At 68.3% G+C, this 55,356-nt stretch carries 60 protein-coding genes and 1 pseudogene (1 of these 61 only partly in view); 24 read left to right on the forward strand and 37 right to left on the reverse strand.

What is annotated here, in order from left to right; translation table 11 throughout:
- From GQS65_RS03875 to GQS65_RS03885, 3 genes and pseudogenes are all read left to right on the forward strand, one after another.
- A pseudogene (locus GQS65_RS03875) lies at positions 1-761 on the forward strand (hypothetical protein); the annotation flags it as partial.
- Between the two features lie 116 nt (positions 762-877).
- Positions 878-1,324: a hypothetical protein gene (locus GQS65_RS03880; protein WP_158203367.1), complete on the forward strand. Its 447-nt coding sequence runs from the start codon at positions 878-880 to the stop codon at positions 1,322-1,324.
- A 679-nt stretch (positions 1,325-2,003) separates the two neighbouring features.
- Positions 2,004-3,449 carry an MATE family efflux transporter gene (locus GQS65_RS03885; RefSeq protein WP_368279804.1) on the forward strand — a complete coding sequence of 482 codons (1,446 nt, stop codon included), beginning with the start codon at positions 2,004-2,006 and terminating at the stop codon, positions 3,447-3,449.
- A gap of 59 nt (positions 3,450-3,508) precedes the next feature.
- Here GQS65_RS03885 and GQS65_RS03890 read toward each other — a convergent pair whose 3' ends face one another.
- The gene (locus GQS65_RS03890) at positions 3,509-4,513 is read right to left on the reverse strand and encodes an AAA family ATPase (RefSeq protein WP_368279805.1); all 1,005 of its coding nucleotides are present in this window, start codon (positions 4,511-4,513) and stop codon (positions 3,509-3,511) included.
- A 235-nt stretch (positions 4,514-4,748) separates the two neighbouring features.
- Entirely contained in the window at positions 4,749-4,892 is a 144-nt protein-coding gene (locus tag GQS65_RS03895; RefSeq protein WP_158203369.1) for a hypothetical protein, read from the reverse strand.
- Positions 4,893-5,006: 114 nt separating this feature from the next.
- Between GQS65_RS03895 and GQS65_RS03900 the strand changes: the two genes are divergently transcribed.
- Positions 5,007-5,327: a HalOD1 output domain-containing protein gene (locus GQS65_RS03900; RefSeq protein WP_158203370.1), complete on the forward strand. Its 321-nt coding sequence runs from the start codon at positions 5,007-5,009 to the stop codon at positions 5,325-5,327.
- A 211-nt stretch (positions 5,328-5,538) separates the two neighbouring features.
- On the opposite strand, the gene GQS65_RS03905 is transcribed toward GQS65_RS03900, so the two are convergent.
- The 7 genes from GQS65_RS03905 to GQS65_RS03935 form a co-directional block, all read right to left on the reverse strand.
- The gene (locus GQS65_RS03905; protein WP_158203371.1) at positions 5,539-5,889 is read right to left on the reverse strand and encodes a nuclear transport factor 2 family protein; all 351 of its coding nucleotides are present in this window, start codon (positions 5,887-5,889) and stop codon (positions 5,539-5,541) included.
- A gap of 115 nt (positions 5,890-6,004) precedes the next feature.
- Complete coding sequence (locus tag GQS65_RS03910; protein ID WP_158203372.1) at positions 6,005-6,838, reverse strand: M12 family metallo-peptidase; 834 nt, start codon at positions 6,836-6,838, stop codon at positions 6,005-6,007.
- Positions 6,839-7,075: 237 nt separating this feature from the next.
- Positions 7,076-7,360 (reverse strand): translation initiation factor eIF-1A, encoded by a 285-nt coding sequence (gene eif1A / locus GQS65_RS03915; RefSeq protein ID WP_158203373.1) that lies wholly within the window; start codon positions 7,358-7,360, stop codon positions 7,076-7,078.
- A 215-nt stretch (positions 7,361-7,575) separates the two neighbouring features.
- Positions 7,576-7,989 (reverse strand): hypothetical protein, encoded by a 414-nt coding sequence (locus tag GQS65_RS03920; protein WP_158203374.1) that lies wholly within the window; start codon positions 7,987-7,989, stop codon positions 7,576-7,578.
- 115 nt (positions 7,990-8,104) lie between these two features.
- Entirely contained in the window at positions 8,105-8,467 is a 363-nt protein-coding gene (locus GQS65_RS03925; RefSeq protein WP_158203375.1) for a DUF5789 family protein, read from the reverse strand.
- A 54-nt stretch (positions 8,468-8,521) separates the two neighbouring features.
- Positions 8,522-9,097, reverse strand: a complete 576-nt coding sequence (locus GQS65_RS03930; RefSeq protein ID WP_158203376.1) for a hypothetical protein — start codon at positions 9,095-9,097, stop codon at positions 8,522-8,524.
- A 206-nt stretch (positions 9,098-9,303) separates the two neighbouring features.
- Positions 9,304-10,497: a redox-regulated ATPase YchF gene (locus GQS65_RS03935; RefSeq protein WP_158203377.1), complete on the reverse strand. Its 1,194-nt coding sequence runs from the start codon at positions 10,495-10,497 to the stop codon at positions 9,304-9,306.
- Positions 10,498-10,648: 151 nt separating this feature from the next.
- On the opposite strand from GQS65_RS03935, the gene GQS65_RS03940 reads away from it, so the two are divergent.
- The gene (locus GQS65_RS03940) at positions 10,649-10,918 is read left to right on the forward strand and encodes a hypothetical protein (protein WP_158203378.1); all 270 of its coding nucleotides are present in this window, start codon (positions 10,649-10,651) and stop codon (positions 10,916-10,918) included.
- 261 nt (positions 10,919-11,179) lie between these two features.
- Positions 11,180-11,470, forward strand: coding sequence for a hypothetical protein (locus tag GQS65_RS03945; RefSeq protein ID WP_158203379.1), 291 nt, complete (start codon positions 11,180-11,182; stop codon positions 11,468-11,470).
- Positions 11,471-11,671: 201 nt separating this feature from the next.
- On the opposite strand, the gene GQS65_RS03950 is transcribed toward GQS65_RS03945, so the two are convergent.
- The 6 genes from GQS65_RS03950 to GQS65_RS03975 all read right to left on the reverse strand — a co-directional run bounded on the left by GQS65_RS03950 (position 11,672) and on the right by GQS65_RS03975 (position 17,682).
- Positions 11,672-12,505 (reverse strand): phosphorylase family protein, encoded by an 834-nt coding sequence (locus GQS65_RS03950; protein ID WP_158203380.1) that lies wholly within the window; start codon positions 12,503-12,505, stop codon positions 11,672-11,674.
- A gap of 56 nt (positions 12,506-12,561) precedes the next feature.
- On the reverse strand, positions 12,562-13,212 hold the full coding sequence (locus GQS65_RS03955) for an HAD-IA family hydrolase (protein ID WP_368279806.1): 651 nt from the start codon (positions 13,210-13,212) through the stop codon (positions 12,562-12,564).
- Positions 13,213-13,242: 30 nt separating this feature from the next.
- Positions 13,243-14,442 (reverse strand): M24 family metallopeptidase, encoded by a 1,200-nt coding sequence (locus tag GQS65_RS03960; RefSeq protein ID WP_158203381.1) that lies wholly within the window; start codon positions 14,440-14,442, stop codon positions 13,243-13,245.
- Positions 14,443-14,502: 60 nt separating this feature from the next.
- Entirely contained in the window at positions 14,503-15,846 is a 1,344-nt protein-coding gene (locus GQS65_RS03965) for a metallophosphoesterase (RefSeq protein WP_158203382.1), read from the reverse strand.
- Between the two features lie 73 nt (positions 15,847-15,919).
- Positions 15,920-16,639, reverse strand: coding sequence for a fumarylacetoacetate hydrolase family protein (locus GQS65_RS03970; protein WP_368279808.1), 720 nt, complete (start codon positions 16,637-16,639; stop codon positions 15,920-15,922).
- A gap of 89 nt (positions 16,640-16,728) precedes the next feature.
- A complete protein-coding gene (locus tag GQS65_RS03975; RefSeq protein WP_158203383.1) occupies positions 16,729-17,682 on the reverse strand; it encodes a D-2-hydroxyacid dehydrogenase in 954 nt (317 codons plus the stop codon).
- An 81-nt stretch (positions 17,683-17,763) separates the two neighbouring features.
- Here GQS65_RS03975 and GQS65_RS03980 point away from each other — a divergent pair, with 81 nt between their 5' ends.
- Complete coding sequence (locus GQS65_RS03980; protein ID WP_158203384.1) at positions 17,764-18,276, forward strand: gamma carbonic anhydrase family protein; 513 nt, start codon at positions 17,764-17,766, stop codon at positions 18,274-18,276.
- A gap of 21 nt (positions 18,277-18,297) precedes the next feature.
- Here GQS65_RS03980 and GQS65_RS03985 read toward each other — a convergent pair whose 3' ends face one another.
- Together GQS65_RS03985 and GQS65_RS03990 are read right to left on the reverse strand one after the other, a co-directional pair.
- Positions 18,298-18,984, reverse strand: coding sequence for an SOS response-associated peptidase (locus GQS65_RS03985; protein WP_158203385.1), 687 nt, complete (start codon positions 18,982-18,984; stop codon positions 18,298-18,300).
- A 76-nt stretch (positions 18,985-19,060) separates the two neighbouring features.
- Positions 19,061-19,501 (reverse strand): RDD family protein, encoded by a 441-nt coding sequence (locus GQS65_RS03990; protein WP_158203386.1) that lies wholly within the window; start codon positions 19,499-19,501, stop codon positions 19,061-19,063.
- Between the two features lie 251 nt (positions 19,502-19,752).
- Here GQS65_RS03990 and GQS65_RS03995 point away from each other — a divergent pair, with 251 nt between their 5' ends.
- Both GQS65_RS03995 and GQS65_RS04000 read left to right on the forward strand, forming a co-directional pair.
- A complete protein-coding gene (locus GQS65_RS03995; RefSeq protein ID WP_368279809.1) occupies positions 19,753-20,139 on the forward strand; it encodes a hypothetical protein in 387 nt (128 codons plus the stop codon).
- 51 nt (positions 20,140-20,190) lie between these two features.
- Entirely contained in the window at positions 20,191-21,459 is a 1,269-nt protein-coding gene (locus GQS65_RS04000) for an ornithine cyclodeaminase (RefSeq protein WP_158203387.1), read from the forward strand.
- Here the strand turns inward: GQS65_RS04000 and GQS65_RS04005 are convergent.
- Both GQS65_RS04005 and GQS65_RS04010 read right to left on the reverse strand, forming a co-directional pair.
- Positions 21,446-21,778, reverse strand: coding sequence for a hypothetical protein (locus tag GQS65_RS04005; protein WP_158203388.1), 333 nt, complete (start codon positions 21,776-21,778; stop codon positions 21,446-21,448). The genes GQS65_RS04000 and GQS65_RS04005 overlap by 14 nt on opposite strands.
- Before the next feature lie 41 nt (positions 21,779-21,819).
- A complete protein-coding gene (locus GQS65_RS04010; RefSeq protein WP_158203389.1) occupies positions 21,820-22,218 on the reverse strand; it encodes a universal stress protein in 399 nt (132 codons plus the stop codon).
- 51 nt (positions 22,219-22,269) lie between these two features.
- Between GQS65_RS04010 and GQS65_RS04015 the strand changes: the two genes are divergently transcribed.
- Positions 22,270-23,694, forward strand: a complete 1,425-nt coding sequence (locus GQS65_RS04015) for a phosphoribosylamine--glycine ligase (RefSeq protein ID WP_158203390.1) — start codon at positions 22,270-22,272, stop codon at positions 23,692-23,694.
- Between the two features lie 138 nt (positions 23,695-23,832).
- Positions 23,833-24,795 carry a phytoene/squalene synthase family protein gene (locus tag GQS65_RS04020; RefSeq protein WP_158203391.1) on the forward strand — a complete coding sequence of 321 codons (963 nt, stop codon included), beginning with the start codon at positions 23,833-23,835 and terminating at the stop codon, positions 24,793-24,795.
- A 39-nt stretch (positions 24,796-24,834) separates the two neighbouring features.
- Here GQS65_RS04020 and GQS65_RS04025 read toward each other — a convergent pair whose 3' ends face one another.
- The 4 genes from GQS65_RS04025 to GQS65_RS04040 form a co-directional block, all read right to left on the reverse strand.
- Positions 24,835-25,374 (reverse strand): CBS domain-containing protein, encoded by a 540-nt coding sequence (locus GQS65_RS04025; protein ID WP_158203392.1) that lies wholly within the window; start codon positions 25,372-25,374, stop codon positions 24,835-24,837.
- Between the two features lie 66 nt (positions 25,375-25,440).
- Entirely contained in the window at positions 25,441-26,319 is an 879-nt protein-coding gene (gene cruF, locus GQS65_RS04030; protein WP_158203393.1) for a bisanhydrobacterioruberin hydratase, read from the reverse strand.
- A gap of 42 nt (positions 26,320-26,361) precedes the next feature.
- A complete protein-coding gene (locus GQS65_RS04035) occupies positions 26,362-27,240 on the reverse strand; it encodes a prenyltransferase (RefSeq protein ID WP_394351427.1) in 879 nt (292 codons plus the stop codon).
- The gene (locus tag GQS65_RS04040; protein ID WP_158203395.1) at positions 27,237-28,760 is read right to left on the reverse strand and encodes a phytoene desaturase family protein; all 1,524 of its coding nucleotides are present in this window, start codon (positions 28,758-28,760) and stop codon (positions 27,237-27,239) included. The genes GQS65_RS04035 and GQS65_RS04040 overlap by 4 nt, the downstream gene beginning before the upstream one ends.
- 133 nt (positions 28,761-28,893) lie before the next feature.
- Between GQS65_RS04040 and GQS65_RS04045 the strand changes: the two genes are divergently transcribed.
- Both GQS65_RS04045 and GQS65_RS04050 read left to right on the forward strand, forming a co-directional pair.
- Positions 28,894-29,592 (forward strand): SDR family NAD(P)-dependent oxidoreductase, encoded by a 699-nt coding sequence (locus GQS65_RS04045; protein ID WP_158203396.1) that lies wholly within the window; start codon positions 28,894-28,896, stop codon positions 29,590-29,592.
- Between the two features lie 46 nt (positions 29,593-29,638).
- Entirely contained in the window at positions 29,639-30,508 is an 870-nt protein-coding gene (locus GQS65_RS04050; RefSeq protein WP_158203397.1) for a ZIP family metal transporter, read from the forward strand.
- 67 nt (positions 30,509-30,575) lie between these two features.
- On the opposite strand, the gene GQS65_RS04055 is transcribed toward GQS65_RS04050, so the two are convergent.
- From GQS65_RS04055 to GQS65_RS04070, 4 genes are all read right to left on the reverse strand, one after another.
- The gene (locus GQS65_RS04055) at positions 30,576-31,961 is read right to left on the reverse strand and encodes a cytochrome P450 (protein ID WP_158203398.1); all 1,386 of its coding nucleotides are present in this window, start codon (positions 31,959-31,961) and stop codon (positions 30,576-30,578) included.
- 88 nt (positions 31,962-32,049) lie between these two features.
- On the reverse strand, positions 32,050-33,354 hold the full coding sequence (locus tag GQS65_RS04060) for a DCC1-like thiol-disulfide oxidoreductase family protein (protein ID WP_158203399.1): 1,305 nt from the start codon (positions 33,352-33,354) through the stop codon (positions 32,050-32,052).
- Positions 33,351-34,049, reverse strand: a complete 699-nt coding sequence (locus GQS65_RS04065) for a hypothetical protein (protein WP_158203400.1) — start codon at positions 34,047-34,049, stop codon at positions 33,351-33,353. Before GQS65_RS04065 ends, GQS65_RS04060 begins: the two co-directional genes overlap by 4 nt.
- A gap of 217 nt (positions 34,050-34,266) precedes the next feature.
- On the reverse strand, positions 34,267-34,587 hold the full coding sequence (locus GQS65_RS04070) for a transcription factor S (protein ID WP_158203401.1): 321 nt from the start codon (positions 34,585-34,587) through the stop codon (positions 34,267-34,269).
- Positions 34,588-34,674: 87 nt separating this feature from the next.
- On the opposite strand from GQS65_RS04070, the gene GQS65_RS22220 reads away from it, so the two are divergent.
- Positions 34,675-35,115: an HVO_2922 family protein gene (locus GQS65_RS22220; protein WP_158203402.1), complete on the forward strand. Its 441-nt coding sequence runs from the start codon at positions 34,675-34,677 to the stop codon at positions 35,113-35,115.
- A gap of 13 nt (positions 35,116-35,128) precedes the next feature.
- Here the strand turns inward: GQS65_RS22220 and thiD are convergent, their stop codons facing one another.
- The 8 genes from thiD to pyrH form a co-directional block, all read right to left on the reverse strand.
- On the reverse strand, positions 35,129-35,983 hold the full coding sequence (thiD, locus tag GQS65_RS04080) for a bifunctional hydroxymethylpyrimidine kinase/phosphomethylpyrimidine kinase (RefSeq protein ID WP_199268398.1): 855 nt from the start codon (positions 35,981-35,983) through the stop codon (positions 35,129-35,131).
- Positions 35,980-36,831, reverse strand: a complete 852-nt coding sequence (thiM, locus tag GQS65_RS04085) for a hydroxyethylthiazole kinase (protein ID WP_158203403.1) — start codon at positions 36,829-36,831, stop codon at positions 35,980-35,982. Before thiM ends, thiD begins: the two co-directional genes overlap by 4 nt.
- Entirely contained in the window at positions 36,828-37,469 is a 642-nt protein-coding gene (gene thiE, locus GQS65_RS04090) for a thiamine phosphate synthase (RefSeq protein WP_158203404.1), read from the reverse strand. The genes thiM and thiE overlap by 4 nt, the downstream gene beginning before the upstream one ends.
- A gap of 82 nt (positions 37,470-37,551) precedes the next feature.
- Complete coding sequence (locus tag GQS65_RS04095; protein WP_158203405.1) at positions 37,552-39,291, reverse strand: heme-binding protein; 1,740 nt, start codon at positions 39,289-39,291, stop codon at positions 37,552-37,554.
- Between the two features lie 91 nt (positions 39,292-39,382).
- Positions 39,383-40,210, reverse strand: coding sequence for a formate/nitrite transporter family protein (locus tag GQS65_RS04100; RefSeq protein WP_158203406.1), 828 nt, complete (start codon positions 40,208-40,210; stop codon positions 39,383-39,385).
- Positions 40,211-40,282: 72 nt separating this feature from the next.
- Entirely contained in the window at positions 40,283-42,076 is a 1,794-nt protein-coding gene (locus tag GQS65_RS04105; protein ID WP_158203407.1) for a site-2 protease family protein, read from the reverse strand.
- 70 nt (positions 42,077-42,146) lie between these two features.
- Positions 42,147-43,847: a lysine--tRNA ligase gene (gene lysS, locus GQS65_RS04110; RefSeq protein WP_368279812.1), complete on the reverse strand. Its 1,701-nt coding sequence runs from the start codon at positions 43,845-43,847 to the stop codon at positions 42,147-42,149.
- Positions 43,844-44,524: a UMP kinase gene (pyrH, locus tag GQS65_RS04115; RefSeq protein ID WP_158203408.1), complete on the reverse strand. Its 681-nt coding sequence runs from the start codon at positions 44,522-44,524 to the stop codon at positions 43,844-43,846. The genes lysS and pyrH overlap by 4 nt, the downstream gene beginning before the upstream one ends.
- A 118-nt stretch (positions 44,525-44,642) precedes the next feature.
- Here pyrH and GQS65_RS04120 point away from each other — a divergent pair, with 118 nt between their 5' ends.
- The 3 genes from GQS65_RS04120 (at position 44,643) to GQS65_RS04130 (ending at position 47,259) form a co-directional block, all read left to right on the forward strand.
- Positions 44,643-45,458 (forward strand): molybdopterin synthase, encoded by an 816-nt coding sequence (locus GQS65_RS04120; protein ID WP_158203409.1) that lies wholly within the window; start codon positions 44,643-44,645, stop codon positions 45,456-45,458.
- 273 nt (positions 45,459-45,731) lie between these two features.
- On the forward strand, positions 45,732-45,974 hold the full coding sequence (locus GQS65_RS04125) for a DUF7123 family protein (protein WP_158203410.1): 243 nt from the start codon (positions 45,732-45,734) through the stop codon (positions 45,972-45,974).
- Positions 45,975-46,158: 184 nt separating this feature from the next.
- Entirely contained in the window at positions 46,159-47,259 is a 1,101-nt protein-coding gene (locus GQS65_RS04130; RefSeq protein WP_158203411.1) for a site-2 protease family protein, read from the forward strand.
- Between the two features lie 21 nt (positions 47,260-47,280).
- Here GQS65_RS04130 and thiL read toward each other — a convergent pair whose 3' ends face one another.
- Entirely contained in the window at positions 47,281-48,141 is an 861-nt protein-coding gene (thiL, locus tag GQS65_RS04135; protein ID WP_158203412.1) for a thiamine-phosphate kinase, read from the reverse strand.
- A 108-nt stretch (positions 48,142-48,249) separates the two neighbouring features.
- Between thiL and GQS65_RS04140 the strand changes: the two genes are divergently transcribed.
- The 6 genes from GQS65_RS04140 to GQS65_RS04165 all read left to right on the forward strand — a co-directional run bounded on the left by GQS65_RS04140 (position 48,250) and on the right by GQS65_RS04165 (position 52,868).
- A complete protein-coding gene (locus tag GQS65_RS04140; RefSeq protein WP_158203413.1) occupies positions 48,250-49,266 on the forward strand; it encodes a lysylphosphatidylglycerol synthase transmembrane domain-containing protein in 1,017 nt (338 codons plus the stop codon).
- A gap of 120 nt (positions 49,267-49,386) precedes the next feature.
- Positions 49,387-49,836: a 30S ribosomal protein S19e gene (locus tag GQS65_RS04145; RefSeq protein WP_158203414.1), complete on the forward strand. Its 450-nt coding sequence runs from the start codon at positions 49,387-49,389 to the stop codon at positions 49,834-49,836.
- Positions 49,837-49,977: 141 nt separating this feature from the next.
- On the forward strand, positions 49,978-50,322 hold the full coding sequence (locus tag GQS65_RS04150; RefSeq protein WP_158203415.1) for a DNA-binding protein: 345 nt from the start codon (positions 49,978-49,980) through the stop codon (positions 50,320-50,322).
- A 113-nt stretch (positions 50,323-50,435) separates the two neighbouring features.
- Positions 50,436-51,740 (forward strand): histidine--tRNA ligase, encoded by a 1,305-nt coding sequence (hisS, locus tag GQS65_RS04155; protein WP_158203416.1) that lies wholly within the window; start codon positions 50,436-50,438, stop codon positions 51,738-51,740.
- A 12-nt stretch (positions 51,741-51,752) separates the two neighbouring features.
- Positions 51,753-52,565 carry a tRNA pseudouridine(38-40) synthase TruA gene (gene truA / locus GQS65_RS04160; RefSeq protein ID WP_158203417.1) on the forward strand — a complete coding sequence of 271 codons (813 nt, stop codon included), beginning with the start codon at positions 51,753-51,755 and terminating at the stop codon, positions 52,563-52,565.
- A 63-nt stretch (positions 52,566-52,628) separates the two neighbouring features.
- Positions 52,629-52,868 carry a hypothetical protein gene (locus tag GQS65_RS04165; RefSeq protein WP_158203418.1) on the forward strand — a complete coding sequence of 80 codons (240 nt, stop codon included), beginning with the start codon at positions 52,629-52,631 and terminating at the stop codon, positions 52,866-52,868.
- Positions 52,869-52,872: 4 nt separating this feature from the next.
- Here GQS65_RS04165 and GQS65_RS04170 read toward each other — a convergent pair whose 3' ends face one another.
- On the reverse strand, positions 52,873-54,222 hold the full coding sequence (locus tag GQS65_RS04170; RefSeq protein ID WP_158203419.1) for a M28 family metallopeptidase: 1,350 nt from the start codon (positions 54,220-54,222) through the stop codon (positions 52,873-52,875).
- Between the two features lie 153 nt (positions 54,223-54,375).
- Between GQS65_RS04170 and pepF the strand changes: the two genes are divergently transcribed.
- Positions 54,376-55,356: the 5' portion of an oligoendopeptidase F gene (gene pepF / locus GQS65_RS04175; RefSeq protein ID WP_158203420.1), read on the forward strand. It continues 816 nt past the right edge of the window; the window shows 981 of its 1,797 coding nt (coding positions 1-981); the start codon lies at positions 54,376-54,378; the stop codon falls past the right edge of the window.

Genomic DNA, 55,356 nt, shown 5'->3' on the forward strand with positions numbered 1-55,356 from the left:
GCGGACGGTCGAGGGGCGGGTGCGGGTCATCTCCGGTGACGACGGACGAGTGGGACCCGAGCGAGACGCTCACGTCGAACTCGACGAGGGGAGTCTGTGCCGGGACGAGCGACTCGGCGTCGGTCACGCTCGTCTACGACAGCGGCCGGTCGGGGAACGTCATCGCCGACATGGAGGTCCCGGTCGTCCGTGACGTGTTCGAGATCTCGGGCGGGCAGGTCGTCCCCAACCACGACTACGAGGCCGAAGCGACGGTCCTCGGTGCGGGCTACACGCTGGGGGCCGGTGGGTCGAACATCCCCATCACCGTCGACGTGACCGTCGGCGACGACACCGACCGGCCGTGGGGTGCGGATATCAACGACGGCGCGAACCCGCGGTCGACGGTGTACGCCGACCAGTCGGCGGGGACGGGCATCTCGGTCACTGCCGACCCGGACTACGGTGCGCCGGTCGACTCCGAGGCGGACGCCGGGGAGTACGTCCACGTGCTGAAAGACGGCGACACGCCACCGAACCTCGCGGGCTTCGGCGATCAGGACAGCGCGGCGAGTTACGTCGCGCCGTATCTCGACGAGGACGGGAAGATCGACCTGCGTGACAACCAGGCCATCTTCCTGTTCGAACTCAGCGGGTCGACGACCGGACCCGCCGCGGACTTCCAGGACGTCGTGGTGCTGGTCTCACTGACCCCCGAGACCGACCGGGAGGTCGACGAAGGGTCGGGCGAGGGGTTCATCGCCTGTCCCGAGACGTCGTAGGGGTCGCCCGACGGACACCGCGGCGTCCCGTTCACGAACCGGGAGACGGATCGGTCGACCTCGACTCGTCGGGATGCAACAGGTAACTATTTGCGTGACATTGGTGACGGATGTGTATGCGCTCACCGCTAGACCGAGCGGTCACGGTCGGTGTCGTGCTCCTGCTCGTGGGGGGGTTGAGCGGTGGGTGGGGACTGTATCTGGAGGCCACGGACACCTGCATGGAGGGGTACGGCGTGACCGTCGACGAACTGGACCCCGGTGAGACCGCGCCACTGGCGACCAACAAGGTCGACTACGGCAACCTCTCGTCCGACGAACGACGGGTGTTCCGCGAGGTGCTGGACGCCGAGGAGTCGCCGATATACGAGAACGCGAGCGACGTCTCCAGCGTCGCCAACACCGTCGTCACGTACCGCGGCACGCGCTACTGGGTCGGACCGCTGTTCGTCAACGACTGCCCGCCCGACGTCTCGCGTATCTTCGTCGTCACCGGAGGCGCGGCGTTGCTCTTCGGCGTCCTCGTCCTCGCCACGTTCTACACGGTCCGAGAACTCCGCTGAGCGACGCCACGTCTTCGGTCCGACGGGTCCGCCTCGTATCGAAAGCCCGAGCGACGACCACACCGTGAATCGTCCCCGATCGGTCGGAACGGAATAATTCCACACACGACTGACACGCCGTTTAGAGTGTGTGGCCCTTCGACACGTGTCGACGTTCCTAAGTGTCGTGGCGCTGAACACGGGATAGGAGTCATCCGGCACCACGGGTCGCTCGACGGAACGAAGGTGGATGGGTTTCCCCCGTGCTGGCCGAGATGGGTCCTGAACCGAGGTGGGGACGACGCCTCTGACAATCGTTCTCCTCCACCTCTCTCTTTCGCTACGGAGCACTCGCGCCGTCGTCACGCGGGGGAGAGAACCGCTCCGGAGAGCACCTCGGTGCTCGGTATCGGTCGTCCGGTCGTGGTGTTTCTCCGGTCGCTCCAGGCGAAACGGAGGGGTCGTGAAAGACCGTTATATTCGTCTCCCGAGTCGTACAGTCCCACACGCTCGACCGTCGACGCGGACGGACTGTCGGTGACGCGCCCGCCTCTCGACTCCGGGCGACCCTCGCGTTCCACGGGGGTTTCCCGGCCGCGACGGTCGCCCCCGTGTCGATTCGTGAGGGATGTCTTCCGGTCGCTGCGTCCGGAAACGAAGGGGCTATCCCCGGCCCGTCTCCTACGGTAGCGTACTCCTCGTGTCCTCCGTTCCGAACCCGATTCGCCTGGTCGTCGCAGCTATCGGTTCCCTCCTCGTCCGTCTCGGCCTCCTCGACGACGAACGCGCCCGCCGAACCGCGGACCTCGCGTGGCCACGCATCGTCACCGGTATCGCCCGCATGTCGCGGAGTGCCGTCGACGTGGCGATGGTCGGTACCGCCCTCGGCACCGCCGCCATCGGTGGGGTCGGCCTCGCCAGTCCGTTCTGGGGCCTCGCGTTCGCCGTCGGTGGCGGCATCGCGGCGGGCAGTATCGCACTCATCTCCCAGCGCTTCGGCGGGAGGTCCCTCGACGGTATCGGCCAGGCGGTCCGGTCCAGTGCCGCCGTCGTCGTCCTCCTCACGCTCCCGCTGGTCGCCGCCTTCTGGACGTTCGCACCGGAACTCGTCGGCTTGCTGAGCGACGAACGGGCCGTCGTCGACTACGGGTCGGCGTATCTGCGAGTCGTCTCGCTCGGCGTCCCGTTCGCCGCGCTCAACCTCATCGGATCGCGGGTGTTCATCGGCGTCGACGACGCCTGGACGCCGATGGTCGTCCGCTCGGGCGGGGCCATCTCGAACATCGCCATCAACGCCGTCCTCATCTTCGGGTTCGACATGGGCGTCGTCGGAGCGGCCCTCGGGACGGTCCTCTCGAACGTCCTCGTCACGGCCGTCTTCGCGGGCACGCTCGTCACCGGTCGCCTCCCCGGTGTCGGGGAGTTCCCCGTCCGCGTCGACCCGTTCGGGCCGTATCTCTCCCGCGACGTGGTCCGGCAACTCGTCACCATCGGCCTGCCCGTCATCGGCCGAAACGGCGTCTGGACCGTCGCGGAGTTCCCCATGCTCGCCATCGCCGCCCTCTACGGTCAGGAGGTGCTCGCGGCGTTCGTCATCGCCCGACGCATCTGGGGGTTGATGAACACGCCCGGATGGGGGTTCGGCCTCGCCTCCAGCAGCCTCGTCGGCCAGGAACTCGGCGCGGGACACGAGACCACTGCCGAGTCCTACGGCCGCGAAATCATCCGCTACGCCGTCGCCGTGTACGTCCTCTCCGGTGCCATCGTCTTCGTGCTCGCGGACCCCATCGTCCTCGCGTTCGTCGACGACCCGACCGCTCGCTCGGTGCCGGTGGCGACCACGCTGGTCCGGGTCGCCTGTCTCGCCATCGTCTTCCAGGGCATCTCCGGCGGGTCGGCCGGACCGCTCGACGCCAGCGGCGACACCCACTGGCCGTTCGCCAGCCAGTTCCTCGGGATGTTCTGTTGTTCCATCCCAATAGCGTACCTCGGCGCGACCACCGCGCTCGGCATCCTGGGTCTCTACCTCGCGTTCGTCGCGGAGACGGCCATCCCCGCGGCGCTCAACTACTACCGGTTCCGCTCGAACGTCTGGAAGCGCGTCAGCCGTGACTACCGCCCCGGCGCGACACCCGCCGACGACTGAGCGACCGACTCGTGCCGCCGACCGCCGCCGTCGACGGTCTCGCCGACCGTGTTGCCGCCTCAGCGCGTGAGGCGGTAGGTGCGCGCGCGGTTCTCGCCGTCGGAGATGACGAGGTCGTACTGCACCAGCTTCGAGAGGTAGTTCCGGACCGTCCGGCGGGTCATCGGGTCGTCGACACGCTCGGTGTAGCGGTCGTACAACTCCCCGGCAGACTGCTCCCCGTACTCGTCGAGCACGTCGTACAGCGTCCGCTGGTGTGGCGTGAGCGTCTCCACCGTCGACTGTCGTATCTCCCGGCGGGCCCCCGGTATCGCACCGTCGACGACGTCGTCGCCGATGGTGTCGTCGCCCGCTCGGGTCGCGTCTCGGGCGGCGTTCCTGAGGATGCCCAGCGCGACCCGTGCGTCCCCGGCCGCCGCGTCCGCGATGCGGCGTAACTGGACGTCGGAGACGCTGTCGGGGTCGAGACCCCAGTCCACCCGGTCGCGCATGATGGTGACCAGTTCGTCCTCGCCGTAGTGGTCGAACCGGATGCGCCGGGCGCTCTGGAGTCGACTCACGACCCGGTCGTCCAGGTCGACGAACAGCTCCTCCTCGCGGTTGGCGACGAGTATCATCGAGAGGTTGGGGACGCGGTAGAGGTCGTAGAGCACCGCCGCGTCCTGTAGCTGGTCGACCTCGTCGAGGACGACGACGTACGGCGGTCCGTCGTACGCCTGGAGTCGCCCGAGCAGTTCGTCGTGTGGCGTCGACCGACGGTGGACGTCGGTGGTCCGGTTCAACCCCTCCAGGATGTGGTACAGCGCCTGGAACCGAGAGTAGTGTTGCCAGCAGTTGACGTACTGGGACTCGATGTCGACGACCGCCTCGCGGAGTCGGTCGACGGTGTACTGGGCGATGCAGGTCTTCCCGACACCCGACGGGCCGAACAGGAACGCCGTCTCTCCCCGCTCGCCGTCGACGATGGGGTCGAGTGCGTTCGTCAACTGGTTGACCTCGGCGTCACGATGCTGGACCTCACGGGGGACGAACTCCGGCTGTAAGACCCGGGCATCGCGTATCACGTCGAGAAGATTCCACGTCGAACGGCATAAACGAAATGGGGTCGGTTCCGATTCTTCCGATTCTCCCCGCAGTTCGTCGGTCGGTTCGTCCGACGACGTGCGCTTCGAGTACTCTGGCCGGTACACGCCGCCGAGACGGTGTCGCAGCGACCGGTGCGGTTCCGCGTCGGGCGCCGGGAGCCACTCCGACCCCACGTCCCCCGTTCCCGGACGCTACGCTCGGAGAGCGCCCCGCTCACTCGTCCGGCGCGACGATGTCGACGTCGTGGTCGGCGGCGTCGGCGTGAACTGCCGCGAGTCGCTCCGCGAGCTCTCGCTCGGCGGCACGGCCACGGAACTCACACTGGGTACAGACGAGACGCCACCACTCCTCGCCCATGCGTGTCCTTCTCTATCGGCGTGTATGACTCTTTACATCGTCGGTGACTGTTCGACAGGGGTTTCTTTCTCCGCAACCCTGTGTTCTTTGGTAAATGGGCGTTCAACCGTGGGTATGAAGCGGGAGTCGGGTCCGTCGAGGTCGCCGGCCGAGCGAGCGGACCGTCCACTCCGATATCGGTCCGAAGCCGACCCGGCGGGCGGTCGGTCGCTCCTCAGAACCGTCAGTGAGGGGTTAGCGGACCTGCTCGACGAGGACCCGGCGTCGCTCGAACCGCCTCTGGCGACGGTCGCCGCGTGGGACGCGCTCGAACGTCTCCTGACGGAACACGGCGGCGACGGACCCTCCCCGATTCACTACATCGAGTTCGAGTACGACCGGTTCTCCGTGGCGGTGTACGGCGACGGCACGGTCTGTATCTACGACGCCGAGTGACGACGGGACTCCGATAGACACAACCACCCGCCGAGCGCACGCTCCGGTGGCCGATGACGACACACTCCGTCCGAACCGGACTCGGCACCCGGTCGTGACGACCCCTATGAGTGCCGAGGCCCTCGCCGTCGACGAACGCTCTTCGCTCCCTCGCGGTCGACCGAGCGACCGCTCGGCAGGCGGGCGAGCGGTCGGGTCACGCCTCCGGTGCTCAGTCCTTCGGCGTGACCTTCGGGGCGACCCACTGGACCTCGATGACCCCGTCGCGGACGAGGAACGTGTCGCTCACGTGTTCGTAGGTGTTGTCCGGCGTCTCGGCGTGCCAGACGATGAACGCGAGGTCGCCCTCGGTCGTCCGGTCGTCGAGCGTGAACTCGACGCCCTCCTTCCCGAACTCCTCGAAGAAGCCAGCGAAGAGCGTCTCTATCTCCTCGAGGCCGCGGTAGCTCTCGCCGCCGGGTAAGAGGACGACCGAGTCCTCGCCGTAGTCGGCGAGGTTCTCGTCCATGTCCTGATTGCCGAACGCTTCCAGATGATGACTCAGCGTGTCGTCTGTGCTCATGGTCCCGTCTCCCGCCCGGCCGAGTCGACTCGGTCGGGGGAAGCTGTCAGTAGAGCGGGCAGAGCCAAACCAGTTCCGGCGGGGGTCGTCGTCTCGCTCGCCGTCGGACTGCCGCTCACCGGTGGGCGTCACACGGTCGGAGACAGGTCGCTGCCGGTGAGAGGGACTGGTCCGTCTCGCCGTCGGACTCGGAGGGGAGTGGCCGTCCGGTGGGTCGTCGGAAGCGAGCGAGTTCGGTCCGCGCGCACTCGTCGAACCGTAACAGGAGTCGCGGCTTCTTCCCCCGAACTGGGGGGTACGGGTCACCACAGCGGCTCTCCTCGTAGTCGAACTGTGCACGCCTGACGGCTGCCGGGGCCCACGGGTAGCCACTGACCATCGGACTCACGATGGCGGCCCCCTCCTCGGTACGAATCGTCCCGTGGTCGTGTCGGAGGCCGAGCGCGTGGCCACACTCGTGGAGGAGCACCTGGATCGTCCGGAGTGAGAAGCGGTCGGGGACGACCACGTCGGTCGCTTCGGCCGGCGGCGCACGGACGATCTCCGCGGCCCCACCGACGGCGGCGACGTAGGGGATGCCCGCGCCCGTCGGCGCGTTCCGCATCGACCCGTCGGTGACGAGCAGGTTCACGCCGTCGACGGCGTCGAACCGGCGACCGGACGTCCCCGTCAGGAGTCGCCGCGGCCACGTCCCGTCGACGACGAGGCGATAGGCGTTCTCGGTTCGGAACGACACGGTCCCGCCGAACGAGACGTCCACCGAGATGCGGAGGCTCTCGAAGGCCCGTTCGACGTAGGATTCGACCCGCTCGCGGAGACCGGGGTACAGCGCCGCTCGCTCGGTCGCCCACCACCGAAGCTTGATGGTGCCGACGAGCGTCGAGGCGACCCCGGCCACGCCGACCGTACCGGCCGCGCCGAGGCCGAGCAGGACGTGACGTCGGCGCATCAGTCGGTCGATGGGTCTCGACGGTCGCTGACATCGCACGTAGCGCACGGCCGGTGTCGACTCATACGTCTTCGCACACCCCGACGATGCTTGGCTCTGATGGATGTCGTCGAATCCGGGACAGTCCTGGCCGGTCCACGACGGACCAGCGAGGGGTCCCCGAAGGCGGGTCGCTCACCGCGCGAGCGACCGGGTAGTCGTCACTCGCGGTCGAGACGCGGCGAGAGGAAAGTCGGGTCAGTCGATGTGGCCTTCGCGTCGGAGCTGCTCGGCGTCCTGGCCGCTGTAGCGCCACTCGATGTTGGCCTTCTCGTCCTGCCAGGACCACGGTTCGACGAGGACGACGTCGCCCTCGTTGATCCACGTGCGGTACTTCATGCGACCGGGAATCCGGCCCATGCGGCTCTTGCCGTCCTGACACTGGACGCGGACGTGGTTGCCGCCGTTGTGTTCCGTGACCACCGCGAACAGCTCGTCGTCGTTGGGCATTCGGAGGTTCCGACGCCCGGACTCTTCGCTCATACGCTTACTTCGTGGGGACACGGTAAAGTCATCCGATACACGATATAGCGTACCACGGTCGCGGGTGGTGCTCGACGAGGCCCGATACCGCTCCGGTCGAACTCGGAGCCGTCGCTCACGAGTTCGGCCGTCTCCGGAACCTCCGTCCGGTCACCGCCACGGCCGCCATCGGGAGCGGAGTCGGGCGGCGTAGCCGTGGCCGACACTCGCTCTCGTCACTCCTCGTCTTCGATGTCGATAACGGTCGGGTCGTCGCCTTCGGTCGCGGCCGCCGTCTCCTCGGCGACCCCCTCTACCGCCTCCCCGACGGTCTCGGGGTCGACCCGTTCGACCAGGAACGTGACGAGCGACGCACCGGCCCGGCCGGCGGCCTCGCGTGCGACGAGGCCGGTGACGCCGCTCCCGACGACCCGGTCGGCCAGTCGCCGCGCGACGAGTTTGCCCGCCGGACCGCCGAGTGCGTCGCGCAGGCCGTCGCCGTCGACGGCCTCCTCGACGGCGACCCCGTTCTGGAGCGCCTCGACGTCGATGGCCTCGAACAGGTCGCGGGCCACGTCGACGAGCGTCAGTGCGTCCAGTCCGGTGTCGACGCTGTCGAGTGGGTCTCCGTCGGGCGAGTCCTCGCTCATCGGCCGGTCACCTCGGTCGCTGGTCGGGACACGTCTCCGGTGAGACGCGGGCGACGGATGGGGCCGTGGCTTGCCCACGCGTCGTCCGCGAGAAGGGAGTACGGTCGGCCGTCGTCTACAGCGACTCCGTCTCGTCGACGTCCTCCGCTATCTCTTCGAGGTTCCGCTCCTCGTTGTACTCCGCGTAGCCGTCGCCCTCGCTGCGCCCGGTCAGTTCGCCGTAGAGCGCCTCTCGGACCTCCTCGGGCGTGTCGTACTCCTCGCGCTGGCTCATCCGGTCGAAGACGCTCCCGAGTGACTCCGTCTCGTTCGGCATGTCGAGTGGCTGGTCGGCGTACTGCTGGGCCAACTCCTCGTTTCGGACGGGGTACTCGTGGTCGCCGAGGTCACGCTCGACGTCGTCGAGGATGCGCTCGACGCTCTCCGCTCGCTCGTGCTTGCGCTGTTCGGAACGGTCCTGAACGTCGTCTCGGGCCATACTCCGGCTACTCGTGCCCACCACAAATCCGTGTGGGCTGCCAGCGCGTCCCGTTCACTCCACCGGCATCCACAGCGCCCCGTGGACGACGATGGGGTCGTCGGGAGCGACGATGTCGCCGAACGCCGTCGGCGGCCGTGGCTCGACCAGCGGGCCGAGGTCGACCCCGTCGAGGTGTGCCGTCGCGGCCGAGACGTGCGTGATTCGCTCGGCGTCCGTCCAGTACCGCGCCCCGGTGTCGGTCCGCCCGCCGACTTTCAACCCGTTGACGTCGACGAGTGTCCGGAGCGACCACGTGGCGACGGCCGTTCCGACCCGCGAACGGGCGAGACGGTCGGGAGTCAGGCGGTTGGCCAGCGTCAGTAGTCGCGTCCGGAGCGTCGAGGTGACGGTGAGCGTCAGGTCGACCGACCGACCTTCGCCCCGCGCGGTCACGCTGAGCACTCCGTCGTCGTCCCACGTCCACTCCATCGTCGCCGGGACGACCACGTCGACGACGTGGTAGCCTCGGACGTCCGCGACCGCCTCGGGGTGGTCGATGAACAGCGTCCGCTCGTCGTCGGGGCCGACGACCCACACCTCCGAGTACGCCGACGTGCTGGTCGGCGTCCCGACGAAGTCGACCAGCATCACCGCGTGTCCGCTCTCGAAACTCAGTGGCGGCGTGAACAGCCCGCGAAACGGCCGGAGCGGTCCGTCGGGGACGGGCCGAGGCCGACCGTGCTCTTCGAGTGCCAGACGTCGCCGTCGTATGTCAGCAGCGGACAAGAAGGTTGACAGCGTCCGGGATTCGGGACCGACTCGGTGGCGGAGACGACGGTCCGCTCGCGGCGGCCTCAGTTCGTCGAGACGATCTCGACGACGTCGCGGTGTTCGAGGTGGTGACTCGACCCAATCTGGCGTTTCGATCGGCAGTCGACGCCGTGGAGGAGGCCGTCGCCGATGTCCGAGTGCAGGAAGTACGCGAAGTCCTCCGTGGTGGCCTCCGGCGGGAGGAGGAAGCAGTCACGCAGCACCTTCCCCTCGTCGGTGACGACGCCGTTCGAACTGCCGGGGAAGACGGCCTTCACGCCGAGTTCGTCGAACAGCGCGGTTTCGAGGGCGGACTGGACGCCCGTCTCGCCGAACGCGTCGAGGAAGTCCCGAATCCGTTCGAGACCCCGTTTCTGTTCCATCGAGCAGTCCGCGAGGATGTCGAAGTCGGCCTCGCCGGGGGTGTAGTCGACGACGCCCTTCTCGTCGGCGCTCTTGAGCGCCTTCTCCGCGTGTGCGCTCGCGGGGACGATTTCGAGGTGCTCGTACTCGGGGTCGCTGGTTATCTCCTCGAAGTTCGCCTGCGCCTCGGGGGTGTCCATCTTGTTCGCCGCGACGACCATCGGTTTCGTCCGGATGCGCATCTCGCGGGCGAGTTCGAGACGGTCCTCGGCGTCCCAGGTCTCGGGGTCCAAATCGAGGCCGAGGGCGAGGACGACCTGTTTCACCTGGTCCTTGTTCGTCCCGAACGCGTTCATCTGGTCGGCGACGTACTCCTCGATGGCGGGTTCCGTGCCGGCGTAGGCGTTCTCGAACTTGTCGACGGCCTTGTTCAGGATGCCGAGGTACCACTGGTCGAGTTCCTCTTCGAGGAAGGCGATGTCCTCGCGTGGGTCGTGGCCCTCGGTGGGTTCGCCCTCGATGTCCGTCGTCCCGGAGAAGTCGACGACGTGGACGAGCACGTCCGCCTCGTTGAGGTCCGAGAGGAACTGGTTGCCGAGACCCTTCCCCTCGTGTGCCCCCGGAATCAGTCCCGCGACGTCGACGAGTTTGACGGGGACGAACCGCGTCCCGTCCTCGCAGTAACCGGTCTCGGGCGTGCACGTCTCCTCGAAGTCCGGGGCCGCACAGTCGACGCGGACGTACGCCTCGCCGACGCTGGGGTCGATGGTCGTGAACGGGTACGCGCCCTCGGGGACGTCGTTCATCGTCGCCGCGTTGAAAAACGAGGACTTCCCGACGGAGGGTTTCCCGACGAGACCGATCTTGTAACTCATTGAGCGGGTTCGGCGAGCGGGCCGCTAATGGGTTGCGACTCTCGGGCGCTACGACCCGTGTGAACGGGGTGCGTGGCCGTCGGCCCCCGTCAACACCCTCGCCTGCCTCGCTCGCGGCTCTCCCGAACGCTTCGGACACGCGGCCGAACCGGTGGGTACGGACGTCAGTGACCTCGACCCCGTCGCCCTCGTCGTGGGCCACGACGTGGAGACGGTGCGAGCGAGACTCGACGAAGCGGGAATCGCGGTCGAACGGGAACTCGACGCCCCCACGGGCGCGACGGGTGTCACACCGGCCGTCTACGTCCGCGACCCGCTCGGCTACCGCGTCGAACTGAAGAGCGCGACCGGCCACGCCGACGCCCGACACGGTCTCACACTACTCTCGACTGATCTATATAGCAGAGAAATTTTCAGATAGATTCGGCTAAATATCATCCTGTATGGTGAGATTCATCATGGTCGTTGCTGAGGCAGAGACATTACCATGGCAACAGTTACACGGTGTTTCAGGGCGTGAAGATGCAGAATCGTTCGGGACGTGTGCTACCGATTCTCAATTCCTATCACGAAGATGGAATGTTTTTTATACCCTGAACTGTTTCTACAGAGTACGAGCCGAGGTCGCCCGCGTGGTGCCTCGGACCGCATCGCTCGCAAACCACACCTGACACAAACACCAATGTCACGACACCCCCGCTTCGACGGCTGGACTGACTCTCGAACGCCGTGCGACTCACAGTCGCTCGTGGCCACGTTCGCGCTCGCCGCGTTCGTCCCCGTCGCCTTCTGGGCGATGGAGTTCCCCACGACCGCCGCACTCGTCGGTGCCTTCCTCGTCGCACTGGCGCTCTCCGCACGGTACGCAGTTTCGGCCGCCGCTCACCGGATGGACGGCCGCACGGCCGCCATCCGCGTTCCGGGTCTCGACACGCAGGTCGAGGTCCGCCTCGCGGCGCGCCCGAACCGCTAACACCGCTCGACCGCATCGACGCGCTTGACGCGGCACCGAACGTGCCAGCGGGCACGCACGTGCCGGCAGGCACGCGGTCCACGGTACGTCACGGGCGTCGTCGTGACAAACACCCTCTAGCATACGAGGGGTCGTTCCGCTACTGTCATTTCGCGGGGCCGGGGTCGCCGCCACGACCTCTCCCCGTCCTCACTCACACGCTCACGAGCGGCCGCTTCCTGCGGTTCGGCGCTCTTGAACCCGTTCGACGAGCGCCCGCCCCACGCGGTACGCGTTCTCGGCGGCCACCTCGTTGGCGTGTTCACCGGTCTCGAAGTCGAGGTTCTCGTGGGCGCTCCGGTCGGCCGGTGGTCGGTCGTAGTTCGCCACCCCTCGCACGACGACGTACCGGTCGAGGGCGTCGAAGCGGTCGAGCGTGACGACCATCCCCGCCGCCTCCATCTCGGTGACGCGGTACGGCGGTGCGCCGTAGGCGTCGACCAGCCACTCGGCCTGTCTCGCCAGCGACTCGCCGTGCCAGAACTCGCCACCGGAGAGGACCGTCCCTCGCGTGGCCTGCGGGACGCGCTCCCCGGCCGTCCGGAGGTCGACCCTCTCGGCGACGTCGACGGCGAGGTCCGCGAGCGCCGAATCGAGGTCGTAGACGTAGTCGCGTTCGCGCCAGTACAGCAGGTCGATGGGTCGGTCCTCGTCGTCCGTGACGCGGTGTTTCCTGTCCCAGTCGACCACGCAGTCACCGACGCAGACCGACCCGAACGGTCCCGTCTCGGGGGGGCCGCCGGCAATACCGGCCGTGAGGAACGTCGCCTCGGAGCAGTCGACGCGCGGCGAGGCGAACAGCGCGGTGAGCGTCGTCGCGGCGTCGGCCTTCCCGATACCGGTGGGGACGACGCCGACACCGTCGTCGGTGACGCGAAGCGGTTCGTGCAGGCCGGGGAGCGTGAGTTCCTCGGTGAACGAGAGACCGCCCAGCCACGGGCGGAGTTCGAGGCCGATGGCGGGGAGGACGACGACGCGAAGCGTGTGCGGAGTCATACCCGTCCTCGCGGACGGACCGAGAAAACAGTTCCCGAGCGCTCGGACCGCTCCCCTCAGACGAGGTCGGTCAACGGGTCGAGCGTCTCGAACTCGTACGTCGGGTCGACCGACAGGTCGTCGTCCGCGCGGTGCTCGCGCCGGAGGAACACCGAGTCCACCCCGGCGGCGTGGGCGGCCTCCACGTCCGTCTCGCTGTCACCGACGAACAGGGCGTTCTCGGTGCCGATGTCGGCCAGCGCGCGTTCGACGAAGTGCGGGTTCGGTTTCTTCCGGCGCACGTCCTCGATGGTCGGTCGCCGGCCGTAGTACGTCTCGAACTGTTCGCGCAGGTCGTAGTGGTCGAGGATGTACTCGATGGTCGCGTGCTGGTTCGAACTGACGATACCCAGTGGGACGTCGAGGTCACGAACCACCTCGGCGTCGTCGTACATCGGCTTGCGCCCCTCGCGGACCTCGCGTCGCTGGACGGTGGAGTAGTTCGTGTCCCGCCGATACCAGAAGTCGGCGGTGTCGAGGCCGTGACGGGCACACATCGCTTCCAGTCCTTCGGGAGTGACCGAGGAGAGAACCCTCGACAGGTCCTCGTCGCTCGGGTCGACGTCGAAGTGCGAGAAGGCGTCGCGGGCGGCCCCCCGGAGCACCTCCCAGTCGGTGATCTCGGTGAGCACCCCGTCGTTGTCGAAGACGATGGCGTCGTAGGTCACGCGCTCACCTTCGACCCGGTCGGCCTCAACCTACCGGATGACGTTCGCCTCCAACTCCCGCGGGAAGTACGTCAGCACCTCGAACCCGTCCTCGGTGACGACGACGGTGTCGGAGTGACGATAGCCCGCCTCGTCGGTGTAGATGCCGGGTTCGATGGTGTAGACGTGACCGACCTCCATCCGGGCGTCCTCGGGAGCGTACTCGGTGTCGTCGGACTCGCAGTGGGCGGTCCAGCCACGGTCGATGTACGGCGGTTCGTGCCCGTCCATCCCGATGTTGTGCCCGACGTGGTGCTGGGCCAGTTCCGAGACACCCTGTTCCTCGAAGTAGTCGGCAACCGCGCGGTCCACGTCCGCGACGAGCACGTCCGGGCCGAGTGCCTCGATAGCGATGGTCTGGGCTTCCAACATCAGTTCGAAGTAGTGGGCCTGCTCGTCGGTCGGTTCGCCGACGAACATCGTCCGTTCGAGTTCGGAGTGGTAGCCGTCGACGTTCGCCGACGCACCCGTGACGAGGACGTCGCCTTCTTCGAGGCGCTGGTTCGGGGTGTGGCCGTGGGGGAGCGCCGTCTCGTGAGCGCTGATGTAGCCCGCGTGGACCGGCCCGCTCGCCCGAACGCGTTCGACGTAGCGACTCCCGAGCGTGTCGAGCATCGCCCGCGAGGCGTCCGTCGAGGCCTGCTGACTCACCGTCGCGGGGTGTGCGCCGGGTTCGGTCAGGTCCGCGAGGTAGCGGTGGCCGAGGTTGGCCCACTTCGCGGACTCGCGGACCAGCGCGACTTCGGCCTCGGACTTCGCCCAGCGCATCCGGGGGACCCACGACTGCGTCTCCACGTCGAGGAACTGACTCAGCGCGGGGCCGGTGTAGCCCATCGTCCCCGGCGCGCCGTCGCTGTCGGCGAGGACCGTCTCCGCACCGAGTTCGCGGAGCATCGACGCCGCCGCCTCGATGGGCCGCCCGCCGGGGTAGTCGAAGTAGTGGTGGACCGCGTCGACGCGGGGGTTGCCCTGCACCCGGTCGACTTCGAGGCGCGGGACGACCAGCGCGCACTCCTCGGGGGTGACGCCGAGGACGACCGGTCGCTCGGTCTGGATGTGGGCGAACCCGGTGAGATACTCGATGCTCGTCGCGCCGAACCAGACGCCGGCGTCCGCGTCGCTCTCGGCGATGCGCTCGCGTATCGTGGCGAGGCGCTCGTCGTACTCCGCGTCCGGGAGTCGTGTTGCCATGTGTGAGCGACCGGCCCGCCTCACAAAAGCGTTCCCGGCCCCCGTGACCGACGGGGTCGGTCAGTCGGTCTCGGCCGGCGTGGGTTCGACACCGACCGCTCCGTCGACGACCGTCCGGTCCGGTATCGCCTCCGGTGACGTCGCCCGGACCGAGAAGAGGCGTTCGAGCCACGACAACTCACGAGGATTCGCCTTCTCGACGGTGTGGTAGTCGATGGTCAACTCGCCGTCGGCGTCGTGCAGGTGGAAGTAGTTCAGCCGGTAGGAGGGTCGGTAGACGCTCGGGAACGGCGTGAACGGTGTCTTCACGCGACGGAGTATCTTCAGCCACGTCCCGGTGTTCAGAACGTACCGGCCGTCGAGTTCCGTCAACGACGCCCGATGGGTGTGGCCGTAGACGAACGCGACGACGTCGGGGCGGTCTTCGAACACCTCGCTGGCGGCGTCGAGGTACCGCCTGTCCGGCCCCTCGTCCTCGACGAGTTCCTCCTCCTCGTCGGGGACGAAGCGGAACCGCCTGAGCGTCCTCCTGACGTCCCGTCCGAAGAAGAACAGCGGGACGGCGAACACCAGCGACAGCAGGACGAACAGGATGTTGATGCCGATGACGACGTTCACCGCGTCGCCGACGACGCCGAGGGCCGTGAGGTACGTCTCTAGTTCGAGCGCACGGATGCCCGTGACCGTCGCGGCGACGTCCGAGACCAGCACGAGCAGGCTGACGTAGAACGTCACCAGGAACGGGACCGAGGCGTACCGGAGGAACGGGCTCATCTCCCGGTAGTAGTAGTTCGAGGCCATCCAGCGTGGAATCTCGGTCATCGGCTGGACGGACTGGATGTCTTTCAGCCAGTTGTACCGGCCGCGGTCGGAGAGCCGTCCCGCCGTACTGGTGACGTGCCGGTTGACGAAGTACCCCGGCGGGTTCGCGTACGGGTTCCCGAAGTCCGGGATGCGGTTGTTCGGGTCCTGTTGCATCCCGTGTTCGATCCAGATTCGTCGACCGTCGAGGTCACGGAGGAGGTGGAGTTCCTGTTCGAGCGTAACGTGGTACGCCGCGAGGCGCTCGACGTACTCCGGGTAACAGGCCAGTTCGTAGTCGTGGTTGCCCGGAATCAGCGTGATAGTGACGTGCTCGCCGGTCGCACGGAACTGCTCGAACAGGCGGGGGTAGCTCTCGGTCAGCACCTCGAACTTCTCGACGCCGTCGACGTCGGTGAACTCCCAGAGGCCGAACGCGTCGCCGAGGACGACGAGTTCCGCGCTCTCGCCCTCGACCGGGTCCCGGTATCTCGATTCGAGGTCCCGCAGGAACTCGAGGAACTCGGCTTCGAACTCGCAGTGGCGCAACTGCTCGTCGCCGCCGATATGCAGGTCACTGACCAGGTAGTAGTTCGTCGCCATGCGGTGAGTCGCCACTCGGTTGGTGCGCCGGTGACATGAATCTCGCGCGTCTGTGGACCGTCACCGTCGCGCGTCAGTTCGTCTCGACGACCGTGTTCCGGAGCGTCCCGACGCCCTCGTAGGTGATCTCGACCTCGTCGCCGGGTTCTAAGAGCCCCGGATTGGCGGGACTGCCGAAGGCGACGACGTCCCCCGGCTTGAACGTGAAGCGCTTCGAGAGGTACGCGACGAGTTCGCGTGGCGAGAAGAACATCTGCGCCGTCGTGGCGTCCTGCCGTTGCTCGCCGGCGACGTACGTCTCCATCCGCACGTCGTCGGGGTCGAGGTCCGTCTCGACGTACGGGCCGAGCGGCGCGGAGCCGTCGAACGCCTTGCGGGCCGTCCGTCCGACCTGGTCGAGCGCGTCGAGGTCGTTCATGACGGTGTACCCTCGCAGGACGTCGTCGACCTCGTCCTCGTCGACGTCGTGGCACTCCACGTCGACGACGGCGGCCAGTTCGCCCGCGTAGGTGAACTCCTCGGTGAAGTGGGGGTACTCGACGTCGGCGTCGGGTGCGAGCACCGAGACGGGCGGTTTGATGAAGAAGTCCGGTTCCTCGGGGGCGTCGTAGCCCATCTGCTCGACCGTCGCCGCGAAGTTCCGGCCGACGCAGTAGAGCGCCGTCGGTTCACACGGTGCGAGCAGGTCGTACTCCGACTCCTCGTAGCGCGTGCCGTCGTCCGTCGTCACCCCGCCGTCCTCGTAGTGACCGGTCCGAACGCCGTCGTCGGTCGTGATGCGTGCGAGTTTCACGGTCGACACTCCCGGCGCTGGGTGGTAGGTGTTGTGTCACGGGGTCGGTGGCCGGTCGGTGACGGCCGGTGGCCAGCGAGGCGACCGACTCAGTCCGCGAGGTTCCGCAGGTGGGCTTTCGTCCCGCCGTTCTCGTAGAGCGTCCGGTAGTTCGCGGCGACGATGCCCGCCGCTCGCTCCATGTACTTCGGCGTCGCCCCCGCCACGTGGGGCGTGACGATGACGTTCGAGAGGTCCCACAGCGGCGACGCCGCGGGGAGCGGTTCGGTCTCGAACACGTCGAGTGCGGCCCCCCGAATCACGTGGTACTGAAGTGCGCTCACGAGGGCGTCCTGGTCGACCACCTCGCCGCGAGCGACGTTGACGAGGACGCCGTCCTCGCCGAGCAGTCGCAGTTCCTCGCGGCCGACCATCCCACGGGTCTCGTCGGTGAGCGGGCAGGCGACCAGCAGGTAGTCCGACCGTTCACAGACTTCGGCCAGGCCGTCGGGGCCGAAGCACTCGTCGACGACGCCGGGGTCGGCCGAGGGATCGCGCTTGATTCCGAGCAGGTCCATCTCGAACGCGCCGGCCAGTTCGGCGACGCGCGTCCCGATGGCCCCGACGCCGACGATACCGAGGGTCTTCTTCATCAACTCGCCGGTGGGGTAGCGCTCCCACACCCCGCGGTGCTGTTGCTGCATGCCGGTGAGCAGTCCACGCTCGAACGCGAGCAGGTAGCCGACGACCTGTTCGGCGACGGGTTCGGCGTGGACTCCCGAGAGCGTCGTCAACGCGACGTCGCGTTCGGCGAGCGCCTCGCGCGGGTAGCCGTCGACACCGGCCGAGAGCGCCTGTACCCACTCCAGGTCGGGCGCGTCGTCGAGGTAGTCGGCGGGAAAACGGGCGGCGACGACGGCTTCGGCGTCGTCGAGAGCGTCGAGGAAGTCGGGTTCCGTTCGTGGGCAGTCGAGCGTCACCGACGGGAGTTCGTCGGCGAGCGCCTCACGCAGGTCCGCGGCGGCGGACCGCGAGACGGTGTGCGTGAGCAGGAGGCGATCCATGCTCCTCGCTAGCCGCCACGTGTTATGAACGCTCGGGAGACGCGCCGCCAACGCTTTTGCCGTGGGTATCAGTGACACAGTATGGACAGCCGACAGTATCCGTTCGACGGTGCCGTCCCCCAGATACACGACGACGCTCGCGTCAGTCGTGAGTCGACGCTCGTCGGTGACGTCAGCGTCGAGGCGCAGGCGAGCGTCTGGCCGGGCGTCGTCCTCCGTGGTGACGTCGGCCCCGTCGTCGTCGGCCGCGACTCGCACGTCGGCGACAACGCGACGCTCCACGCCTCGACGCTCGGCGAGCGGGTGATGGTCGGCCACGGCGCGGTGTTGAACGAGGTCACCGTCGAGGACGGGGCGCTCGTCGGGTTCAACGCCACCGTCTCGGAGGCGGTGGTGGGCGAGGACAGCATCGTCGCCATGGGGACGACGGTGTTACCGGGGACGGACGTCCCACCGAACTCCTTCGCGTTCGGGACCCCGGCGAACTGGGTCCCGCTGGCCGACTCCGGCGTCGACCCGGAAGCGGTGTTCGAGGACTACTCCTCGGGTGGGTACGCCGACCTCGCGGCACGACACGGCGAACTGTTCGAGTGAGTGAAACGGGCGGAGAACGACTCAGGCCAGTTCCTCGACCACTTCGGGCGAGTCGTTGGTGGGGTCGTTGACCGCCGTCGAGACGGGGTACGCGCGGAACGCGTCGTCGTCGTGGACCGAGACGTCCTCGACGGGCGCGCCGTCGAGCCACGCCGCCTCGTCGGCCGGGTCCAACACGAGCGCCATCCGGTGGTGGTACTGCGCCATGAACGGTGTCGGGTCGCGGGTGACGACGGTGAACGTCTCGACGGGGTCGGGGGCGCCCTCGGGCCCGCCGCCCGCGAACTGGTCCAGTCCGGTCTGGCGTTCCGTCGGCGTCCACTCCTGGTAGAGTCCCGCGAGCGCGAACGGTTCGTCGTCGGTTCGGGTGATGCGGTAGGGCTGTTTTCCGCCTCCCTCCTCGACCCACTCGTAGAAGCCGTCGGCGGGGACCAGACAGCGGCGTTCACGGTAGGCGTCGCGGAACGCGGGTTTCTCGGCCAGCGTCTCCGCGCGGGCGTTGATGATACCCTCGCTCTCGTCGTCGGCCCACGGCGGGAGCAGGCCCCAGCGCGACTCGGTGATGGCGTCGGCCGAGACGTCACGAACGACGGGGAGCGACTGACTCGGCGCGGCGTTGTACCGCGGCCGGTACTCGAACGAGAGGTCGGCGTCGAAGCGGATTTCGAGGTCGTCCGGTGGCACGAACAGGCTGTAGCGACCACACATGTCTCGACGGAGGCACGCGAGCGGCAAGAGGGTTCGCGCGGCGACCCGACACCGACGGCGATTCGACGGGGCGTGATTACAGTCGTCGCGCCTCGCGTGCCGCGGGGACGACGACGGTGCCTGCCGCGAGGTCACCGAGGCGTTGACGTCTGTTGCCGGGCGTGACGACCCACCCGACGGCGTTGAGTGTCAGCAGGTCCGCGACCCGGACGAGTTCGCGGACGGCCGCTTCGCGGTAGCCGACCGGCCCGCCGTCGGCCGTCGTGACCACGACGCCGACGACGTACTTCCCGACGGTCTGGCCGTAGCGACCCTGTGCGACGACGACGTACGAGAACCAGGTGACGAACCAGACCAGCGCCGCCGGGCCGACGGTCACCTGTTCGAGCGTGAGTGCGACGGCGACGACGAGCGAGACGAGCGTTACGACGGCGACGTCCAGACAGAACGCGGCCAGCCGACTCTCGACGACGGCGTCGGTCGTCAGGTCCGGTGACACCCGTTTGAAGCTACCCATGTCTCTCGGAGAGAGGTTCGAGGATAAAAATGAGTCGGCGCACGTCAGACGCGTGGCCGACGAACGAGGAATCCGTCAGGTGTAGTCACCGAACTATCCATCTCACGATTGCGAACGACCCGTATTATAATTTCTGGCCGGCTGCATGTGCACATTAACTGTCCACGTCCCGTGACTTCCGTCCTCGATGAAACGACGTGTCGTTCGTGTCCCCCCGCGAACTTATCCCGGACGACGAGCAACGGGGGCACGTGTCACGCGACCCGTCGTTCGAGATACCGGCCCGCCCGACCCGCAACTACTCGCGGACGACCGTCGAGTACGAGGGGTCGGTCGTGTTCGCACTCTCGCCGGAGGTCACCGTCGGGGACGACGCCCTCGACGCTCTGCTCCGTGGCGTCCTCGACGACGGGCCGTACCGGTACGGCGACTGGTTCGACCTGCCGATGCCGCTGTACACCGTCCACGACGACGCGACCGGCGACACGTTCCGCGTCTCGGTGCGCGACGGGAGCGTCGAGTTACACGTGTTGCCCGCGACCGGTTCGCCGGGGCTGGCGGCGCTGTACGACCGACTGGTCGCCACCGGCGAGCACGACTGGACGGTCGACTGTCGGACAGAGTGTGCGGACGACTGAGTCGGTTGCGGCGACGACAACCGCTTTGACGCCCCGCATCGACCCCCGAGTATGACTGTCTCTCGCGTGGTCGAACTGGAGGGTCACATCATCGACTCCGGGATGATGCAGGCGTGTTTCGGCATCGTCATGGACCTCGACGGGCAGTTCGACGTCGAGGAGTTCCGTGTCGGGCGCTCGAAGACCGAGGAGTCGTACTGCCGAATGACCGTTCTCGCCGACGACCCGGCGACGCTCCGGTCCATCGTCCACGAACTCCACCAGCACGGGGCGAACCCGGCGGACCCACAGGACGCCGAGGTGACCGCCGCACCGGCCGACCGGGTCGTCCCGCCGGGGTTCTACTCGACGACGAACCACCCCACCGAGGTCCGCTACGAGGGCGAGTGGCTCCCGGTCGAGCGCATCGAGATGGACTGTGCGGTCGTCGTCCACCCGGCCGACGAAGTGGGGGCGAACGCGGCGACGGACGACGGCCCCCAAGAGCGGCCGTGGGCCGAGACGAAGGTACTCAACGCCGTGAGCGAGGGTGACCTCGTGGTGACCGGCGAGACGGGAATCCGGGTCCATCCGCCCGAGCGTCCCCGCGAGAAACGCGCCTTCGGGTTCATGCAGGGCGGCGTCTCCGCCGAACGCCCCTCCGAGTCGACCATCGCACAGATCGCCGAGGAACTCCAGCACGTGAAAGACGACGGTGGGGACGTGCTCGTCGTCGCGGGACCGGCGGTCATCCACACCGGCGCGCGCGAGGCGCTCGCCGAACTCGTCCGCGAGGGCTACGTCGACATGCTCTCGGCGGGCAACGGCTTCGCCGTCCACGACCTCGAACGCGACCGCTACGGCACTTCGCTGGGCATGGACACCGAGACGCTCGACCACCCACGGAAAGGCCACAAACACCACATCTACACCATCAGCGAGGTCATCCGCGCCGGTGGTATCCGAGCGGCCGTCGCGGATGGGCTCGTGGACTCGGGCGTGATGTACGAGTGCATCGAGAACGACGTCGACTACGTCCTCGCGGGGTCAATCCGCGACGACGGCCCGCTGCCCGACACCATCACCGACGCCGTCGAGGCCCAGAACGCGCTCCGCGAACAGGCCCACGAGGCGGACATGGTGATGATGCTCTCGACGCTGTTGCACTCGGTGGCGGTCGGCAACTGCCTCCCCTCGACGACGCGGGTCGTCTGTGTGGACATCAACCCCGCGACGGTGACACAGCTACTGGACCGTGGCAGCGCACAGGCCGTCGGCATGGTCACCGACGTCGGGACGTTCCTCCCGACGCTGGCCGACTACGTGCTCACGCGTTCGTGAGTGTCGTCTCACTGGCCCGTTCGTAGCGTTCGAGGTTGCGACGGGCCTTCCTGACGGAGACGCCCGCCGACCCCGAGAGTCGCCCTTCGAGCGAGACGAGCGTCTCTTCGAGGCGTTCGACGTCTGCCCGTGTCCCGCCACGGGCGACAGCGTCAGAACGCGGAGCGTTCTGATTGGCTCGCGAGAGGGACTCACGAACGTCGTCGAGTTCGCTCGCGAGAAACGAGACGGTCGACCGGGTCCCGACGTCCCGGATGCGTGCCGCTCCGGCGTCGAGTTGCTCGCTCGCCTGTCGCAAGTACTGACGGGAATCCTCCATATCCGATTCTTTCGTGATAGACTCCTAAAGGTACTCCCTGCCTAGCGCTCCGTCTCCAGCGGTACCGCGACGACGGGCCGGTCCGTCGAGAGCAGGAGGTCCTGTGCGGTCGACCCGAAGACGATCTTCCCCGTCGGGTTCCGCTTCCGGATGGCGATACAGATCTCGTCGGCGTCGTACTCGGTGGCGGCCGCGAGGATGTCCTCGGCCGGGTCGTTGCCGCGGACGAACTGGTGGGTCTCTACGGGAACCGTGATGTTCTCGGTCAGAGCGTCGATGGCCTCGGTCCCCATCCGGATATCACCGGCCTCCGAGTCGTCTCCGCCCTCCTGAGAGTTGACGACGTAGACCCGGTCGCCGTCGGTGAGTCGGCCGACCAGATAGTCGTTGATTCGCTCGCTCGTCTCGACGTTCTTCGTAGCCACGACGAAGGTTGTCATGGACCAACTCACACCCCCTACCGTGATAAACGTCCCCGCCGAGCGCGGGGTATGAACGTCCTGTTCGCCTCCAGAGACGGCCTCGTCGGTGACATCGCGTGGCGCGTCCAGCGCGAGGGCCACGAGGTCCGCTACTGCGTCGAGAGCGAGTCCGAGGGCCGTATCGCCGACGGGTTCGTCGAGAAGGTTACGGACTGGCGCGACCACGAGTCGTGGGCCGACCTCGTCGTCTTCGACGACGTCTGGGGCTACGGGGCCGAAGCCGAGCGACTCCGGGCCGAGGGCGTCCCCGTGGTCGGCGGCACGGCACTCACCGACCGCCTCGAAGACGACCGAGGGTTCGCTCAGGAGGTGCTCGCCGACGCGGGCGCGGACGTCCTGCCGCATCGTGAGTTCACGGCGTTCGAGGCGGCCCGCGAGTGGGTCCGGGAGAACCCCGCCCCCTACGTCATCAAGCCCTCCGGCGAGGTCCAGAACGTCAAGCGTCTCGTCTACGTCGGGACGGACGGCAACGGCGGGGACGTGCTGGACGTCCTCGACGCCTACGAGGAGGCGTGGGGCCACCGCATGAAGGGGTTCCAGCTCCAGCGTCGTGCGAAGGGCGTCGAAGTCGCGGTGTCGGCGTTCTTCGACGGCGAGTCGTTCGTCGAACCGGTCTGTGTCAACTTCGAGCACAAGAAGCTGTTTCCGGGCAACGTCGGCCCTTCGACCGGTGAGATGGGGACCAGCGCGTTCTGGACCGAGCGCGTCGAACTGTTCGACCGCACGCTCGGTCGATGCGAGGACCTGCTCGCCGAGGAGGGGTACGTCGGCAGCCTCGACCTGAACTGTATCGCCACGCCCGACGGCGTCCACCCGTTGGAGTTCACCCCGCGCTTTGGCTACCCGACGGTCTTCGTCCAGGCCGAGAGCATGGAGACGCCACTCGGGGCGTTCTTCTACGGGTTGGCGACCGGCGACGCGCCGGACCTGCAGGTGCAGTCGGGCTATCAGGTCGGCGTCCGCGTCTGCGTCCCGCCGTTCCCGTTCGACGACGACACGACGTTCCGCGAGACCTCGTACAACGCCGCCATCACGTGGGCACGTAGGGAGGACGGAGCGACCGACGGCGGTACCGGCGCGAGCGAGTCCGACGAGTCGGACCCGACGAGCGTCGACGCCCGCCCGGACGGCCTCCACATCGAGGACGTCAAGCGCGTGCGACCGGACGGGACGCCGACCGACCCCGGCGAACGCGGTCAGTGGCGCGTCGAGGGCTCCTCGGGCGTCGTCTTGACCGTCGCCGGCTGTGGCGAGACGATGCGTGCCGCCCAGCGCCAGGCCTACGAACGGGTCTCGCGGATCGTCCTCCCCTCGGCGTACTTCCGCGACGACATCGCCGACCGCTGGTTCGAGGGCGGCGGGACGCCGCGCGCGCTCAACACCGAACGCGCCGGCGACGGTGACCGCCTCGCGGCGTGGGGCTATCTGCGATAATCGCTGCACGCCCCCGGCGATTCTGACCTCCCCGAGGCGATGCTTGAGCGATGAAACCGCCGGGGGGCTCCGGAACGGGTCGCTCGGGCACAAAGGCATAAGCCGGTCGCTGCCGTACTTTATACCCTACGAGGCCCCATGGTCAACAAATCGCAGTTAGCCCAGAGCAAGTCGATTCACCGGCGAACTGGGAAGACCTTCTACTTTGCGACGAGAGTCCTGCCCGAGCGGGTTCGACAGTCCACGTACGTACTCTACGCGTTCTTCCGTATCGCCGACGAGGTCGTCGACGACGAGGACAACCAGCTCACGCCGGCCGAACAGCGCGAACGGCTGGAGGCGATTCGCTCCGTCGTCCTCGGCCACGAACCGACCGACGACCCGGTGTTGCAGGCGTTCTGTGAACTCCGCGAGGAGCAGGGTATCAGCGACGAGGAGGTGAACGTCTTCGTCGACGCGATGCTGACGGACGTCGAGAAGACCCGCTACGCGACCTACGACGAACTGGAGACGTACATGCGCGGGTCGGCGGCCGCCGTCGGCGAGATGATGACCACCGTCATGTCGCCGACGCCGGAGGACGACGAACGCGCTCGACCCCACGCTCGGGCGCTCGGCGAGGCGTTCCAACTGACGAACTTCGTCCGCGACGTGCGCGAGGACGTCCGCGACCGGGGTCGCATCTACCTCCCACAGACGACGCTCTCGCGTCACGGCGTCACCGACGAACAGGTCGAACGTGCCGAGTTCGACGAGAACGCTCGCGCCGCGGTGCAGGAGGAACTACGCCGCGCGGAGGGACTCTACCGCGAGGGCGTCGAGGGAATCAAGTACCTCCCCGAGGACTGCCAGTTCGCCGTCCTGCTCGCGTCGGTGCTCTACGCCGACCACCACCGGGCGATTCGTCGCCACGACTACGACGTCTTCTCGGCGACGCCACAGCTCAGTACTCGCCGGAAGGTCGCCCTCGTGCTCAAGACCCGCGCGTACTGGGCGCTCTCGAAGGACCCCGAGTCGGTGTTCGCCCGCGTGAGCGCCATCCCGATGACCGACGAACGACCACAGGGCCGCGAGGCGGGCGACCCACGCCCCGTCCAGTAACGCCCGACACACCGACCACTGGGGCTCGTCCTCCCTGTTTCACTCCGCGCGCCGCTCGTCGCGCAGCGCCCGAATCACGTCCTCACGAGTGACGATGCCGACCAGGGCACCCGCCTCGGTCAGGACGGGCAGTCGGTTGATTCGGCCGCTCAGCAGGTCGAGGATGCGGTCGATGTCGTCGTCGGGAGCCACGGTGACGACGTCGGTGCTCATCACCTCGCGGACGGGTTTGTTCACGTTGCGCGCGAGGTCCACACCCAGGTCGAGGTCGTCCCACGACACGTCGACGGCGTACTTCACCGTCTCCGTGAACGGCGGGAGGCCGACGGGAATCCAGAGGACGCGCTCTTCGGTCTGGAACAATCGGACGAGGTCACCCTGCGTGACGATGCCGACGAGTTCACCGTCGTCGCCGGAACGCGATGCGTTCCGGCTGCCAGTGGAGCGTTGCTCCACGCTGTCCAGGACGGGAAAGCCGTTGAACTCCGCTTTCGCCAGTTTCGAGAGCACGTCGCCGACCTCGTCGTCCGGGGCGACCACTTCGACGTCCTGCGTCATCACGTCGCGTGCGGTGAGCATACTCGGTCGGTTCGACCGGGCGTGGGGTAGCCGTTTGGGTGGGCGACCGGCCTCGCGGAGGGTCGACTACCGTCCGATGTACTGGAGCGGCGTCGTCCCGCGCACGTCGAAGTCGAAGCGGTCGGTCCACAGCAGGCCGAGGCCGAACAGCGCGGCGACGGCGACGGGAACCCAGTTCGTGTAGAACGCGTTGATGAGACCCCAGAGGATGACGAAGCTCACCAGGTCGTCGAGCATGAACTCGCACTCGCGGACCCGTCGGAGCAGGCCGCTCCGCGAGAAGCCCCAGTCGAACGCCAGCACCGACACCGTCGCCGAGAGCACCCACCCGAGGTAGTTCGAGACGGGGACGCCGTAGTAGACGCCGCCGGCGTCGTACGCCCAGAACTGGACGGCGACGGCGGCCGGGTCGAGCACGAGGTCCATCGCCACGACGGCCGCGACGGCCACCGGAAGGCGGACGAACCACCGGTCCGCTCGGTCGCCGAGCGACAGCAGACAGAGCAGGTAGCTGTTGAGCACCAGCGGGAAGAAGAACACCGGCAGGGCCACCGGGATGGTGTCGAACAGCATCGGCCCGAGTTCGACGGTGTACTCGAACGCGCCGTACGGTTCGCCGGTCGTCACGCCCAGATACTCGATACCGTAGGCGTAGCCCGCCAGCGCGAGCAGGGCGGTGGCGGCCTTCCGGTCGACCAGCGGCGCGACGCCCGCGACGAGCGGGAGACGCATCACGACGACGCCGAAGAGGACGAAGTAGGGGTTGAACTCCAGGAAGCGTAGGGGGCGCGGGAACCAGCCCTCCGCGCTGGCGACGAGCGAGAGCGCCCCGACCAGCGGGAAGACGACCGAGATGGTGAAGCGGTTCTCCTCGACGAGCGTGTCCAGTCGGTCCTCGACGTGGTCACGACTCCACTCGCGGGTGGTCGTCGCTCCCTCGGTCATCGACGACCCTCGCTGGCCGTCCCGTCGACCGAACGCCGCCGTTCACCCATACAGCATCACCCACAGCCCCGCCATCGTGATGACCGCGCCGACGACGGTGTTGATGGCGGGGTACCACCAGTAGGCCTCGTTCACGTCCACCGACGACGCGGCGATGCCGAAGACGATGACCGGGTAGACGCCGAGGACGACGGCGAAGAACGGGTGGACGACCCAGAACGCGGCGGCGGCGGCCGCCCAGCACAGTCCACAGTAGACGTAGGTTCGGCGTTCGCCGAGCAGCGTCGCCGTCGTGCGGACGCCCGCCGCGCGGTCCGGGTCGATGTCCGGAATCGCCGAGAACGTGTGCATCCCCATCGCCCAGAGCCACCCGCCGACGACCGCCGCGACCGGCGGGTACTCCCCGGCCAGCGCGGCGAACGTGACGACTGCGGGGAGGACGTACAGCCCGTTCGACAGCGAGTCGAGAAACGGCGTCGTCTTGAACCGGAGCGGTGGTGCGCTGTACTCCACCGACAGCACGCCCCACGCGAGGAAGGCGAGGAGCGCGGCTTCGGGGAGCACGAACGCGAACGGGAGCGCGAGGAGTCCACAGACCACCACGCTGGCGACCACGAGTCGGCCGCCGCGATAGCGCACCTCGCGGCCCTCCTTCTTCTCGTTGAACGCGTCGATGTCGGCGTCGAAGACGTCGTTGACGCCGTAGAGCAGGACGTTCGCCGGGAGCAGGAAGTACGCGAACAGCGCGAGTGCGACCGGCGAAATCAGGTCCGCGGGCACGGACGCCGCGTAGGTCGCCCCGACGACGACCGGTCCCGCGAGGTAGAACCAGAACCGGGGGCGGGACATCCGGAGCAGGTAGCCCAGCCGCGACTCCTCGGGCGGGAGGACGTCACGGATACCCGTCGCCAGTTCCATCACTCCTCCTCTACGAGCGCGTTCGCCGTATGCTCACCGCTGATGAGACACATCGGGACGCCGATACCCGGCGTGGTGTAGCCGCCGGTGTAGTAGAGGCCGTCGAGCGCTTTCGAGCGGTGGCGCGGGCGCAAGAGCGCGGTCTGCCGGAGCGTGTGGGCGAGGCCGCCGAGCGCGTTGCCGTCGTAGGCGTTGTAGCGGTCGGCGAAGTCGTTCACCGAGAACTGCTCCTCGAAGACGATACGCTCGCGCAGGTCGACGCCCGTGTGCTCTGCGAGGTCCGCCAGCACCGTCTCGCGGTACTCCGCGCGAATCTCGGGCGTGTCGTCCAGGCCGGGCGCGATGGGGACGAGGACGAACAGGTTCGAGTGGCCCTCGGGGGCGACGGTGTCGTCGGTCACGCTGGGCGCACAGACGTAGTACGCCGGTTCCTCGGGCCAGCCGGGGTCTTCGAAGATGCGCTCGAAGTGCCCCTCCCAGTCGGTCGGCAGGACGAGCGTGTGGTGGGCCAGCGGGTCGATGTCGCCCTCGACGCCCATGTACAGCAGGAACGCGGAGGGCGAGTAGGTCTTGGACTCCCAGTAGTCGTCGTCGTACTGGCGCTCGTGTTCGGGCAGCAGTTCGCGCTCGACGTGGGCGTAGTCGGCGTCGCTGACGACGTGGTCCGGGCGGTAGACCTCCCCCGTGACCGTCTCGACGTGGAACCCCGACTTGCGCTTGGTTATCTCGACCACCTCGCTGTCGGTGACGAACTCCACACCGAGTTCCTCGGCGAGTTCGACGATTCCGTCGACGACGACGCCGATACCGCCACCGTCGCGGTCGTCCGCTTCCTTCCGGACGGGGTACCAGACGCCCATGTTGAAATCGACGTGACTCATGATGTTGTAGAGCGCCGGCGTGTTCGACGGCGCGCCACCGAGGAACACCAGCGTGTACTGCATCAACTGCTGGAGTTTGGGGTGGTCGAAGTAGTCGCTCACGTAGTCGTCCATCGTCCCGACGAGTTTCAGGCCGATGGGTGCGGCCTTCATCACGTCCGGGTCGACCCAGTCGCGCAGGCGCGGCCGGTCGGTGTAGACGAAGTCGTCCATCGCCGTCTCGTAGTGGCGTTCGCTCGTGTCGAGGTACTCCAGCAGTGCGCCGCCCGCGCCCGTCTCGTAGGTCTCGAACGTCTCGACCATCGCCTCGACGTCCGGCAGGACGTCCATCCGGTCGCCGTCCTTCCAGAACACGCGGTAGTGCGGGTCGAGACGTTCGAGGTCGTAGTAGTCCGTCGGCGACTTCCCGAACTGTGCGAAGAACCGCTCGAAGACGTCGGGCATGAGGTACCACGACGGCCCCATGTCGAAGGTGAACCCGTCGGCTTCCAGCCTGGACGCTCGTCCGCCCACCTGCTCGTTTTTCTCCAACAGCGTCACGTCGGCCCCGTCGCGGGCGAGGAAACACGCCGCCGACAGCCCACCGAACCCACCGCCGACCACGACCACCTCGCGGTCGCGGAGGGCGTCTCGTTCGCTCATAGATGGACGACGCCGGGAACCGTCTAAAAGGGGGCTGTTCGGTCCGGTACCGAGCCACACGATACCCCGGTTCGGTCGCACGTCGTCGTTCCGCTTACACAACGGCCAAGCGCTCGCCGTGCGTTGGTTCGGTATGGACGCAACGACAGTCGTCGTCACCGGCGCGAGTCGAGGACTCGGCGAAGCGGTCGCCCGGCGGTTCGCCGAGGAAGGAGCACACGTCGTCCTCTGCGCTCGGGACGCCGACGCGGTCGAGTCGGTCGCCGAATCCATCCGGGAGGAGGGCGACAGCGCCACGGGCCTCCGCGCGGACGTGCGCGACGAGTTCGACGTGGAGCGGCTGATGGAGGTGGCCGCCCGCGAGGGCGAGGCCGGCGGTGTCGACACGGTCGTCGCCAACGCGGGCGTCTACCACGGCGAGACGGCGAAGACGCCGCTGGCCGAGGACGCCTACAGCGCCTTCGACCAGCACTACCAGACCAACGGCCGTGGCGTGTTCGCCGCCGTCAAGGAGGCGCTGCCGCATCTGAACGACGACGCGCGAATCCTCGTCCCCTCGGGGAGCGTCGCCGTCGACGCCACGCCCGGCCTCGGGTCGTACGCCGCCTCGAAGGCGTTCGCCGAGGCGCTGGTCCGACAGTTCGCCGTCGAACTCGACGCGACGGTCGGCGTCGTCGACCCCGGTCAACTCGCCACCGAACTCACCGGCGGCGCGGGCCGGGACCCGACCGACGTGGCCGACCAGTTCCTCTGGGCGGCGACGGAGGCCCCCACCGAGGACCTCGACGGCGGCCGCGTCGACCTGAAGACCTGGAAACGGGCCACGCACTGAGGCGTCTCCGAGGGTTTATTAATCGCTAACCCACAGTTGCTAACAGATGGGGATTACCGAAACCGTCGATAGCAACACCGGTCTGGGTCGTCCCTCGTGGGTCGGCGTCACCGCCGTGGCGCTCCTGCTGGGCGTCACGGGACTCGCGCTCTCGGCGGGCCTCTGGAAGGTGACGGTCATCTCGTGGGTCGCGTTCGTGGCGATGGCCGTCGCCATCCCGCTGGGGGTTCGTGCGGAGGGGAGCGTGAACGCCCGCCGTCTCGTCTGGGGGTACGGCCTCGCCAGCGGCGCGATGCTCACCAGCGCCGCCGCGTTCATCGTCCCGCAGGCCATCGGTCTTCACCCCAAACTCGGCGGGTTCGGCATCGCCGCGGGCGTCGTCGTCGGCTTCGGCGGCCACACGCTCGGCCACCGCGTCTCGCACCTCGACCTGCCGTTCGACAGCACCGCCGCCCAGATCTCCGCGCACGCACTCTCGGCGGGCCTCGTCATCGGACTCATCTACGGGTCGATGCCCGACGTCGGCCTGCTGCTCGGCCTCGCAATCGTCTCGCACAAGGGACCGGCAGGCTACGCCTCCGCCCGCCGACTCGTGCGCTCGGGGCGGTCGCCGTGGGTCGTCCTCCTCCCCGCCGCGGGTGTCGGCATCGCCGCGATTCCGGGTGCGTACGTCGGTCTCCCGAGCGTCACGACGCTGAACGCGTTCGTCTTCGGCTTCGCCGCGGGCATCTTCCTGCACGTCGCGCTCGACTTCCTCCCCCGGTGTGAGGTCGGGAGCGAGGTGACGGAGGTGGCGGGCATCACCGAACACGACCACGCACTGCTCGACCGCCTGCGCAGCCACGCCGTCCTCTCGACGACGGTCGGTGCGGTCGTCGTCTTCGGGGCGTGGACCGCGCTCAACGGCGGCTTCTGAGGCCGACGACCGGAACTCCGCTCGCGTTCGGCTCTCCGCTCGTGAGCGGTGGGTCTCGTCGGTCGGTTCAGTTCCGGGGGGTCGCCACGCGCTCGCGGACCACGAGGTCGAGTCCGTCCTTCGGGGCGAGCGTCGCCCCGAACCGGAGTTCCAGTGGGTCGTCGGTCACGGGGTCGAAGGTCACCTGCTGGGCCATCGTCGCCACGACGAGCTGGAGTTCCTGTACGACGAACCGTGCCCACTCGCCTGCCCGTTCGCCGCCGCCGAACGGGAAGTACGCGTACTCCGGGCCGTCCCACGTCGCCCAGCGCTCGGGCCGGAACGTCTCGGGCGCGGTGTACCAGCGGGGGTCGTTGTGGACGACGTACTGCGACGTGACGACGGTGGTGTCGGCGGGTATCTCGTAGGTCGCCAGTTCGGCCGTCCGCGTCGGCCGCCTGACGGTCGCGTACAGCGGCGGATAGCGCCGTAGCGACTCCGTGACGACGCGCTTCGTGTAGCCGAGTGCCGGGCGGTCCTCGGCGGCGGCCGACCGCGGGCCGAGGACGGCGTCGACCTCCGCGCGGAGTCGGTCGGCGACGCCCGGATGCGTCGCCAGCGCGTGGGCAGTGAACGTCAGCGCCGCCGCCGTCGTCTCGTGGCCGGCGACCAGCGTCCGCACGAGTCGGTCGCGTATCGCCACCTCGTCGAGTTCCCGGCCCGCCGACCCGACCCGCAACAGCGTGGAGAGGACGTCGTGGCTCCCGTCGTCGTCGCTCGCCCGTCGTCGTTCGACCACCTCGTCGACGACGTGCTCGAACTCGGCGAGCGCTCGGCGGTACTGTCGGTTCGGCCGCGTCGGGACCCATCCGGGGACGAGACCGCTCGGCGAGCGGGTGTCGACCGCCTCGTCGAACGCGTGGACGGCCGCTCGCAGTCGCTCGGTGTCGCCGGACCCCGGTTCCCCGACGGCTCCGCCGAGGTCGGAGAGGCGCTGGCGGTGGTCGACGTCGACACCGAACAGCACGTCGATGAACACGTCGAGGGCCAGTTCGCGCATCGCCTCGTCGACGGCGACGACTTCCCCGTCGTCCCAGAGGGCGGCCATCGTCTCGGCGTGACGCACCGTCGCCGTCGCGTACTCCGGCACGTAGCCGGTGTCGAAGAGCGGTGGCGGCGTCGAACGGGGGTGTCGCCATCGGTTCCCGGCGACCAGCGCCATCCCGACGTCGAACACGCCGGCCCGCTCGGGGTTGGAGTCGAGTCGGCGGTAGTTCGCCGCGTCGTCGACGAGCACCTGCCGGATGAGGTCGGGGTGCGAGACGACGTAGAGGTCCTCACGGCCGATTCGGGCACGGACCACGTCGCCGTACTCCGCACAGACGCCGTAGAACCCTACCGGGTCCCGAACGAACTGGAGCGTGTTTCCGAGCCCCGGCAGTCCGTCGGGACCGGGCGGGCGGCCGCTGCTCATTGGCTCTCTCTCGGGGTCCGGTTTGATAACAGTTCGTGCTACTGTCGGGGAAGCCGAGCGGTCGCGTCGCCACCCCGCTCCGCTCGGCTCAACCCGGTTCGACCGAGCAGGTGAAGTGTCGACTCCGGTTGGCGGCGACGTACTCGTAGACGCGGACGCCGACCCACTCGACCGGGTGCCGGTCCATCAGCCACACCACCGGCCGGAACAGGCCGAACTGCCGGACGAGTTCGCGGAACGCCGCGTAGCCAGCGTAGGGCGTGGCGTTGGAGGCAGTGGCCTCGCTGTCCGAGGCAGTGGCCTCGCTGTCCGAGGCGGCGGCCTCGCTCTCGACGAAGGCGTACATCGCCGCGCCGAAGTCGACGTCCTCGCGGCCCCGGTAGCGCTCGGGGACGTCCGACTGCGAGTAGAACGTCACCGTGTCGTTCACGTCGAGCACCTTGAACGGGAGGAGACTCCGGGCACAGAAGTGACACCGGTCGTCGAAGACGACGTCGACCGACCGGTCGCTGGCGAGTCGCTCGTGGAGACGGTCCCACGCGAGGAACGCACCGAAGACGAAGAACGCGTCGACGAAGATGATGTTGACCGTCACCAGCGTCCCGAGTTTCATCCCCAGCAACAGCACGACGGGGAGCGTGATGGAGCGACGGGTGAGGACGAGGACGAGGAGTCCGACCTCGGCGGCCAGCGTCGCCGCCGACATCGCGGCGATGAGTAGCGGATAGTCGAGCAACCGGACGCCCAGCGTGATGGGGAGGTCGTAGTGGACGGTGCGGAACAGGATGATGCGACTGAGATTCGACGGTGCGGCCCACGCCAGTCCGCTCTGGAGCAGTTTGTCGACGCCGGACCCGAAGTAGACGACGCCGATGGCGAGCAACGGCATCGTCAGCGCGTCGACCGAGTAGCCCCGGTCGAGCGGCGACTTCAGTCGGTCGACGACGGTGTCGATGGAGTCCGTCGCCGCGTGGCGGAACCCGTCGACGGTCAGCGCGTCCGGGTCGTGATAGAGACCCATGAACAGCAGCATGTAGACGAAGAAGAACAGCACCGTCACCGGGCCGTGGGTCTTGAACAGGAACAGCACCGCCGTCTGGTGACCGAGCAACACGGCCGCGAGGAACGTCGAGAGGCGAAGTCGGTAGCCGACCGCCACCGCCAGCAGCGCCGCGACGAGGAGCCACTGCTCGGCGACGAGGACGAGAGGGTCCGGCGGCAGGAAGAACCGATACTCCTCGAAGAGGACGTACGGGGCCTCCGTGACCTCGAACCAGTCTATCCAGACGACGCGCCAGACGACGACGGCGGCGACGAGGACCCGCGCCAGCGCGAGGTTCAGCGGCGTCTCGCGCTCGGCGCTCCCGAAGTAGTTGACGACCCCGAACCTCATCCCGCCACCTCGCTGGTGGCGACCGGTGGACAGTTCGCCGGTCGGGTGGCTGGCACCGCCGGTCCCGACTCCTGCCACTCGTCGACCCGGCGCTCGGAGTACGACTCGACTTCGGTGCCGGCCGCGTTCGTCGTCAGGTTCACCCGATAGACGCGCACGGCGACGAACCGGTCGTACCGTTCGACCTTCTCCCTGGGCCACGTGGTGAAGCCGTGGGCCGGATACCGCAGGTACTTGCTCGGGGAGTCGGCCTCGACCTGCCTGCGGAACTCCCGGCTCTCGTCGAGCAGGTAGAGTGCGACCGTCCGACGCTTCTCGGCGGAGTACTCGGCGTACATCTCGTTCAACAGCGGTTGCAGGGCGATGTTCTCCGCCTCGAAGGGCACCTCCCCGTCGACGCGAATCTCACACCCGCGCTCGTCGACGATGCGCATGGTGTGGTAGGACTCCTCCGCGCTACGGGCGATGGAGAACTTGTGCCAGTGGAAGAAGGGGACGACGACCACCGACAGGACGAGGTTCACGAGAACCAGCGCGACGAAGAAGTTGACGACGTACGTCCGCCGCACCGTCGCGTTCTGACGGTAGTAGATGGCGACGCCCGCCGCGACGAAGAACCCGACGAAGAACAGCGGGAGCAACACCCCGACGTACGGTCGGAGCGGTCCGACGAACGCGACGACGTGACCGTTCATCGCCGGTCACGACTCCCCCGCCAATCATGACGACTCATGCACCCGAGTCATCGTATCGTCGTAAAGCAAGTGTGGCCGTACTACGATACTGTCGGGCGTAACGAAGTATTAACGAACCGAGTACGTCCGACGCTCGGACCCCATCGCGTCGTGCTCCCGTCCCGGGAAAACGACACCGAGACCCGTCGGTACCGGGGAGACGACGGCCGCGGACCGGTCAGCTGTAGCCCCGCCAGCGGTGGCCACACTCGGTGCACTTGAAGAACCGTGTCGGCGGTTCGTCGGCGCTCCCGGTCTGTTTGATGGTGTACCACGCGCGGCCGTTGCCACACTGGTCGCACTCCTCCTCGGCGGTCGGCTTCCCCTCGTCGGCGGCGTCCTCGGTGGTCTCGATGACGTCGTCGAACGTCTGGGACTCGGTCGAGACGTACTTCGCGGCCTCCTCCTCGTCTTTGAGTACCCGTGCGCCACACGACGAGCAGACCATCTCCGCGTCGTCCGCGTGCATCAGAGAGCCACAGTCGTCGCAGAACTGCATGGCTGCCGTAGTCGCCCCCGACCCAAAAGTGCCCGGCCGAACGGCCGTCGACGGGGAAGCTATCCGGACGCCGACCGTATCGGTGATATGAACCCCACGAATCGGCCCGTGGCGACGTTGACCGTCTCCGTCGACGACGCGACGCTCTCGGTGACCACTTCGGAGTCGAAGCCGGTCGGAACGGAACTCCTCGGCCCGGACGTGGCCGGCGAACTCCGACTCCGCGTCGACACCCACCGAACCAGCACCGACCGGCCCGACACCGACCGACAGACCGACCCACCGGAGGGCCACGAACCGACGGCAGACGACTCAGTCCGCGCGGACTCCGGAGCCCCCGAGACGGCGTCCAGTGCCCGGTTCGAGGTGTACGAGGACCGCGCCGGCGAGTACCGCTGGCGACTCGTCCACGACAACGGGAACCTCATCGCCGACTCCGGCGAGGGCTACGCGACGTGGCAGGGCGCGGAGAACGGTCTCCGGAGCGTGAAGGCGAACGCGCCGAACGCGTCCGTCGAGCGACTCTGACGGCCGGACGCTCTCAGCCGCGGTCGACCTGCGGGACCGCTCCCTCCACGTCGACGAGGTGGTTGACGCTCCCGCGCTCGCCCACCGCCGCGGGGCTGGCGATGGTCGCGTGGGTGAACTCGATGCCACGCTCGACTGCGGCCGTGAGGTCGTCGCCGTGTGCGAGACGGGCCGCGACGGCACTGGAGAGCGTACAGCCCGACCCGTGAGTCGAAGCGGTCGCCACACGCTCGGTCTCGAAGACCGTCCGGTCGTCGCCCGTCACGAGCGTGTCGCGGACGGTCCCGTCCGTCTCGACGTGTCCACCCTTCAGCAGGACGGCGTCGGCCCCACGCTCGCGGACGGCGGCCGCCACCTCGCGGACGGCGCTCGGGGAGTCCGGACGGACGCCCGTCACCGTCTCGGCCTCGTCCGCGTTGGGCGTGACGAGCGTCGAGCGCTCGAACAGCGCGTCGTAGGCGTCGATGGCGTCGGGGTCGAGCAGCGTGTCGCCCGCCGAGGAGACCATCACCGGGTCGACGACGACGCTCCCCCCGAACCCGTCGAGCAGGTCGGCGACGGTTCGCACGACGGGTTCGGTCGCCAGCATCCCGACCTTCACCGCCCGCACGTCGAAATCGTCGGTGACCGCCTCGAACTGGGCGCGGACCTCTGCCGTCGGGAGCGTGAACACCGAGTCCACGGTCCGGGTGTTCTGGGCGGTCAGCGCGACACAGACCGACCCACCGTAGACGCCGAGTCGCGTCATCGTCTTCAGGTCGGCCTGGACGCCCGCCCCGCCGCCGGAGTCGCTGGCGGCGACCGTCAGTGCGTACGGCGGGCGTTCCGGGGTCGCCTCCACTCCCCGTCTCGCGGGGTCGTCGCTCACGCCTCGACCACCCGCTCGATGCGGCCCGCCGCCTCGGGGTCGGTGTCCGCGAGTCCCGCGACGGCGTCGAGGAACGCCACCTCGTAGCTCGCGGGGCCGTGGTACTCCCCGAAGCGGCCGTCGGCAGCGGCTTCGCCCGCGAGACCGAACGCGACGGTTCCGGCGACGGCGGCCGTCTCGGTGTCGAGGTCGGCCCCCGCGAACGCCGCGAGCGTCGCCCCGAGCATACAGCCGGTTCCGACGACGCGACCCATCATCGGGTCGCCGGCGTGGACCTCGACTGCGGCGTCGGCCGTCGCCACCACGTCGGTCTCGCCGGAGGCGACGACGACGCTCCCGGTCCGTCGGGCGAGCGCCACCGCGCTCTCGGCGATGGCCGCGTACTCGCCGACCGACTCGACGCCACGGACGTCGCTCTGCTCGCCGGCCAGCGCGCTCACCTCGCCGTAGTTACCCTTGACGACGGCGACGTCGAGGTCGGTCACGAGGCGCTCGGCGACCCGGTCGCGCGTCGGCGTCGCACCCACCCCGACGGGGTCGACGACGACCGGTACGTCGTTCTCGTTGGCCGCCTCGCCCGCCGCCAGCATCGTGGCCTCGCCAGTCTCGCTGACGGTCCCCATGTTGAGCAGACACGCCTGTGCGCCGGCGACCATGTCCGCCACCTCCCGCTCGTCGTCCGACATCACCGGGAGACCGCCCCAGTGGAGCGTGCAGTTGGCGACGTCGTTGACCGTCACCTCGTTCGTGAGCGCGTTCACGAGCGGCGTGGCGTCGGCGACGGCGGCGAGCGCCGCGGCCACGTCCACGTCCGTGATGCTCCGAGTGGTCGACGGTCCGTCGCTCATCGTGCGGCCCTCCCCGCGGCGACGGCCTCGCCGAGCGCCTCGGTCGCCCGCCGTGGGTCCGCCGCGGCCGTTATCGCGGAGACGACCGCCACGCCGTCCGCTCCCGCTTCGACGACCGACGCGGCGTTCTCGGCGGTGATGCCGCCGATACCGACGAACGGGAGGTCGGTCGCGTCGGCGATGGCACGGACGCGGTCGAGACCGATCTCGGCGTCCCGCTCGCGGACGTCCTTCGAGTCCGTGTGGAACACCGCACCGACACCGAGGTAGTCCGCACCCGCCTCGGCGGCGGCCCGCGCCCCCCCGACGGACGAGACCGAACGCCCGACGACGGCGTCGTCACCCAACTGCTCGCGGGCGACGGGCACGGGCAGGTCGTCGTCGCCGAGGTGGACGCCGTCGGCGTCGACGGCCCGCGCGAGGTCGATTCGGTCGTTGACGACGAACGTGACGCCGGCCTCGCGGGTCAGTTCACGCAGTTCCTGCCCGAGTCGGTACCGCTCGCGTGCGCTCTCGGCTTTCTCCCTGAGTTGGACGACGTCGACACCGCCCCCGACGGCGGCCCGGACCACGTCGACCGTCGAGCGACCCGACGAGTGGGCCGCCTCGGTGACGAGGTACGTCTCGTAGCTATTCATTGGTGGTAGTCGCTGGTTGTCCCGCTCGGTGAAACGAGTACCGACTCCGGTGGACCGGGGCGACGAGGGGGGACGCGACCTCTCAGGCGAGGAAGACGTGGCGCGGTCGGTCGGCGAGCACGTCGCGGCCCCACTGGACGGTCTCGCGGAAGGCGTCGGAGCCGAAGAACGCCATCGCGTCTTCCCGTGCGCGCCACTGGCTGGCGATGAACATGTCGTTCTCGTCGGCGAGGTTCACCATCAGGTCGGTCTCCCGGTGGCCCTCCATGTCCGCGAGCAGGCCGCCGACGCCGTCGAACGTCTCGACGAACTCCTCGCGGTGGTCGGGCTTGACGGTGTAGAACATCCCCATCGTCCCGAACCCGCTCTCCTCTCCGGCGCGAGCGACGATACCCGGGAGGTCCCCGAGGAACCCGGCGGCGGTGTCGGCGGCGCTCGCCGTCTCCCAGATGCTCACGACGGCGTGCCGGTCGGTCGCCCGACCCTCGTAGACGGCGGTGCGGACGTGAGTGTCGTAGCGGTCGAACCCCTCCGAGAGGTCGTCGACCGCTCCCGCGAGCGTCTCGCCGTCGGCCTCCGAGTAGAGGACGATGGCGTAGACGTCCTCGCCGTGGGGCTTCCCGGCGTAGATGTCGAGGTCCGCGAGTTCGCCGCGAATCTCGTCTTCGGTCGTCTGCGCCGTGTCGTCGTGGTCGCTCGCACCTGCCCCGTCGCCGCCCCCGCCCAGTGGGCCGGTCTCGGTGTCCGTGACGCCCGGCAGGTCCGCGAGGAACCCGCTCGCGGTGTCGGCGGCGCTCGCCGTCGTCCACGCGCTCACGACGATGGTCTCCTCGTCGGTGGCGAGGACGTTCGTCAGGAGGTGGCTGTCGTAGTGCTCGAAGTTCCCGCGCAGGCTGTCGACGGCCTCCTCGACCGTCTCGGCGTCGCTCTCGCTGTGGACGAGCACCGCGTGGGCGTCCGCGGGGACGTCGAGGTCAACGCCGAGGGCGTCGAGGTCGCCGTACAGGCCGCGCTCCCCGCTCGACGCGTCCACGCGTTCGCCGTCGGTCGGAATCGGGTCCCCGGCGAGCAGTGCCGAGAGGTCACTCGCGGGGAACCGTCGCCCGAAGTAGAACTCGCCGAAGTCGGCGTAGCGCGACGACGAGGGGTCGAAGCGCATCTCGTAGAGCAACTCTTTGATGTCGGTGGGGTCGTCGGCGAACAGCGTCACACCCCACTCGTAGTCGTCCATCCCGAGACTGCCCGAGATGATCTGTTTGACCTTCCCTGCATACCCGCGGCCGATGTCGCCGTGACCCGCCATCAGGTCGGCGCGTTCGTCGAACGAGAGGTCGTACCAGTTGTACTCGGCGTCACGACGCTTGTCCATCGGGTAGAAACAGACGTGTTCGGCGTCGGGCAGGTCGGGGTAGATGCGCGACTCGATGTAGCGCTGGAGGCCGGTGTCGGCCGTCTCACCCTCCGAGAAGTACTCGCGTGCGGACTCGGAGTAGCCCGACGCCTCCGTGACCGAGACGTACGACGACGACTGGGTGGCGTAGTCCGCGAGGGTCGTCTGCTGGAACCGACGTTCGAGCGTGTCCAACTCGCGGGTGGTCGGCCGGAGGTGGAGTACCATGAAGTCGGCCTTGTGGCCGAGGACGGAGAAGACGGCCGTCCACCCCTCGCCGTCGTGGTCCTCGTGGGTGGTGAGGTACTCGACTCCCTCCTCCAGCGCACGTCGGCGCTTCTCCTCCGGGGCAGCACGCCACGCCGCCCAGTTGACTCGCCGGAAGTCGTGGAGCACGTACCAGCCCTCGTCGGTCCGCGGTGGTTCGGGCATTAGACGTCCTTGGAACGGACCGCTCAAGGGGTTTGTGAGTCCGCGGTGCGAGTCGGCCGTCGGTCGTCGTCCGGGAGGCCGGCGGGGGCCGTCAGTCCTCGGTCGGTGAGATGTCGACGCTCTGTTCGCCTGCCGTTCGGACCGTGTGGCCGTACATGAACAGGGCGACGAAGACGACGCCGCCGACGATGTTCCCGAGGATGGCGAGCACCTCGAAGACGAGGAAGTCGGCGACGGTGTAGTCCGCGCCGGCGAGCAGGCCCGTCAACACCTCGATGTTGCCCGCGACACAGTGGGGCAGGTGGGCGAAGCCGATGGTGAACGTGACGATGAAGATGGTGAACATCCGGCTGATGGTGTCCTGTGCGGAGGTGAGAATCCACGACAACAGTCCCATCAGCCACCCGGCGAACACCGCGCCGGTGAACGTCGCCATCGGCGACAGTTCGATGAACGTATCGCCGATGTCGATGAACGCCTCGGGTTCGATGACGCCCAGTGCGGGTCCGGCGTAGACGGCCACGACGGAGAACAGCGCTCCCCCGACGAGGTTGGCGAACAGGACGACCCCCCACAGGATACCGAGTTCCCGCATCGACGAGCGGTCGCCGAGAACGGGCAGGACGGCGAGCGTCGTGTGCTCGGTGAACAGTTCGAGGCGACCGAGGATGACGAAGATGAAGCCGAAGGTGTAGACGCTCGACGTGATGAACTTCATCGTCGGTTCGTCGTAGTAGCCGGTGACCGCGGTGTGGACCGCATAGAGCATGAACATCCCGATACCGAGGTCGAGTCCGCAGGAGAGTCCCGACAGGAACTGCCCGCTGATGGGTCGACGGAGCGCCATCAGTCCCTCTTCGATCTGCTGTTCGAGGATCGTCGTGTAGTCTCGCTGTGTGTCGGGGGTCTCTGGTGCCATGAAAGAGCGGTGTTGCACCGGGCTACGTCCGACCCCGAGATACCTGTTGTGCCCGAGTGTGCAGGTACCGATTCAGGCGAGTAACTGCGGGCCGAACACCATCAGGAAGACGCTGGCGAGCATCGTGAGACTCACGACCGTCGTGATGGTGTTGGTGAGTCGCCGACCGCCGGAGATGGGGAGCCGCGACACGACGGCCTCCGTCGAGGTCCGGAGGATGTGGCCGCCGTCGAGCGGGAACGCCGGGATGCAGTTGAAGAAGGCGAGGTTGACGTTTATCCACCCGGTCCAGAACAGTGCGTTCGCCAGCAGGAACACCCCGCCGCCGAGCACCGACAGCGGCCCTTCGACGACGAAGAAGTTGGTGTACGGGCTGACGAACCCCGCGAAGTTGTACGGCAGTTGGCCGATGGCCCCGGCGAACGGCAGGATGAGCGCCGCGCCGATACGCGTGAAGAACGTGGCGACGTCGCCACCGGTCGCCCCGAGGATGTCCAGATACTGCTGGGCGGGGTAGGTGTAGACACCGAAGTCGTCGGCCGCGATGCCACCGGTGCCGGGCGACACCGCCGCGCCGATGAGGCCGGCGTCGCTGTTCGGGTCCTCCCGGAGCGTGAGTTCGAGCCGGTGAGCCTCGCCGTCGACGTACACCTCGGCGCCGACGGTGTCACCGGGACTCGTCTCGGCTCTGGCCGCCTGGAACTCCTCGGTGCTCACGACCCGCTCGCCCGCGAACTGCGTCACGACGATGGCGTGTTCGGTGGCGTCGGTCGGGAGGCTGGCGTCCTGCAACGCTCGTTCGAGCGCACCGTCGTCGCTCACACCGGAGACGTACGCGCCACCGACGATGTCGAAGCTCCCGCGGTCGGTCTGGACGGTGGCGACCGGGTCCTCGCGCAGCACGTCGTAGAGCTGTGCGCTCGTCCCGACCGACTCGCCGTTCACGGACGCGATACGTGGTGGCTCGCCGCTCGTGTCGAGGTCACCGACGACGCTCGGCGTGGTCCGCGTCAGGATGAGTTCGCGCTGGACGTCGACCTGCCGTTCGCCCGCCCCGTCGTCGACGGTGACCGCGATGGTCCGGTCGGGCGTCTCGGAGAGCACCGTCTGGAGGTCGGCGGGGTCGGAGACCGCCTGTCCGTCGACGCCGACGATTCGGTCACCGGCGTCGATGCCCGCGTTCGCCGCCGGCGAGTTCTCGACCACGTCGCCGATAGCTGCACCCGGTGCGACGCCGATAGCTCCGACGACGGGACCGAACAGCAGCGCGAACGCGATGACCGTCACCGCGAAGTTGTTGGTCACCCCCGCGGCGAACATCCGGGTCTGTGCCCCACGGTCGGCCTCCGCGCGGTCCTCCTCGTCGGGTTCGACGAACGCGCCGACGGGGATGAACGCCAGCAACGCGACGCCCATCGAGGAGATGTCGATGTTTTCCACCCGGCAGAACAGGCCGTGGCCCCCCTCGTGGACCACGAGGCCGACGAGCAGGCCGAGGAGTATCTCGGGAGCGACCGACAGCGGGAGGAAGTCGTTGACGCCCGGAATCACCAGCACGTTCTGCGGTTCGGTGACGGCACTGGGTTGGGGGTTGGTGAGCGCCGAGAACCCCGAAAACAGGACGAGGAAGAAGACGCCGAACATCACGACGAGGACGAGTCCGATACCGAAGTTCCCCCACGCCCGCCAGAGTCGTCCGGGGCGTGCGAGTCTGTCGAGGAGCACCTTCCCACGCATCGTGTGGATGGTGGTGATGGGACCGGAGACGCGCACGGACTCCGGCAGGAGGCCGCGTGCGGAGGCGGCCATGGCGAGGAGGGTGTAGATGCCGATGCCTGCCAGCACCAGCCAGAGCGTGTCGACCATTACCGTATCCGAAGGGGGAGGCGGCTATGAGGCTTATCCCTCGCGTCCGTCGGGGCCCTGCCGCTGGCGACTACGACTCCCGACGCAACCGCTCGACGACGAACGTCCGGTCGAGCGCGGCGAGAAACGGGCCGAGTCGTGGCCCCTGCTCCTCGTTCAGGAACAGGCGGTAGCCGAGCGTGAAGAAGTCGCCCACCTCGACGCCGTTGTCGCGGGCGGACTCGTAGACCCGCTCCTGAACGGCCTCCTCGTCCCGTCGTTCGGCCTCGACGAACGCCGCGAGCGCGTCCAGCGCGGCGGCTTCGTCCTCGTTCACCGCGACGTCGGGCAGGTCCTCGGCGAGGCGGTAGTTGTACTCGTTGTCCGTCTCGACGGCCCACGTCCGGGCCTTCTCGACGCGGGCGAGTGCGTTCTCGACGGCCCACGTGGGCGCGTCGTCGGTGAGGTGACCGCTCCGGCGGGCCATCGTCTCGCGCAGGTCCTCGTCGTCGGTCATCCCGAGCACCGCGGCGAACGTGTACGGGATACGCTCGACGCCCTCGCGGGTCTCGGGAACACACATCGGGTACGCCCGCTGTGCGAGGGCGCGTTCGCGCTCCCCGACGCTCACGTCGCCGAAGTAGACGCCCTCGAAGCGGTCGAACTCGTCGACCAGTTGGTCGAGTCGGGAGACGGCGAAGTCGCGGGCGCGCTTCGGTTGTTTCGTGAAGAAGTAGCGAAACACCTCGACGTCGAGCATCGAGAGCACGTCGTCGACGGTGATGACGTGGCCCGACGACGACGACAGCGCCTCGCCGTCGTAGGTGAACCACTCGTAGACCATCGGGACGGGCGGTTCGGCGTCGAACACCTCGCGGACGACGTGCTCGCTGGAGGGCCACGACCCCTCGGCGTGGTCCTTGCCGAACGGTTCGTGGTCGACGCCCAGCACCTGCCACTGTGCGGGCCACTCCAGTCGCCACGGGAGTTTGCCCTCGCGGAACGTCGCCGTCCCCTCGTGGTCACAGCCCTCGATGGTTCGGTTGCCGGCCTCGATGTCCGAACAGCGGTAGTCGACCGTGCCGGCCTCCAGGTCGACGCTCGTCACGGCCTCGGTTATCTTCCCGCAGTTCGCACAGACGGGGTTGAACGGGACGTACGACTCGTCGACCTTGTCCTGGTACTCCGCGAGCACCTCGCGGACGGTGTCGGCCTTCGAGAGCACCGTCCTCACGGCGTCGTCGAACGCGCCCTCCTCGTACAGTTCGGTGTTTGACGTCACCTCGATGGGGACGCCCATCGCCTCGGCCATCCGTTCGAGGAGCTTCGTCTGGTGGGCACCGAACGAGTCACAGCAGCCGAACGGGTCGGGGACGTTCGTCAGTGGGTGACCGAGGTTCTTCCCGAGCGCGCCGGGGTTCTCGGTGTCGCCGAGGCCGACGATGTCCCACTCCAGCGTCGAGAGCGTTCGCGGGACCTTCCGAAGCGGGTCCCTGTCGTCGGAGGTGAACACCTGCCGAACCTCGTAGCCCCGGTCACGCAGCGCCTGTGCGACGAAGTAGCCGCGCATTATCTCGTTGAGGTGGCCGATGTGAGGGACGCCCGAGGGGGAGACGCCGCCCTTGACGATGACGGGTTCCTCGGGGTTCCGGGCTTCGATTTCGTCGGCGACGGCGTCCGCCCAGAAGACGCGGTGGCCCTCGTTCGACTCCTCGCGCTCGTCCCGGCCCGAGGTGAGCGGGTCGGCGTCGAAGGCGTCGCCATCGGCGGACTCCTCGGGGCCGGAACTCACGGCACGACCTCCGTCCCGTCGTGGTCGCCGTCGGCGATGGCGCGGTAGACGGACTCCGGGTTCTCGCCGTCCAGCACGAGCGTCCGCGTGTTCGAGCGCTGGACGATCTTCGCACCGAGCAGGTCGATGGGGGCGTTCGACCCCGCGGTCATCTCGATGTCGCCGATGATGTCGACCAGTTCCCCGGTGGCGATCTCGTCGTACTTCTTCGCGTCGGGGTTCTCGCTCGGGTCCGCGGAGTAGACGCCGTCGACGCTCGTGGCGAAGACGAGGAGGTCCGCACCGACCGTCTCGGCGAGCGCCGCACTGACGGCGTCCGTCGTCTGGCCGGGAATCATCCCGCCCATCACGGGGACGTCGCCCCGACGGAACGCGACGGCGGCGTCCTCGTACGCCTCGGGGGGCGTCGGTGCGGCCTGCTCGCCCAGCGCGGCGACGAGGAGTCGTGCGTTCAGGCGCGTGACGCCGATGCCGAGCTGGTCGAGCGCCATCTCGTTGGCCCCGAGTTCGCGTGCGGTCCGGATGTAGTCGCGGGCGACGCCCCCGCCCCCGACGACGACGCCGAGTTCGACCCCTTCGTCGAGGAGCGATTCGATGGCGTCCGCGTACGCCGCGACCCGCCCACTGTCGAGTCCCGGCGCGAGGACACTGCCACCCACAGAAACAACTGCTCTCATTGACTGCGGGTAACTCTGTGTGGCGTTTAAGAGTTGCCAAGGAGTGCGCGGTTCGGAACGAGCGGACGAAGCTCGTTCGAGAGCAAACCTCAAGCCGACGGCACGGTGAACACGAGACATGTACGCAGTCTCCGTCGTCGGGTCGGACTCGACGGCGCTCGTCGAACGACTCGTAGGCCGACTCGCCGTCGAGGGCCGGGTCGCAACCGTCTCGAACCTGTCTGCCCCACCCGAACCGGGATTCGAGGCGGGCGTCGGCTTCCGAGGCGAGGGCGCGGCCGTCACCTACGGACTGGGCGACGGGTGGACCGCACTCGGTCACGACCGGTCGCTACGGGAGGTCCTCGACGACTGTGCGCCGGAGTACGACTACCTGCTCGCCGACGGCTTCGAGGGGACGCGACTCCCGACGATCGTCGCGGGCGAGGCACCGACGGCGTCCGACACCGACGGCGCCCTGACGGCAGTCGACGCCGACGACGCTGACCTGGACGCGCTCGTCGGCACCATCGAGGCGACGGAGCCCCACGAGACGCTCGAATCGCTCGTGGCCGCAGCGAAGGCCTCTCCCGACGCCGAGCGCTCGGGAGCCATCGCCACGTTCACCGGACGCGTCCGCGCGAAAGACGCTGCCGACGACGCCCGGACGGAACTGCTGGAGTTCGAGATGTACGAGGGCGTCGCCGAGGAGCGCATGGCGGCCATCTCGCGGGAGCTAAAGGAACGGGAGGGGGTCTTCGAGGTCCGAATGCACCACCGCTCGGGAGTCATCCCCGACGGCGAGGACATCGTCTTCGTCGTCGTGTTGGCCGGCCACCGTGGTGAGGCGTTCCGGACCGTGTCGGACGGTATCGACCGTCTCAAGGCCGAAGTGCCGATATTCAAGAAGGAGGTCACGACCGACGAGGAGTTCTGGGTCCACGACCGGTCGTGATGTGGATTCACACTTTATTGCACGGAAATAACGGTGGCATTACACCGGTTCGCCGCGATTAACGCCGCAAAACACCGGAGACCGACCTCCTCTGCGACAACCGAAACACCGGGGAACAAAAGTCTTAGAACGGGTTCTAAAAGGTCTAAAGCTCTTTGAGGTCTTCGTGAAAGATCCGAGCGGACTTTTTCTGTAGCGAAATGGTGTGAAGTTATGCTAAGGTTCTCACCCTTATATGCTCCCGGCGGAGCAAGCAGGGAGCGAGGTCAGACAATGAGCGCAACCGCACCCTCCACACAGACCGAAAGCAAAGAAGACCGACTCCGCTCGTACCTGCGTTCGCAGGCGGAGCAGGGCGAGATGTACTTCAAAGGTAAGTTCATCTCCGAGGACGTCGGTCTCTCGCCGAAGGAGATCGGCGCGCTGATGGTCAAACTCCGTGACACGGCGACCGACCTCGAGATCGAGAAGTGGTCCTACACCAGCGCCACCACGTGGCGCGTCGCGCTCGCGTAACCCCTCACACGCTCCCGACCGTCCCAACTCCCGCCGTCCGCGCACCCCGCGCCCTCCGAAGCGGTCCCCGACCGACCCCCCGTTCTCGGTCCCCGAACACGCTACTCACGTACCGACCGCCGAGCCACCGCTCACGGCCCACCGGCAGGAAGTTTATCCCACCAGCGACCGTTGTGTGTCGTAGATGGACGAGTTCGAGGAACCCCGAGCAGGCCCTCCCATCTACGCCCTCCGGTCGGTCTTTCGCGTCTACGAGACACACCGGGAGGGGGACCGCCTGCTGTACTACGGCGACCCCATCGTCTCACCGGACGTCCTCGAACGACACGTCTGGCCGCTGTTCCGTGACGCGGGCTACGAGGTGACCTTGCAGGTCCGAACCGGCGAGCACGTCCTCGTCGCCGAACCACGGTCGACCGGACTGGACGGCGTTCCCTGGAAGAACGTCGTCTTCGCGCTGTTGACCGTCGTGACGACGCTGTTCGCTGGCGTCGAGTGGTACGGTGCGACCGTCTCGCTCGACGACCCGCTCTCCGTCCTCCAGACGTGGCCCTTCGCCGCCGCCGTCCTCGGCGTCCTCGGCATCCACGAACTCGGCCACTACGTGATGAGTCGGCACCACGACGTGAACGCGACGCTCCCGTACTTCATCCCCGTCCCGACCATCTTCGGGACGATGGGGGCGGTCATCAAGATGAAGGGCCGCATCCCCGACCGAAAGGCGCTGTTCGACATCGGCGTCGCCGGTCCGCTCGCGGGCCTCGCCGCGGCCATCGTCGTGACGGCTATCGGACTCCAACTGGAACCGGTCGCTGCCGGTCCCGTCTACGGCATCGGCGAGTTGAACTACCCGCCGCTCATCCGGTTCATCGCCGCGTCGACCGGTGCGGACCTGAACCCGCCCGGCGCGCGGGTCAATCCGGTCGTCGTCGGCGGGTGGGTCGGCATGTTCGTCACCTTCCTCAACCTCCTGCCGGTGGGCCAACTCGACGGCGGCCACCTCGTCCGGGCGATGCTCGGCGAGCGTCAGGAGACGGTGGCCGCGATGGTGCCGGCGGGACTGTTCGGTCTCGGTGGCTACCTCCTGTTGGTCCAGGAGGTCGAACTCCAGGCCATCACGCTGTGGTTCTTCTGGGGCCTCATCGCCATCGGCCTGGCGTACGCCGGTCCGGCGACGCCCGTCCTCGACGACGAGTTGGGCGCACGCCGGATGGCCGTCGGCGTCCTGACGTTCGTCCTCGGCCTGCTCTGTTTCACTCCCGTCCCGTTCACCTTCGTCATCTGACCGGGCGGGCCCGTTCGACGCTCAGTGTGTGTACCCACGGTCGGGCAGCGACTCGCCGTCTATCGTCACACCGTCGTCGGTCACCTCACCGAGCACCGTCACCGGGGTCGGTGCGGCCGCCCGCGCGGCCGCCGGGTCGGCCGTCGTGAAGACCAGTTCGAAGTCCTCGCCGTAGTGGACGGCGAGTTCGCGGTCGTCGGCGTCGTCCTCGGCGACCGACTCGACGGCGGGGTGGACGGGGAGCGCGCCGCCCTCGACGGCGAACCCACAGCCACTGGCTTCGGCCAGTTGGTGGAGCGAGCGTGCCACACCGTCGCTGGAGTCCATCATCGAACTGGCGTGGGCCGCGAGCGCACGGCCGGCGGCGACCCGTGGCTCGAAGCGAAAGAGTTCGTTGGCACGCTCGGGGTCCTCGGGGAACAGTCGGACCGCGGCGGCCGTTCGCCCGAGCGTGCCGGTCACGCAGACCGCCTCGCCGGGCGACGCCCCGGCACGCATGACGGGGTCCTCGGTCCGGCCGATAGCGGTCGTGGCGACGGTGAACTCCTCGTGGTCGTCGAGGTCACCGCCGACGTACTCGGCGTCGACGCTCGCACACACCTCGCGTGCGCCGTCGAGGAACGCTTCGAGGTCGTCGGGGTCGAACGCGGGGGCGGCGTAGACGGCGACCGCACAGGTCGCCTCGGCCCCCATCGCGGCCACGTCCGAGAGCGACGCGGCGACGGCCCGCCAGCCGGCGGTGTAGCGGGTCGTCCCCGCCGGGAAGTCCGTCGTCTCGTGGAGCATGTCGGTCGTGACGACGAGGTCGTCGACGACGGCGGCGTCGTCGCCCGCCGCGGGGAGCGTCCCATCGATGAGTGCGAGCGCGGCCCGTTCGTCCATACGCGGTGGTGGGCGGAGCGTGCGAAAACGCGTTGTGGTTCGCCCCTCGTCGCCGCGTCATCGGCCGGGTTCGGTGGTTTCAAGCGTTCGACGCCCGCCCACGGTCGTATGGACATCGACGTACGGGCGACGGTCGCGGGCTTTCTCGCGGCACTGTTCGTCCTCGCCGGACTCCTCGTGTTCGTCGGCGTCGATGCGACGGTCGACGCGGTCTCGATGGCCGACCCCGCCATCCTCGTCCTCCTCCCGTTCGTCGCGCTCGCGTGGCTCGTCTCCTGGGGGCTGTCGTTACGTATCGTGCTCACCGTCGTCGGGACGCCCATCTCGACGGTCAAAGCGGTGGGCATCTACACCGCAGCGGTGTTCGCCAACAACGTCACGCCGTTCGGGCAGGCCGGCGGCGAACCCGTCACCGCCTTCCTCATCGCCGACGCGACGGAGAACCGCTACGAGACGGGGCTGGCGGCCATCGCCAGCGTCGACGCGCTCAACCTGTTTCCCTCCCTCTCCATCGCCGCCGTCGGACTCGGGTACTACGCCGTGACGACGACGCTCGGTCGCCAGCTCCAGGTCGCAAGCGCCGTCGTCGGCGTCCTCGCCGTCGCCATCCCGGTGGCCGGCTACGTGCTCTGGCGACGCCGCGAGGCAGTGGAGAACGGACTCACCCGGCTACTGACCTCGGGGTTCGGGGCCGTCTATCGGCTCCTTCCGGGGCGTCAGCCGCCGACCGAGGAGTCGGTTCGCGTCCGCGTCGACGGCTTCTTCCACGCCGTCGAGCGCGTCGCGGAGGACCGTCGACAGCTCGTCCTGGCGCTCGGGTTCGCCACCATCGGCTGGCTGGCCTTGTCGACGTCGCTGTGGCTCTCGCTGTACGCCCTCGGCGCGCGCGTCCCGCTGGCGGCCGCGCTGCTCATCGTCCCCATCGGCTCCATCGCGTCGGTCACCCCGTTCCCCGGCGGACTCGGTGGCATCGAGGCCGTCCTCATCACCCTCCTCGTCCCGACGACGGGCGTCACGGCGGCGACGGCGACGGCGGCCGTCCTCATCCACCGGACGGCGACCTACTGGCTCCCGACGGTGGCTGGCGGCGGTGCGGCGGCGTGGTTCGGGCTGGACCGGATGTGAGACCGGCCGTCCCCTCGGACCGGACGCGTGTCGACGAACGTCCCCGAACCCCACGACAACGTCTCGCACGCCAGCGAACCATCGATGCCCTTAAACGGCGCGCGGGGGAGTGTTGGGGTAATGACGACGTTCTACGACGTCCCGGCCGACGCCCTCATCGAGGCCGTCGCCGCGGAACTCGACCTGGAGGAACCGGAGTGGGCTGCCTACTCGAAGACCGGCGTCTCGAGAGAGCTACCACCGGAACAGGAGGACTTCTGGAACACCCGCGCCGCGAGCGTCCTCCGCACCATCGCCAAGGACCAGCCCGTCGGTGTCGAGCGACTCCGCTCGCGCTACGGCGGCTCGAAGAAGGGGTCGACGCGCTACCGCGTCCGACCGGACCGGAAGACCGGTTCCTCGGGGAAGGTCATCCGCACCATCCTCCAACAGCTCGAAGAGGCCGGCTACGTCGAAATCGCCGAGGGTGAGGGTCGCCGCATCTCCGGTGAAGGCCGCGCACTCCTCGACAACACCGCCAGCGAGGTACTCGAGGACCTCGACCGGCCGGAACTCGAACGCTACGCGTAAGCAGCGTCCCTGCCGGCCGATTCTCGGAGTTCACCGTCACGTTCGGCGAGGACGCCGTCCACCGGTCAGTTCGCCGCGCCCATCGGCTTCCACGGCGCTCGTGGCGTCACGGTTTTGTTTCGGACTCCCCAACGGGCGTGTATGCCAGACGAGGACGAACTCGAAGAGCTTCGACGCAAGAAGATGGAGCAGTTGAAAGAACAACAGCAGGGCGGTGAGGTCGACGAGGAGGCGATGCAGGCCCAACAGGAGCAGGCGGAAGCCCAGAAGAAGGCCGTCCTGCGTCAGTACCTCACCGACGGCGCGCGTAAACGGCTGAACACGGTCAAGATGTCGAAACCCGACCGCGGCGAGCAGATCGAACAGCAACTCGTCGCGCTCGCCCAGTCCGGCCGCATCCAGAACCAGATCGACGAGGACCAGATGAAAGACCTGCTCCAGGAGATGACGCCGGACAAGCAGAGCTTCAACATCAGTCGACGGTAGTCGTCGGTTCTCTCGTCTCCCCGCTCCGACGCTCGACGTGACGAGGGCCGCCGTCGTGCGGCGCGGTGTCGTGGTATCAGATGCTTCAAGTACGTCTCGCGTGAGGAGCGAGTATGTACGAGCGCATCAAGGGGTTCCGTGACTTCTACCCCGCCGAGATGTCGCCACACCGTCAGACCGTCGACACGGTGGAGTCGGTGGCGGCACGCTACGGGTTCCGGGAGATAGCGACGCCCGCGCTGGAACACGCCGAACTGTGGACGGACAAGAGCGGCGACGACATCGTAGACGAACTGTACGCCTTCGAGGACCGGGGTGGCCGCCACGTCACGATGACGCCCGAACTCACCCCGACGGTCGCTCGGATGGTCGTCGCGAAGGGCCAGGAGCTCTCGAAGCCCATCAAGTGGGTCTCCACGCGGCCGTTCTGGCGCTACGAACAGGTCCAGCAGGGCCGGTTCCGCGAGTTCTACCAGACGAACGTCGACATCTTCGGCGCGTCCGCACCCGAGGCCGACGCCGAAATCCTCGCGTTCGCGGCGGACGCGCTGGTCGAACTCGGTCTGACGGCCGACGACTTCGAGTTCGAGGTCTCACACCGCGACATCCTCGGTGGACTGCTCGACTCGTTCGACCGGGAGGTCGACACCGAGGCCGCCATCCGCGCCGTCGACAAGCGTGAGACGGTCGAGACGGCGGAGTACTACGGACTGCTCGAAGACGCCGGGCTGACCTACGACGACGCTCAGCGCTTCGACGACCTGCTGGACACCGACGACCGGCAGGAACTCGTCGAGTTCGCGGGCACCGACCGGGTCCGGGGGGCCGTCGAGAACCTGGACGCGGTCCTCGACGCGGCCGAGGACTTCGGCGCGCGCGAGTACTGCACCGTCGCGCTCGACACCGCTCGCGGACTGGACTACTACACCGGCATCGTCTTCGAGTGCTTCGACACGACCGGCGAGGTCGGCCGCTCGGTGTTCGGCGGCGGCCGCTACGACGACCTCATCGAGGACTTCGGCGGTCAGCCGACCCCCGCCGTCGGCGTCGCACTGGGCGTGATGAACTCCACCCTGCCACTCCTGCTCCAGCGAGCGGGCGTCTGGCCCGAGGAGGCGCTGTCGACGGACTACTACGTCCTCGCTGTGGGTGACACGCGGAGCGAGGCGGGGCAGGTCGCCCGCGAACTCCGGTCGCGTGGGTTCGTCGTCGAGACGGACGTCGCCGACCGCGGGTTCGGCTCGCAACTGGGCTACGCCGACGGTATCAACGCCGAGACGGTGGTCGTCGTCGGCGAGCGTGACCTGGCGAACGGCGAGGTGACGGTCAAGGAGATGGCGAGCGGCGACGAGACGACAGCGCCGTTCGACGGGTTCCTCGACGAGGCCGAGCGACCGACGTACGACGACTTCGCCTGAGTCAGCGCGCAGATGAAACGTGCCTTCCGCGTCGCCTACGACGGCACGGCGTTTCGCGGCTTCCAGCGCCAACCCGACGCGCGGACCGTCGAGCGGACGCTGTTCGACGCGCTGGCGCGACTCGGCGTCTACGACGGCGAGCGGTTCAGACCGCCCGGCTACGCCGCCGCCGGTCGGACCGACGCGGGCGTCTCGGCGCTCGCCCAGACCGTCGCGTTCGACTGTCCGGCGTGGTGTACACCGCGAGCGGTCAACAGCGAACTCCCCGCCGACGTCCGGGCGTGGGCGAGCGCGGAGGTCCCCGAGGCGTTCCACGCGACCCACGACGCGACCGAACGGGAGTACACCTACCACCTCCACGCGCCCGACGCCGACGCCGAGCGGGCGCGTGAGGCGCTCGACCGACTCGCCGGGAGCCACGACTTCCACAACCTGACGCCCGACGACGCCGGCACCGAACGAACGCTCGACGCGGCGCTCTCGGCTGACGGGCCGTTCCTCGTCGTCGTCGTCCGCGCCGACGGCTTCCCGCGGTCGTTCGTGCGTCGACTGGCGACGCTCGTCGGCGCGGTCGGAACCGGCGTGCGTGCGCCCCCGTTCGTCGACCGGGTGCTCTCGGACGAACGGTTGGGCGGGGGCGACGCCGTCGGCGCTGCACCGCCCGAACCGCTCGTCCTCACGGACGTGACGTACCCGGACCTGGCCTTCGAGCGCGACGAGGACGCGGCCGAGAGCGCTCACGAAGTGTTCGAGACACGGCGTGTCGACCACGAGACGAGCGCTCGTGTCGCCGCGCGTCTCCGCGACGGCGTCGGCCCTCCGTGAGAACAGTTTTCACGACGGCGACGAAGGTTCGTCGATGACAGTTCCCTCCCACGCGGTGGTTCGATGAGCGCGGACTCCGCCGTCGTCTGGCACTGTGCGAAACTGGTGACGGCCGGTGTCGCGGTGGTCGCCGTCGCGGAGTTCGTCGGCGGTCTGCTGGCGGCGGTTCCGGTCCTCGGCCCGGTGTTGTTCGCTCTCGCACTCCTCGCGGGCCTGCTCGTCGGGTCGTACCTCGTGCTGGAGGCGCTCTGGGAACTCGTCGAGGCGGCGACGGCCGAGGCGGCCGACCGGTCGTCGAACTGACCGGTCAGTCCCACTCGTCGGGCCACAGCTCGGCCGCCCGCATCCCGCGTTCGGCGTCGGCCTCGCGTAACTGCTCGGCGAGCCGCTCCGCGTCGACCCGCTCGAACGCCGCCTCCCGGGTGAGTTCGGCGACGAGCAGCGCGGTCAGCATCGCGTGTTCGCGGACGTCCCGGACCTCGACCTTGTCGCGCGTGTCGGCGTGTGTGTGGCCCCAGCCACGGCCGCGCTCTGCACCCGCCGGTGGCTGGCTGTGGAGCTGGAGCGCCGGCACGCCCGCCCGGAGGAAGGGCCAGTGGTCGCTGTAGGGGTGGGGGGTCTCGGTGACGGCGAGCGGTTGGCCCGCGTCCTCGACGACCCGCTCGGCGAACGCGCGGACCTCGTCGTGGCCGTGGGCGTACGCCCGAAGGTTCCGGGCCCGGCCCGCGCCGTCGACGTTGACCACCGCCTTCACCGACAAGCGGTCGAGCGAGTCGGCCAGCGCCTCCGCACCCATCAGGCCCGTCTCCTCACAGCCGACGCCCGCGAGGCGGACGCGACAGTCGAGGTCCATCGCGGCCAGCAGGCGGGCGGCGGTCAGAACGGTCGTGATGCCACAGCCGTTGTCCTGTGCACCCTCGGCGATGTCGTGGGCGTCGAAGTGCGCGACGACGACCACCTCCTCGTCGGTGTCGGGGCCGAGCGTTCCGACGATGTTCCGACTCTCCCCTCGCTCGGTGGTCGCGCTCACGCGGACGGTGGCCTCCGCACCCATCGCGGCGTACTCGGTCAGCCAGTCGCCCGTCTCCGTCGAGACGCCGACGCCCGGCATCGCGGCCTCCGCGTCGAACCGAAGCGAGCCAGTGGGTGGGAGCTGGCCGGGGACGTGGTTGGCGAAGACGAACGCCTTCGCGCCCGCGGCAGCGGCGTGGCCGAACTTCTCCATCCGGTGGACGAACCGGCCCTTCTCCGGAGGCGTGTCGGTGCTGGCGACGGCGATACCGCCCGCGAGTTCGTCGCCCGCGTCGGCTATCTCGTCGGGCGTGCCGTAGCCCACGTCCACGAGCGGCCCGGTCACGTCGCCCGCAGCGGAGTACGGGAGGGCGATGGTCTCGAACGAGCGCTCGACCGGGTCACCGTCCCGTTCGGTGCGGACGGCGAGTTCGGCGTCGCCACGCGTCCAGCGGTTCATCTCGAACGGTTCGACGTCGGGGTCGGCTCCGACGTCGCACAGCGCGTCCGAGACGAGTTCGGCGGCCCGTCGCTCGCCGGGTGAGCCACCCATCCGGTCGCCGAGTTCGGTGAGTCGGGTGAGGAACTGCCAGGGGAAGTCGTCGCGCCACGCGCGTCCGAGCGCGGCGGCGGTGTCGTCGTCCATGGCGGCGGTTCGCACGTCGAGGTGAAAACTGTAGCACCCGGTCGCCGACGGTGACGCGGACGAGGGTCCGGCGTGTCCTCGTTCGAGGGTCGAAAAGCGCGTGACAGCGCGGTGAACCGACGGCGTTAACACCCGTGCCAGCAAGCCTCAGCCATGAGTTCGGTTCCCGAACGGGGGGAGATAGACGAGGAGTACAAGTGGAACCTCGCGGACCTCTACGAGGACGACGAGGCGTGGGAGGCCGCCTACGAGGACGCCGAGGCAGAAATCGAGGCGCTCGCGGCCTACGAGGGCGAGATGACCACGGACGCCGCGACGCTGCTGGCGACGCTCGAACAGCTCGAAGCGACGATGCGACTCGTCTCGAACGTCTACTCGTACGCGAGCATGCGGAGCGACGAGGACACCCGCGACCAGGAGTATCAGGCGTTCCAGGCGCGCGCCCAGTCGCTGTACGCGAGCGCGTCCTCGGCGTCGAGTTTCATGGAACCCGAGTTGCAGAGCGTCTCGCGGGAGACCATCGAGGAGTTCGTCGACGAAGAACCCGAACTGGCGGAGTACGACCACTACTTCGACGACGTGCTCCGGATGAAGCCCCACACGCGCTCGGCGGAGGTCGAGACCCTGCTCGCGGAGTTGAGCGAGGTGACCGGCGCGGCCGGCGAGGTGTACTCGATGCTGTCGAACGCCGACATGGAGTTCCCGAGCGTCGAAGGCCCCGACGGGGAGGAGGTCGAGGTCACGCAGTCGAACTTCACGAAGCATCTGAAGAACCCGGACCGCGAGTTCCGCCAGCGCGTCCACGAGTCGTTCTACGAGGAGTGGGGCGAGGTTCGCAACGCCGTCGGCGCGTCGTTCAAGAACAGCGTCAAGGCCGACGGCAAACTCGCACAGGCGCGGAACTACGAGACCGCACGACAGGCCGCGCTCGACGGCCCGAACGTCCCCGTCGAGGTGTACGACACGCTCGTCGAGACGGTCAACGACAACCTCGACGTGCTCCACGACCACGCCGACCTCAAACGGGAGGCGCTGGGCGTCGACGACCTCCAGATGTGGGACCTCTACGCGCCCATCGCGGGCGGTGAGAGCCCCGACGTGAGCTACGAGGAGGCCAGGGAGTACATCGTCGAG

The sequence above is a fragment of the Halomarina oriensis genome (genome assembly GCF_009791395.1).
GTDB lineage: Archaea > Halobacteriota > Halobacteria > Halobacteriales > Haloarculaceae > Halomarina > Halomarina oriensis.

Coding starts and splice junctions, on each gene's coding strand:
- GQS65_RS03880 (WP_158203367.1), top strand. CDS start 878: ATGCGCTCACCGCTAGACCGAGCGGTCACGGTCGGTGTCGTGCTCCTG.
- GQS65_RS03895 (WP_158203369.1), bottom strand. CDS start 4,892: ATGGGCGAGGAGTGGTGGCGTCTCGTCTGTACCCAGTGTGAGTTCCGT.
- GQS65_RS03900 (WP_158203370.1), top strand. CDS start 5,007: ATGAAGCGGGAGTCGGGTCCGTCGAGGTCGCCGGCCGAGCGAGCGGAC.
- GQS65_RS03905 (WP_158203371.1), bottom strand. CDS start 5,889: ATGAGCACAGACGACACGCTGAGTCATCATCTGGAAGCGTTCGGCAAT.
- GQS65_RS03910 (WP_158203372.1), bottom strand. CDS start 6,838: ATGCGCCGACGTCACGTCCTGCTCGGCCTCGGCGCGGCCGGTACGGTC.
- eif1A (WP_158203373.1), bottom strand. CDS start 7,360: ATGAGCGAAGAGTCCGGGCGTCGGAACCTCCGAATGCCCAACGACGAC.
- GQS65_RS03920 (WP_158203374.1), bottom strand. CDS start 7,989: ATGAGCGAGGACTCGCCCGACGGAGACCCACTCGACAGCGTCGACACC.
- GQS65_RS03925 (WP_158203375.1), bottom strand. CDS start 8,467: ATGGCCCGAGACGACGTTCAGGACCGTTCCGAACAGCGCAAGCACGAG.
- GQS65_RS03930 (WP_158203376.1), bottom strand. CDS start 9,097: ATGCTGGTCGACTTCGTCGGGACGCCGACCAGCACGTCGGCGTACTCG.
- GQS65_RS03935 (WP_158203377.1), bottom strand. CDS start 10,497: ATGAGTTACAAGATCGGTCTCGTCGGGAAACCCTCCGTCGGGAAGTCC.
- GQS65_RS03945 (WP_158203379.1), top strand. CDS start 11,180: ATGTCACGACACCCCCGCTTCGACGGCTGGACTGACTCTCGAACGCCG.
- GQS65_RS03950 (WP_158203380.1), bottom strand. CDS start 12,505: ATGACTCCGCACACGCTTCGCGTCGTCGTCCTCCCCGCCATCGGCCTC.
- GQS65_RS03960 (WP_158203381.1), bottom strand. CDS start 14,442: ATGGCAACACGACTCCCGGACGCGGAGTACGACGAGCGCCTCGCCACG.
- GQS65_RS03965 (WP_158203382.1), bottom strand. CDS start 15,846: ATGGCGACGAACTACTACCTGGTCAGTGACCTGCATATCGGCGGCGAC.
- GQS65_RS03975 (WP_158203383.1), bottom strand. CDS start 17,682: ATGGATCGCCTCCTGCTCACGCACACCGTCTCGCGGTCCGCCGCCGCG.
- GQS65_RS03980 (WP_158203384.1), top strand. CDS start 17,764: ATGGACAGCCGACAGTATCCGTTCGACGGTGCCGTCCCCCAGATACAC.
- GQS65_RS03985 (WP_158203385.1), bottom strand. CDS start 18,984: ATGTGTGGTCGCTACAGCCTGTTCGTGCCACCGGACGACCTCGAAATC.
- GQS65_RS03990 (WP_158203386.1), bottom strand. CDS start 19,501: ATGGGTAGCTTCAAACGGGTGTCACCGGACCTGACGACCGACGCCGTC.
- GQS65_RS04000 (WP_158203387.1), top strand. CDS start 20,191: ATGACTGTCTCTCGCGTGGTCGAACTGGAGGGTCACATCATCGACTCC.
- GQS65_RS04005 (WP_158203388.1), bottom strand. CDS start 21,778: ATGGAGGATTCCCGTCAGTACTTGCGACAGGCGAGCGAGCAACTCGAC.
- GQS65_RS04010 (WP_158203389.1), bottom strand. CDS start 22,218: ATGACAACCTTCGTCGTGGCTACGAAGAACGTCGAGACGAGCGAGCGA.
- GQS65_RS04015 (WP_158203390.1), top strand. CDS start 22,270: ATGAACGTCCTGTTCGCCTCCAGAGACGGCCTCGTCGGTGACATCGCG.
- GQS65_RS04020 (WP_158203391.1), top strand. CDS start 23,833: ATGGTCAACAAATCGCAGTTAGCCCAGAGCAAGTCGATTCACCGGCGA.
- GQS65_RS04025 (WP_158203392.1), bottom strand. CDS start 25,374: ATGCTCACCGCACGCGACGTGATGACGCAGGACGTCGAAGTGGTCGCC.
- cruF (WP_158203393.1), bottom strand. CDS start 26,319: ATGACCGAGGGAGCGACGACCACCCGCGAGTGGAGTCGTGACCACGTC.
- GQS65_RS04040 (WP_158203395.1), bottom strand. CDS start 28,760: ATGAGCGAACGAGACGCCCTCCGCGACCGCGAGGTGGTCGTGGTCGGC.
- GQS65_RS04045 (WP_158203396.1), top strand. CDS start 28,894: ATGGACGCAACGACAGTCGTCGTCACCGGCGCGAGTCGAGGACTCGGC.
- GQS65_RS04050 (WP_158203397.1), top strand. CDS start 29,639: ATGGGGATTACCGAAACCGTCGATAGCAACACCGGTCTGGGTCGTCCC.
- GQS65_RS04055 (WP_158203398.1), bottom strand. CDS start 31,961: ATGAGCAGCGGCCGCCCGCCCGGTCCCGACGGACTGCCGGGGCTCGGA.
- GQS65_RS04060 (WP_158203399.1), bottom strand. CDS start 33,354: ATGAGGTTCGGGGTCGTCAACTACTTCGGGAGCGCCGAGCGCGAGACG.
- GQS65_RS04065 (WP_158203400.1), bottom strand. CDS start 34,049: ATGAACGGTCACGTCGTCGCGTTCGTCGGACCGCTCCGACCGTACGTC.
- GQS65_RS04070 (WP_158203401.1), bottom strand. CDS start 34,587: ATGCAGTTCTGCGACGACTGTGGCTCTCTGATGCACGCGGACGACGCG.
- GQS65_RS22220 (WP_158203402.1), top strand. CDS start 34,675: ATGAACCCCACGAATCGGCCCGTGGCGACGTTGACCGTCTCCGTCGAC.
- thiM (WP_158203403.1), bottom strand. CDS start 36,831: ATGAGCGACGGACCGTCGACCACTCGGAGCATCACGGACGTGGACGTG.
- thiE (WP_158203404.1), bottom strand. CDS start 37,469: ATGAATAGCTACGAGACGTACCTCGTCACCGAGGCGGCCCACTCGTCG.
- GQS65_RS04095 (WP_158203405.1), bottom strand. CDS start 39,291: ATGCCCGAACCACCGCGGACCGACGAGGGCTGGTACGTGCTCCACGAC.
- GQS65_RS04100 (WP_158203406.1), bottom strand. CDS start 40,210: ATGGCACCAGAGACCCCCGACACACAGCGAGACTACACGACGATCCTC.
- GQS65_RS04105 (WP_158203407.1), bottom strand. CDS start 42,076: ATGGTCGACACGCTCTGGCTGGTGCTGGCAGGCATCGGCATCTACACC.
- pyrH (WP_158203408.1), bottom strand. CDS start 44,524: ATGAGAGCAGTTGTTTCTGTGGGTGGCAGTGTCCTCGCGCCGGGACTC.
- GQS65_RS04120 (WP_158203409.1), top strand. CDS start 44,643: ATGTACGCAGTCTCCGTCGTCGGGTCGGACTCGACGGCGCTCGTCGAA.
- GQS65_RS04125 (WP_158203410.1), top strand. CDS start 45,732: ATGAGCGCAACCGCACCCTCCACACAGACCGAAAGCAAAGAAGACCGA.
- GQS65_RS04130 (WP_158203411.1), top strand. CDS start 46,159: ATGGACGAGTTCGAGGAACCCCGAGCAGGCCCTCCCATCTACGCCCTC.
- thiL (WP_158203412.1), bottom strand. CDS start 48,141: ATGGACGAACGGGCCGCGCTCGCACTCATCGATGGGACGCTCCCCGCG.
- GQS65_RS04140 (WP_158203413.1), top strand. CDS start 48,250: ATGGACATCGACGTACGGGCGACGGTCGCGGGCTTTCTCGCGGCACTG.
- GQS65_RS04145 (WP_158203414.1), top strand. CDS start 49,387: ATGACGACGTTCTACGACGTCCCGGCCGACGCCCTCATCGAGGCCGTC.
- GQS65_RS04150 (WP_158203415.1), top strand. CDS start 49,978: ATGCCAGACGAGGACGAACTCGAAGAGCTTCGACGCAAGAAGATGGAG.
- hisS (WP_158203416.1), top strand. CDS start 50,436: ATGTACGAGCGCATCAAGGGGTTCCGTGACTTCTACCCCGCCGAGATG.
- truA (WP_158203417.1), top strand. CDS start 51,753: ATGAAACGTGCCTTCCGCGTCGCCTACGACGGCACGGCGTTTCGCGGC.
- GQS65_RS04165 (WP_158203418.1), top strand. CDS start 52,629: ATGAGCGCGGACTCCGCCGTCGTCTGGCACTGTGCGAAACTGGTGACG.
- GQS65_RS04170 (WP_158203419.1), bottom strand. CDS start 54,222: ATGGACGACGACACCGCCGCCGCGCTCGGACGCGCGTGGCGCGACGAC.